General features: G+C 70.8%; 51 protein-coding genes (1 of these 51 only partly in view). 24 read left to right on the top strand and 27 right to left on the bottom strand.

Annotated features, from left to right (window positions below):
* Positions 1-357, bottom strand: partial view of a methylamine utilization protein gene (locus BM144_RS11400; protein WP_245783629.1) — the 5' portion only. It extends 258 nt beyond the left edge of the window; the window shows 357 of its 615 coding nt (coding positions 1-357); the start codon lies at positions 355-357; its stop codon lies beyond the left edge, outside the window.
* Positions 358-653: 296 nt separating this feature from the next.
* Here BM144_RS11400 and BM144_RS11395 point away from each other — a divergent pair, with 296 nt between their 5' ends.
* Complete coding sequence (locus BM144_RS11395) at positions 654-2279, top strand: methyl-accepting chemotaxis protein (RefSeq protein WP_092952520.1); 1626 nt, start codon at positions 654-656, stop codon at positions 2277-2279.
* Positions 2280-2307: 28 nt separating this feature from the next.
* Here the strand turns inward: BM144_RS11395 and BM144_RS11390 are convergent, their stop codons facing one another.
* The 3 genes from BM144_RS11390 to BM144_RS11380 all read right to left on the bottom strand — a co-directional run bounded on the left by BM144_RS11390 (position 2308) and on the right by BM144_RS11380 (position 5723).
* On the bottom strand, positions 2308-3072 hold the full coding sequence (locus tag BM144_RS11390; protein WP_092952257.1) for a Crp/Fnr family transcriptional regulator: 765 nt from the start codon (positions 3070-3072) through the stop codon (positions 2308-2310).
* A gap of 95 nt (positions 3073-3167) precedes the next feature.
* Complete coding sequence (locus BM144_RS11385; protein WP_092952255.1) at positions 3168-3974, bottom strand: general secretion pathway protein GspB; 807 nt, start codon at positions 3972-3974, stop codon at positions 3168-3170.
* Between the two features lie 18 nt (positions 3975-3992).
* Entirely contained in the window at positions 3993-5723 is a 1731-nt protein-coding gene (locus tag BM144_RS11380) for an ExeA family protein (RefSeq protein WP_092952253.1), read from the bottom strand.
* Positions 5724-5939: 216 nt separating this feature from the next.
* Here BM144_RS11380 and BM144_RS11375 point away from each other — a divergent pair, with 216 nt between their 5' ends.
* From BM144_RS11375 to BM144_RS11335, 9 genes are all read left to right on the top strand, one after another.
* Positions 5940-7886 carry an AMP-dependent synthetase/ligase gene (locus BM144_RS11375; protein WP_092952251.1) on the top strand — a complete coding sequence of 649 codons (1947 nt, stop codon included), beginning with the start codon at positions 5940-5942 and terminating at the stop codon, positions 7884-7886.
* Positions 7887-7926: 40 nt separating this feature from the next.
* Complete coding sequence (locus tag BM144_RS11370) at positions 7927-8718, top strand: ABC transporter ATP-binding protein (RefSeq protein WP_092952249.1); 792 nt, start codon at positions 7927-7929, stop codon at positions 8716-8718.
* Positions 8719-8905: 187 nt separating this feature from the next.
* Positions 8906-9835 (top strand): branched-chain amino acid ABC transporter permease, encoded by a 930-nt coding sequence (locus BM144_RS11365; RefSeq protein ID WP_092952247.1) that lies wholly within the window; start codon positions 8906-8908, stop codon positions 9833-9835.
* 150 nt (positions 9836-9985) lie between these two features.
* Entirely contained in the window at positions 9986-11050 is a 1065-nt protein-coding gene (locus BM144_RS11360; RefSeq protein WP_092952245.1) for a branched-chain amino acid ABC transporter permease, read from the top strand.
* Between the two features lie 73 nt (positions 11051-11123).
* A complete protein-coding gene (locus BM144_RS11355; protein ID WP_092952243.1) occupies positions 11124-12446 on the top strand; it encodes an ABC transporter substrate-binding protein in 1323 nt (440 codons plus the stop codon).
* 196 nt (positions 12447-12642) lie between these two features.
* Positions 12643-13467 carry an ABC transporter ATP-binding protein gene (locus BM144_RS11350; RefSeq protein ID WP_092952241.1) on the top strand — a complete coding sequence of 275 codons (825 nt, stop codon included), beginning with the start codon at positions 12643-12645 and terminating at the stop codon, positions 13465-13467.
* A 265-nt stretch (positions 13468-13732) separates the two neighbouring features.
* Entirely contained in the window at positions 13733-14980 is a 1248-nt protein-coding gene (locus BM144_RS11345; RefSeq protein ID WP_092952518.1) for a phenylacetate--CoA ligase family protein, read from the top strand.
* A gap of 185 nt (positions 14981-15165) precedes the next feature.
* The gene (locus BM144_RS11340; protein WP_092952239.1) at positions 15166-16158 is read left to right on the top strand and encodes a tripartite tricarboxylate transporter substrate-binding protein; all 993 of its coding nucleotides are present in this window, start codon (positions 15166-15168) and stop codon (positions 16156-16158) included.
* A 228-nt stretch (positions 16159-16386) separates the two neighbouring features.
* On the top strand, positions 16387-17472 hold the full coding sequence (locus BM144_RS11335; protein ID WP_092952237.1) for a Bug family tripartite tricarboxylate transporter substrate binding protein: 1086 nt from the start codon (positions 16387-16389) through the stop codon (positions 17470-17472).
* Positions 17473-17520: 48 nt separating this feature from the next.
* Here BM144_RS11335 and BM144_RS11330 read toward each other — a convergent pair whose 3' ends face one another.
* Both BM144_RS11330 and BM144_RS11325 read right to left on the bottom strand, forming a co-directional pair.
* Positions 17521-17847, bottom strand: coding sequence for a DUF1840 domain-containing protein (locus BM144_RS11330; RefSeq protein ID WP_092952235.1), 327 nt, complete (start codon positions 17845-17847; stop codon positions 17521-17523).
* Positions 17848-17920: 73 nt separating this feature from the next.
* Positions 17921-19213: a class I SAM-dependent methyltransferase gene (locus tag BM144_RS11325; RefSeq protein WP_092952233.1), complete on the bottom strand. Its 1293-nt coding sequence runs from the start codon at positions 19211-19213 to the stop codon at positions 17921-17923.
* Positions 19214-19386: 173 nt separating this feature from the next.
* Here BM144_RS11325 and BM144_RS23125 point away from each other — a divergent pair, with 173 nt between their 5' ends.
* Both BM144_RS23125 and BM144_RS11320 read left to right on the top strand, forming a co-directional pair.
* A complete protein-coding gene (locus tag BM144_RS23125; RefSeq protein ID WP_175525995.1) occupies positions 19387-19557 on the top strand; it encodes a hypothetical protein in 171 nt (56 codons plus the stop codon).
* Between the two features lie 124 nt (positions 19558-19681).
* Positions 19682-20236, top strand: coding sequence for a hypothetical protein (locus tag BM144_RS11320; protein ID WP_092952231.1), 555 nt, complete (start codon positions 19682-19684; stop codon positions 20234-20236).
* Positions 20237-20258: 22 nt separating this feature from the next.
* Here BM144_RS11320 and BM144_RS11315 read toward each other — a convergent pair whose 3' ends face one another.
* Positions 20259-20957: a DNA-3-methyladenine glycosylase I gene (locus tag BM144_RS11315; protein WP_092952229.1), complete on the bottom strand. Its 699-nt coding sequence runs from the start codon at positions 20955-20957 to the stop codon at positions 20259-20261.
* 93 nt (positions 20958-21050) lie between these two features.
* On the opposite strand from BM144_RS11315, the gene BM144_RS11310 reads away from it, so the two are divergent.
* Complete coding sequence (locus tag BM144_RS11310; protein ID WP_092952227.1) at positions 21051-22208, top strand: aminopeptidase; 1158 nt, start codon at positions 21051-21053, stop codon at positions 22206-22208.
* Between the two features lie 74 nt (positions 22209-22282).
* On the opposite strand, the gene BM144_RS11305 is transcribed toward BM144_RS11310, so the two are convergent.
* The 4 genes from BM144_RS11305 to BM144_RS11290 form a co-directional block, all read right to left on the bottom strand.
* Entirely contained in the window at positions 22283-22537 is a 255-nt protein-coding gene (locus BM144_RS11305; RefSeq protein WP_092952225.1) for an acyl-CoA-binding protein, read from the bottom strand.
* Positions 22538-22667: 130 nt separating this feature from the next.
* Entirely contained in the window at positions 22668-24494 is a 1827-nt protein-coding gene (locus BM144_RS11300) for a methyl-accepting chemotaxis protein (protein ID WP_092952223.1), read from the bottom strand.
* 228 nt (positions 24495-24722) lie between these two features.
* Entirely contained in the window at positions 24723-25826 is a 1104-nt protein-coding gene (locus tag BM144_RS11295; RefSeq protein ID WP_092952221.1) for a M14 family metallopeptidase, read from the bottom strand.
* A gap of 127 nt (positions 25827-25953) precedes the next feature.
* The gene (locus BM144_RS11290) at positions 25954-27168 is read right to left on the bottom strand and encodes a M20 aminoacylase family protein (RefSeq protein ID WP_092952219.1); all 1215 of its coding nucleotides are present in this window, start codon (positions 27166-27168) and stop codon (positions 25954-25956) included.
* A 78-nt stretch (positions 27169-27246) separates the two neighbouring features.
* On the opposite strand from BM144_RS11290, the gene argE reads away from it, so the two are divergent.
* A complete protein-coding gene (gene argE / locus BM144_RS11285) occupies positions 27247-28410 on the top strand; it encodes an acetylornithine deacetylase (RefSeq protein ID WP_092952217.1) in 1164 nt (387 codons plus the stop codon).
* A 27-nt stretch (positions 28411-28437) separates the two neighbouring features.
* On the opposite strand, the gene BM144_RS11280 is transcribed toward argE, so the two are convergent.
* From BM144_RS11280 to BM144_RS11270, 3 genes are all read right to left on the bottom strand, one after another.
* Positions 28438-29763 carry a type II toxin-antitoxin system HipA family toxin gene (locus BM144_RS11280; protein WP_092952215.1) on the bottom strand — a complete coding sequence of 442 codons (1326 nt, stop codon included), beginning with the start codon at positions 29761-29763 and terminating at the stop codon, positions 28438-28440.
* Positions 29763-30212, bottom strand: coding sequence for a helix-turn-helix domain-containing protein (locus BM144_RS11275; RefSeq protein ID WP_092952213.1), 450 nt, complete (start codon positions 30210-30212; stop codon positions 29763-29765). The genes BM144_RS11280 and BM144_RS11275 overlap by 1 nt, the downstream gene beginning before the upstream one ends.
* A 153-nt stretch (positions 30213-30365) precedes the next feature.
* Positions 30366-31508 (bottom strand): ABC transporter substrate-binding protein, encoded by a 1143-nt coding sequence (locus tag BM144_RS11270; protein ID WP_092952211.1) that lies wholly within the window; start codon positions 31506-31508, stop codon positions 30366-30368.
* A gap of 140 nt (positions 31509-31648) precedes the next feature.
* Here BM144_RS11270 and BM144_RS11265 point away from each other — a divergent pair, with 140 nt between their 5' ends.
* Positions 31649-33724, top strand: a complete 2076-nt coding sequence (locus BM144_RS11265; protein WP_092952516.1) for a molybdopterin-containing oxidoreductase family protein — start codon at positions 31649-31651, stop codon at positions 33722-33724.
* Positions 33725-33742: 18 nt separating this feature from the next.
* Here BM144_RS11265 and BM144_RS11260 read toward each other — a convergent pair whose 3' ends face one another.
* From BM144_RS11260 to BM144_RS11250, 3 genes are all read right to left on the bottom strand, one after another.
* Positions 33743-33952 (bottom strand): hypothetical protein, encoded by a 210-nt coding sequence (locus BM144_RS11260; protein WP_092952209.1) that lies wholly within the window; start codon positions 33950-33952, stop codon positions 33743-33745.
* Positions 33949-34482: an ATPase gene (locus BM144_RS11255; protein ID WP_092952207.1), complete on the bottom strand. Its 534-nt coding sequence runs from the start codon at positions 34480-34482 to the stop codon at positions 33949-33951. The genes BM144_RS11260 and BM144_RS11255 overlap by 4 nt, the downstream gene beginning before the upstream one ends.
* 540 nt (positions 34483-35022) lie before the next feature.
* The gene (locus BM144_RS11250) at positions 35023-35751 is read right to left on the bottom strand and encodes a pirin family protein (RefSeq protein WP_092952205.1); all 729 of its coding nucleotides are present in this window, start codon (positions 35749-35751) and stop codon (positions 35023-35025) included.
* Positions 35752-35948: 197 nt separating this feature from the next.
* Here BM144_RS11250 and BM144_RS11245 point away from each other — a divergent pair, with 197 nt between their 5' ends.
* Positions 35949-36851: a LysR family transcriptional regulator gene (locus tag BM144_RS11245; RefSeq protein WP_092952514.1), complete on the top strand. Its 903-nt coding sequence runs from the start codon at positions 35949-35951 to the stop codon at positions 36849-36851.
* Positions 36852-36951: 100 nt separating this feature from the next.
* Here BM144_RS11245 and BM144_RS11240 read toward each other — a convergent pair whose 3' ends face one another.
* The 4 genes from BM144_RS11240 to BM144_RS11225 form a co-directional block, all read right to left on the bottom strand.
* Positions 36952-37653, bottom strand: a complete 702-nt coding sequence (locus BM144_RS11240; RefSeq protein WP_092952203.1) for a type 1 glutamine amidotransferase domain-containing protein — start codon at positions 37651-37653, stop codon at positions 36952-36954.
* 166 nt (positions 37654-37819) lie between these two features.
* The gene (locus tag BM144_RS11235; protein WP_092952201.1) at positions 37820-38797 is read right to left on the bottom strand and encodes a Bug family tripartite tricarboxylate transporter substrate binding protein; all 978 of its coding nucleotides are present in this window, start codon (positions 38795-38797) and stop codon (positions 37820-37822) included.
* Between the two features lie 126 nt (positions 38798-38923).
* Positions 38924-39958, bottom strand: coding sequence for a TraB/GumN family protein (locus BM144_RS11230; protein ID WP_092952512.1), 1035 nt, complete (start codon positions 39956-39958; stop codon positions 38924-38926).
* Between the two features lie 5 nt (positions 39959-39963).
* Positions 39964-40974, bottom strand: a complete 1011-nt coding sequence (locus BM144_RS11225; protein WP_092952199.1) for a fumarylacetoacetate hydrolase family protein — start codon at positions 40972-40974, stop codon at positions 39964-39966.
* A 106-nt stretch (positions 40975-41080) separates the two neighbouring features.
* Here BM144_RS11225 and BM144_RS11220 point away from each other — a divergent pair, with 106 nt between their 5' ends.
* The 3 genes from BM144_RS11220 (at position 41081) to BM144_RS11210 (ending at position 43798) form a co-directional block, all read left to right on the top strand.
* A complete protein-coding gene (locus BM144_RS11220; RefSeq protein WP_092952197.1) occupies positions 41081-41863 on the top strand; it encodes an IclR family transcriptional regulator in 783 nt (260 codons plus the stop codon).
* An 89-nt stretch (positions 41864-41952) separates the two neighbouring features.
* Entirely contained in the window at positions 41953-43185 is a 1233-nt protein-coding gene (locus tag BM144_RS11215) for a DUF3108 domain-containing protein (RefSeq protein WP_092952195.1), read from the top strand.
* 325 nt (positions 43186-43510) lie between these two features.
* Positions 43511-43798, top strand: a complete 288-nt coding sequence (locus tag BM144_RS11210) for a BTH_I0359 family protein (RefSeq protein WP_092952193.1) — start codon at positions 43511-43513, stop codon at positions 43796-43798.
* A gap of 127 nt (positions 43799-43925) precedes the next feature.
* Here the strand turns inward: BM144_RS11210 and BM144_RS11205 are convergent, their stop codons facing one another.
* The gene (locus tag BM144_RS11205; protein WP_092952191.1) at positions 43926-44462 is read right to left on the bottom strand and encodes a hypothetical protein; all 537 of its coding nucleotides are present in this window, start codon (positions 44460-44462) and stop codon (positions 43926-43928) included.
* Between the two features lie 94 nt (positions 44463-44556).
* On the opposite strand from BM144_RS11205, the gene BM144_RS11200 reads away from it, so the two are divergent.
* Together BM144_RS11200 and BM144_RS11195 are read left to right on the top strand one after the other, a co-directional pair.
* Positions 44557-45474, top strand: coding sequence for a LysR family transcriptional regulator (locus BM144_RS11200; RefSeq protein WP_092952189.1), 918 nt, complete (start codon positions 44557-44559; stop codon positions 45472-45474).
* A gap of 1 nt (position 45475) precedes the next feature.
* Positions 45476-46027 (top strand): RNA 2'-phosphotransferase, encoded by a 552-nt coding sequence (locus tag BM144_RS11195; protein ID WP_092952187.1) that lies wholly within the window; start codon positions 45476-45478, stop codon positions 46025-46027.
* A 9-nt stretch (positions 46028-46036) separates the two neighbouring features.
* Here the strand turns inward: BM144_RS11195 and BM144_RS11190 are convergent, their stop codons facing one another.
* From BM144_RS11190 to BM144_RS11175, 4 genes are all read right to left on the bottom strand, one after another.
* Positions 46037-46867, bottom strand: a complete 831-nt coding sequence (locus BM144_RS11190) for a CPBP family intramembrane glutamic endopeptidase (protein WP_092952185.1) — start codon at positions 46865-46867, stop codon at positions 46037-46039.
* 305 nt (positions 46868-47172) lie between these two features.
* Positions 47173-47754: a hemerythrin domain-containing protein gene (locus BM144_RS11185; RefSeq protein WP_092952183.1), complete on the bottom strand. Its 582-nt coding sequence runs from the start codon at positions 47752-47754 to the stop codon at positions 47173-47175.
* A gap of 10 nt (positions 47755-47764) precedes the next feature.
* Positions 47765-49342: a TIGR01777 family oxidoreductase gene (locus tag BM144_RS11180; protein ID WP_092952181.1), complete on the bottom strand. Its 1578-nt coding sequence runs from the start codon at positions 49340-49342 to the stop codon at positions 47765-47767.
* Positions 49339-49986: a DUF4166 domain-containing protein gene (locus BM144_RS11175; RefSeq protein WP_092952179.1), complete on the bottom strand. Its 648-nt coding sequence runs from the start codon at positions 49984-49986 to the stop codon at positions 49339-49341. The genes BM144_RS11180 and BM144_RS11175 overlap by 4 nt, the downstream gene beginning before the upstream one ends.
* A gap of 126 nt (positions 49987-50112) precedes the next feature.
* Between BM144_RS11175 and BM144_RS11170 the strand changes: the two genes are divergently transcribed.
* From BM144_RS11170 to BM144_RS11160, 3 genes are all read left to right on the top strand, one after another.
* Positions 50113-51915: a sensor histidine kinase gene (locus BM144_RS11170; protein WP_092952177.1), complete on the top strand. Its 1803-nt coding sequence runs from the start codon at positions 50113-50115 to the stop codon at positions 51913-51915.
* Complete coding sequence (locus tag BM144_RS11165; protein ID WP_092952175.1) at positions 51912-53312, top strand: sigma-54-dependent transcriptional regulator; 1401 nt, start codon at positions 51912-51914, stop codon at positions 53310-53312. Before BM144_RS11170 ends, BM144_RS11165 begins: the two co-directional genes overlap by 4 nt.
* A gap of 65 nt (positions 53313-53377) precedes the next feature.
* Positions 53378-53764: a VOC family protein gene (locus BM144_RS11160; RefSeq protein WP_092952173.1), complete on the top strand. Its 387-nt coding sequence runs from the start codon at positions 53378-53380 to the stop codon at positions 53762-53764.
* Between the two features lie 52 nt (positions 53765-53816).
* Here the strand turns inward: BM144_RS11160 and BM144_RS22715 are convergent, their stop codons facing one another.
* Positions 53817-55112 (bottom strand): hypothetical protein, encoded by a 1296-nt coding sequence (locus BM144_RS22715; RefSeq protein WP_139225693.1) that lies wholly within the window; start codon positions 55110-55112, stop codon positions 53817-53819.
* Positions 55113-55202 lie beyond the last annotated feature (90 nt).

The following is a 55202-nucleotide window of genomic DNA, read 5'->3' as shown; positions in this document are numbered from 1 at the left end:
GTCGAACAGCACGGGATTGGCGGGCACGCCGGAGTAGAGCTTCAGCTCGAACTTCTTGGCCGGCGAGAACGAATAGACGTGGTGGCGCACCGTGTCGTGGTTGGGGAACTGAACCGACGTGCCCGCCGTCACCACCAGGACATCGGGCACGAAGCGCCGCTTCTCCTGGGCCACTTCGGCAGCCGCGAGGGGTTTGGCCTGCCGCTTGGCCTGCACCGAATCGAGGAACGCGACAGCGCCCGGCAGCGGCTTGCCCGCACCATCCTGGATCTGCACCTGGACCAGCGCCGCCGAGGCCCCTCCGCCCCAGAGGGACATGGCCAGCGCCGCCGCCAACGCCGTCACACCTGTTTTCATCACGTCACCTCAGCACGCATATGTAACAAAATCGCCGCTTTCCGGCGTAGCCGGTCAGGAGTCTGGCAGGATAAGCAAAGTCTTCAAACAAGCTATGAATTCAATAGCTAGAACCGATGGCAGAAGCTGGAAATGGAGTGCTCCAATGAAACCACCGAACCCTGTCTCAACAGTGCGGAGCATGCCAGCGAAGCGCGCGGCATGTGCCGGCTATTTGTAACAACACCAGAGTCTCCATTGGCACTCATCTTGCAGTGAACTCGTCGACGATGGGCCGATCGGTCCGGGAAAACACCATGCAGGCTGTCTCATTCCTCCGCTCCCTCTCCATTTCGCGCCGCCTCTTTCTGGGATTCGGCTGCATGCTGGCCCTCGTGGTCGCCGTCGCCGTCCTGGGGCACCTGTCGACCTCGGGCATGAACCGGCAACTGCAGCAGATCACCGGCGTGGGCGCCGCCAAGGCGCGGCTGGCCAACGACATGTTGCAGACCGTGAGCGCCACCGGCCTGCATGCGCGTTCTGCCGCCATGCTGGGCGACATCGACCCCAAGAATGCCGAGGACCAGGCGCGCAAGGCCTCCGGGATCCTGCAGCGCTACGGCAAGCAGGAATCCGAGCTGACGGCGCTGCTGGACAGCAGCGGCGCCACCTCCGACGAGCGCCAGTTGCTGGCCGACGTGCAGGCCCAGGCCCGCAAGACCCGCCCCGAACTGGAAGGCGCGCTCAAGCTGGTGACGGACGGCGACACGGTGAGCGCCACGCTGGGCCTCATGACCCGGGTGGCGCCGCCCGAGGCCGTCTGGCGGGAAAAGCTCGTCCAATTGGTCGAGTTGCAGAACACCCTCAACGCCGAGGCCGCTGCCGCGGCCGAGCAGACGCAGACCCGCTCGCGCGTGACGGGCGGTGCACTCGTGGCGCTGGCCATCGCCCTGGGCCTGCTGATCGCGTGGCGCACCACGGCCACCATCACCCAGCCCATCGGCCGCGCCGTGGTCGTGGCCGAGCGCATCGCGCGGGGCGACCTCACCTCGCGGGTGGAAGTACGCATCCAGGACGAGACGGGCCGGCTGCTGGAGGCCATCGCCGCCATGCAGGAGCGCCTGCGCTCCCTGGTCGGGCACATCAGCACCACGGCCGATTCGATCCTGCTGGCCAGCTCCGAGGTGGCCTCGGGCAACCTCGACCTGAGCCACCGGACCGAGCAGACCTCCAGCAACCTGCAGGAGGCCGCCTCCGCACTGGAGGACCTGACCCACACCGTGCACCAGGGGGCCGACGCCGCGCGCCAGGCCAACCAGATGACGGCCTCGGCCGCGCAGGTCGCCGCGCGCGGCGGCGAAGTGGTGTCGCAGGTCGTGCGCACCATGGACGTCATCAGCGCCAGCTCGCGCAAGATCGCCGACATCATCGGCGTGATCGACGGCATCGCCTTCCAGACCAACATCCTGGCGCTGAACGCGGCCGTGGAAGCGGCCCGCGCGGGCGAGCAGGGCCGCGGCTTCGCCGTGGTGGCGGGCGAAGTGCGCGCCCTGGCGGGGCGCAGCGCCGAAGCCGCACGGGAGATCAAGGCCCTGATCCTCGCGAGCGCGGGCCAGGTACAGGAAGGCACGGCGCTGGTCGGCCAGGCCGGCACCACCATCGGGGAGCTTGTGCAATCGGTGCAACAGGTGTCCTCCATCATGGGTGAGATCACCACCGCGGCCCACGAACAGAGCGACCGCCTCGGCCAGGTCAGCCAGTCGGTGAGCGCGCTCGAGACGATGACGCAGCAGAACGCCGCCCTCGTCGAGGAAAGCAGCGCCGCCGCGGGCAGCCTGAAGGAGCAGGCCGGGCGCCTCACGGAAATGGTGGGCGCCTTCCGGCTACAGCGCACCCCCGGCGAAGTGTCCTCCACGCTGGCCACGCCCGCGCTGCCCGGCTGACGGGCCGGGCCGGGTGGCCGGGGCCCTGTCAGGCCCCGGCGGCGGCCGGGCTCTCGCCGCCCTGCGCCCCTCCTCCGGTCGCGGCGGCAAACACGTTCTCCCGCAGGGCGCGCAGGTCCAGCACGCGCAGCCCCCCGTATTCCACGCGGATCGCCCCCTGTGCCTGCAGCGCGGACAGCGCCTCGTTCACGCGCTGGCGCGACAGGCCCACCAGGTAGGCCAGCTCCTGCTGCGTGATCCGCAGCACTTCACCCACGCCGGGATACAGCAGCGGGTTGAACAAGGCCGCCAGCCCGCGCGCCACCCGCACATCGGGGCTGCCCAGGCGCTCGATCTCCCGCGCCGCGATGAACTGGCCGAGGCGCTCGTTGAGCTGCTGCATCACGAAACGGTTGAACCCGAGGGAATGGTCGAGCAGCCAGTGGAAGGTGTCGATCGGCAGACCCGCCACCACGCTGCGGCGCAGCGCCTGGATGTCGTAGCGGTAGGGCTCGCGCTTCACGGCCGTCCCCTCGCCGAACCAGCCGCCCGGCGGTACCCCGGCGAAGGTCATGGTCTGGCCCTGCGCGTTGTCGGTGCTCATCTTGAGCAGCCCCTCGACCACGCCGAACCAGTAGGTGACCGGCCGGCCCCGGCGGCACACGAAATCGCCCACCTGCGCATCCCCCACCGTCAACGCCTGCGCCGCACGCTCCCGCTCGGCAGAGGTCAGCGACGACAGCCAGGGAATCCCCTGCAGCTCGGCCTCCGTCGGGCGGCGGCGGCGCTGGTGGAGGGGCAGGTCATCGTGCATGCGCCGAGCATGGCGGAGAGCGCGAGCGCCCTGGCAGCGGGTAAACCACGAGGCGCCCGGGCGCCCGGCCCCGCCCGGCCCCGCCCGGCGGGCATTCACCGCGACGGCATCGACACCGCGTAGCCCCTGAACTGCCAGACCATGCGGTCCGGCTCGATGCGGTCCAGCACCAGTCCCGCCACCGGCGCATCGCCCTCGTGCAGGACCTGCCCATTGACGATGGCCATGCGGTAGAGCGGATTGGACGAATAGGTGACCCCGCTGATCTGCAGGGCCGGAAACTGCTCGCGCACGCCCGCGGGCAGATCGCGCAAGGCCACCGTCGCGGGCCGGACGGATGCCTCCGGCGCGGCCGGCTGCACCGCCGGGGCGGCGGGCACGGCCGCCCCGCCCGGAGAAGAGGCAGCCTTCGCGGGCGCGGGTGCCGGGGCTTTCGGCACGGCGGCAACCCTTGGTGCTGGTGCTGGTGCTGGTGCTGGTGCTGGTGCTGGTGCTGGTGCTGGTGCTGGTGCTGGTGCTGGTCGCGGCGCGGGCGCGGCGGCGGCCGGGGGCGTGCCGGCCGATGCCGGCACCGCAGGCGCCGTGCCGGCCGCGGAAGACGCGATGGGTGCCGCAGGCCTGGGCAGGGCCGCAGCGCCGGGGCTTTCGCCGGTGCCCGGCAGCGCAGCGGTCCGCTCGCCCGGGGTGCGCGGGGACGTCGCGGCCCACCAGGCCGCCGCGGCGGCGCCGCCGGCCAGCAGCACCGCCATGGCCACGAACAGGGCCGTGCGGCGGTGCCGGCCGGGGGCCGCGGCCGGGGGCCAGGCGCCCGCCGGGGGCGGCGCAGGGGTGTGCAGGCCGGGAACGGCGCCACGGCCACGCTCGGCTTCGGCGCGCCGCAGGGCATCGAGGATGTAGGACATACGAAGATCGGATCCGGGTCAGGGAGTGTGCAGGCGCGGTTCGTCCACGCCGGCGGCGCGGTTGAGCAGCATGAGCGTGAGCGGGCCGGCGCGCCCGTCGGGCACCAGGCCCTGGGCCATCTGGAAGCGGTGGATGCGTGCACGCCGCTGCGTGGCGGCGTTGCCGGCGGCCAGCGCGGCGGCGGGCTCGGGCGGCGCCACGGAACGCGCGAGCTGCGCGTCCAGCCAGGCCAGCGCCGCCGGAGACGCGGCCACGTTGCCCCCGCCCGGCGGCAACCCGGGCAGGGCGCGCCACAGCGTCGCGAACTCGCCGCGCCAGGCCTGCGCAAGATCGGCGGCGGACACCTCCAGGCGCCGCCCGCCGCTCTCCAGCACCGCGATCTGCCGCGCGGCGTCGAAACGCGAGAGAACCACGGGCACGGCTTCGTCCGCGGCGGTGTAGAGGGTCAGCAGGCCCGGGCGGTCCAGTTGGCGCAGCAGCGCCAGTCCTGCCCGGCGCTGGCGGTAGCAGCGCAGGCCCTGGCGCTGCACGGCCTCGCAGGCATCGCCGCCGTCCTGGCCGTCGCGCACGCCCCAGGCGCCCGCGAGCGCGCGCCAGGCCGCATCCTCGGGTGCCGGCAGCGCCGCCCGCAGAAAGCCCTGCAGCGGCGACAGCGCCGCAGGCGCGCGCGCATCGGCCGCCGGCTGCGCCGCGTCAGAGCCGGCCGATGCCGGCGCGCTCGCGGGCGCCTGCACGGCCACCGACGCTCCGGCCGGCTGGCTGCGCGCCGCGGGCGCCGCGCCACCGCTGCCACCGCGGGTCTGCGGCCCCCAGCCCTGGCTCCAGCCCACGCCCGCGATGACCGCCGCGCCGGCCAGCGCCCCGGCGCCCGCCACCGCCCAGCGCGGCCAGCGCCCCGCGCGTGCCGCGGCGGCAGGAGCCGGCGGGGTGGCGTCGAACACTTCCTGCGCCGCGCGCTCCACGATGGCCTCGTCCACTTCGCGCACGCCGCCCGCATAGGCGCCCAGCAGCGCACGGTCGCACAGCAGGTTGATGCGCCGCGGCACGCCCCGCGCGCGCTGGTGGATGCGCTCCAGCGCACGCGCGCTGAACGGCAGCGGGCCCTTCAGCCCCGCCACGGCCAGCCGGTGCGCGATGTACTGGCGGGTCTCGTCCGGCGTGAGCGCCCCCAGGTGGAAGCGCGCGATCACGCGCTGGGCGAGCTGCTCCAGCGCCGGATCGGCCACCATGGTGCGCAGCTCGGGCTGGCCGATCAGCACGATCTGCAGCAGCTTGCGCTCGCTGGTCTCCAGGTTGGTCAGCAGCCGCAACTGCTCCAGCACCTCGGGCGCGAGGCTCTGGGCCTCGTCGATGATGAGCACGTTGTTGCGTCCGGCCGCATGCTCGCGCAGCAGGAAGGCGTTGAGCGGGTCGAGGCAGTCCTTGACGGTTTCCGCGCCCGGCACCGCGGGGGCATGGACCACGCCGAACTCGTCGCAGATGGAGCGCAGCAACTCGCCCACGGTGAGCTTGGGGTTGAACACATAGGCCACGTTGCAGTGCGCCGGGATCTGCTCCAGGAAGCAGCGGCACACCGTGGTCTTGCCCGTGCCGATCTCGCCCGTGAGCAGCACGAAGCCGCCGCCCGCCTCCAGTCCGTAGAGCAGATGCGCGAGCGCCTCGCGGTGGCGGTCGCTCATGAACAGGTAGCGCGGATCGGGCGCGATGGAAAACGGCGCGTGCTCTAGGCCGAAAAACGGGGCGTACATGGGGCGAGGATACCGCCCGCGCAAAAGCGACCGGCCACGCGCGGCCCCGGCACGCCGGGCAGGGTTACACCCGTCAGGAGTTTCCCCGAAATTGTCGTCGGCAAGACAAGCCGGCGTCAAAGCGGTTCCTACCATCCGTGGCATTCCCTGCGGATGCGGGCCTGCCGAAAGCGCAGCCCCCGCCCCCGCTCCCCTCCACCATCGGCAGGAACCGGCATGAGCGATACCTTTCCCCGACTGCTGCTGCGCCACGCGGCCGAGCGCCCCCAGGCGGCTGCGCTGCGCGAGAAGGAATACGGCATCTGGCAGACCACCCCGTGGGCGCGGCTCGCGCAGATGGTCGAGCGGCTGGCGGCCGGGCTGGATGCCGCGGGCCTCGCCCGCGGCGAGCACCTGGTGGTGATCGGCGCGAACCGCCCGCGGCTCTACGCCACCATGCTCGCGGCGCAGTCGCTGGGCGCGATCCCCGTGCCGCTCTACCAGGACGCCGTGGCCGCCGAGTGCGTGTTCCCGCTCACCAATGCCGAGGTGCGCTTTTGCGTGGTGGAGGACCAGGAGCAGGTCGACAAGCTGCTGGAGATCCGCGCGCAGTGCCCGGCCATCGCGCAGATCTACTACGACGACCCGCGCGGCCTGCGCAACTACGGCGAGCCGGGCCTCGGCTCGATCGACGGCCTGCTCGAAGCGGGCGCCCGCATCGCCGACGCCGCGCCGGGCTGGCTCGCCCGGCGCGCCGACACCGTGCAGCCGGACGACGTGGCCGCGATGTTCTTCACCTCGGGCACCACGGGCAACCCCAAGGGCGTGGTGCACACGCACGCCACGCTGCTCGACCGCGCCACGGCCGGCGCCGAGTTCGACCGGCTCACCGCCGCCGAGGACGTGCTGGCCTACCTGCCGCCCGCGTGGATCGGGCAGAACATCTTCAGCTATGCGCAGTGGCTGGCCTGCGGCTACGTGGTCAACTGCCCGGAATCGGCGGCCACGGTGTCGATCGACCTCAAGGAGATCGGGCCCACCTATTACTTCGCGCCGCCGCGCATCTTCGAAGGCCTGCTCACGAGCGTCACCATCCGCATGGAGGATGCGGGCGCCTTCAAGCGCTGGCTGTTCGGCACCTGCATGGCGCTGGCGCGCCGCGTGGGCCCGGCGCTGCAGAGCGGCCAGCGCGTGGGCTGGTGGGACCGGCTGCGCTATGCCGCGGGCGACCTGCTGGTTTATGGCCCGCTGCGCAACACGCTGGGCCTGTCGCGCGTGCGGGTGGCCTACACGGCCGGCGAGGCGATCGGCCCCGACCTCTTCGCCTTCTACCGCTCGATCGGCATCAACCTCAAGCAGCTCTACGGCTCCACCGAGACGGCCGTGTTCGTCTGCCTGCAGCCCGACGACGCCGTGCATGCCGACACCGTGGGCGTGCCGATCCGCGGCGTGGAGATCAAGGTGGCGGACAACGGCGAGATCCTCGTGAAGTCCGCGGGCCTGCTGCGCGGCTACTACAAGAACCCCGAGGCCACGGCCGAGGTGCTCACGGAAGACGGCTGGTACCGCACCAGCGACGCGGGCTTCCTGGATGCGAGCGGCCAGCTCAAGATCATCGACCGCGTGAAGGACGTGGGCCGCCTGGCCGGCGGCGCGCACGACGGCGCGATGTTCGCGCCCAAGTACGTGGAGAACAAGCTCAAGTTCTTCCCGCACATCAAGGAGGCGGTGGCGCTGGGCCATGGCCGCGACAAGGCCTGCGCGCTGATCAACATCGATTTCGAGGCCGTGGGCAACTGGGCCGAGCGGCAGAACCTGCCCTATGCGGGCTACACCGACCTCGCGGCCAAGCCCGAAGTGCTGGCGCTGATCCGCGACTGCGTGGAGAAGGTGAACGCCGACCTCGCGGCCGATGGCCTGCTGGCGGGCAGCCAGGTGCACCGCTTCCTCGTGCTGCACAAGGAGCTGGACGCCGACGACGGCGAACTCACGCGCACCAACAAGGTCCGCCGCGGATTCATCGCCGACAAATACGCCCCCCTGGTCGATGCGCTCTACGCGGGCCGCACCGAGCAGTACATCGAGACGCAGGTGAAGTTCGAGGACGGGCGCACGGGCCGCGTGAGCGCCACCCTGCGCATCGAGGACGCGAAGACCTTCCCGCCCGTGCGGCAGGCCGCCTGAGGCCCGCGCCCGCACCCGCCGCCGCGAACCGGACAACGCCATGACGACCCCCTCCAAGAAGATCGGCGACGTGATCCTCGACGTGCGCAACATCAGCCTGCGCTTCGGCGGGGTGAAGGCGCTCACCGACATCTCGTTCGACGTGCGCGAGCACGAGATCCGCTCCATCATCGGCCCGAACGGCGCCGGCAAGAGTTCGATGCTCAACTGCATCAACGGCGTCTATGCGCCGCAGGAAGGCTCCATCACCTTCCGCGGCAAGACCTTCGCGCACATGAACTCGCGCCAGGTGGCCGAGATGGGCGTGGCGCGCACCTTCCAGAACCTCGCGCTCTTCAAGGGCATGAGCGTGCTCGACAACATCATGTCGGGCCGCAACCTGAAGATCAAAAGCAACCTGCTGATGCAGGCGCTGCGCATCGGCCCGGCGGTGGCCGAGGAGATCCGCCACCGCGAGGTGGTCGAGCGCATCATCGATTTCCTGGAGATCCAGGCCTGGCGCAAGGCCCCCGTGGGCCAGCTGCCCTACGGCCTGCAAAAGCGCGTGGACCTGGGCCGCGCGCTCGCCATGGAGCCGCAGGTGCTGCTGCTCGACGAGCCCATGGCCGGCATGAACGTGGAGGAGAAGCAGGACATGTGCCGCTTCATCCTCGACGTAAACGACGAGTTCGGCACCACCATCGTGCTGATCGAGCACGACATGGGCGTGGTGATGGACATCTCCGACCGTGTCGTGGTGCTGGACTACGGCAAGAAGATCGGCGACGGCACGCCGCAATCGGTGCGCGAGAACGAAGACGTCATCCGCGCCTACCTCGGCGCCACAGCATGAAACACCCCCTGAGTCACCTGCGGTGCCTTCCCCCTCCAGGGGGACGACGCCCGTGGCCCGGCGAAGCCGGTTCCACGGCGTCCGCTGGCATGGCCTGCTCCGCGGCCTTCGGGCGGATGAGGCCATGGCGGTTTCGCAGGCCCCGCATGGCGGTCCACGCCATCAATGACTGATACCAGGAGCCAACATGGGATTTTTTCTCGAAACGGTGTTCGGCGGCCTGATGGCCGGCATGCTCTACGCGCTCGTGGCGCTGGGGTTCGTGCTGATCTTCAAGGCCTCGGGCGTGTTCAATTTCGCGCAGGGCGCGATGGTGCTGTTCGCGGCGCTCGCGATGGCGCGCTTCGCGGAATGGCTGCCGCGCTGGCTGGGCTTCGACAGCCTACTGCTGGCCAACCTGCTGGCCTTCTGCGCGGCGGTGGCATGCATGGTGGGCGTGGCCTGGCTCGTGGAGCGGCTCGCGCTGCGCCACCTGGTCAACCAGGAGCCCATCGCGCTCCTGATGGCCACGCTGGGCATCACCTACTTCCTGGACGGCGCGGGCCAGCTCATCTTCGGCAGCAGCACCTACAAGATCGACGTGGGCATGCCCAAGGACCCGCTGATCGTGCTGGAGAACACCTTCGAGGGCGGCCTGCTGCTCTCCAAGGAAGACCTCTACGCCGCCCTGGTGGCCGCCGCGCTCGTGGGGCTGCTCTCGCTCTTTTTCCAGAAGACGCGCACCGGCCGCGCGCTGCGCGCGGTGGCCGACGACCACCAGGCCGCGCAGTCCATCGGCATCCCGCTCTCGCGCATCTGGGTGATCGTGTGGTCGGTGGGCGGCATCGTGGCGCTCGTGGCCGGGATCATCTGGGGCAGCAAGCTCGGCGTGCAGTTCTCGATCTCGCTCGTCGCGCTCAAGGCCTTCCCGGTGGTGATCCTCGGTGGCCTCACCTCGGTGCCCGGCGCCATCGTGGGCGGCCTGCTGATCGGCGTGGGCGAGAAGGTCTCGGAGATCTACCTCGGGCCCTTCCTGGGAGGCGGCATCGAGAACTGGTTCGCCTACGTGCTCGCGCTGGGCTTTCTCCTCATCCGGCCGCAAGGTTTGTTTGGGGACAAAATTATTGATCGCGTATGAAGTGCGCGACCAATAATTTTGCGAAGTCGGCACCGGGTTCGCGCCGCGAATCCGGGCAGTGCGGCCATCGGCTGCACTGTGCGGGCGCAGCCCGCGCCCACGTGTACAAGATCATCGACCGCGTGTAACCGGTAGAAGGAGCCAAGCACCATGTTCTACCGTGAGAACGGCCAGTTCAAGACCAGCTACCAGGCCGACCTGGCGCTGTTTCCCGTCGCGCAGGACCGCTGGGCGCTGCTGCTGCTGCTGGCCTTCGCCTTCGTCGGCGTGCCGCTGCTGGGCAGCGACTATTTCTTCCGCGCCATCGCGGTGCCGTTCCTGATCCTGTCGCTCGCGGCGATCGGGCTCAACATCCTGGTGGGCTACTGCGGGCAGATCTCGCTGGGCACCGGCGCCTTCATGGCCGTGGGCGCCTACGCGGCCTACAACCTGCAGGTGCGCATCGAGGGCATGCCGCTGCTGCTCGCGCTGCTGGGCGGCGGGCTCTGCGCCACCGTGTTCGGCGTGCTCTTCGGCATCCCGAGCCTGCGCATCCGGGGCCTGTACCTGGCCGTCGCCACGCTGGCCGCGCAGTTCTTCACCGACTGGTTCACCAACCGCGTGAAGTGGGTCACCAACGATTCGTCGTCGGGCTCGGTGAGCGTGGGCCCGCTGCAGATCCTGGGCTACGGCATCGACACGCCCGTGCAGAAATACCTGCTGTGCCTGGCGTTCGTCGCGGTGTTCGCGCTGCTGGCCAAAAACCTCGTGCGCGGCGCGGTGGGCCGCGAGTGGATGGCCATGCGCGACATGGACGTGGCCGCCGCGGTGATCGGCATCCGCCCGGTGTACGCCAAGCTCAGCGCGTTCGCGGTGAGCAGCTTCATCGTGGGCGTGGCGGGCGGGCTCTGGGGCTTCGTGCACCTGGGCTCGTGGGAGCCCGCGGCCTTCGGCATCGACCGCTCGTTCCAACTGCTCTTCATGATCATCATCGGCGGGCTCGGCTCCATCGCGGGCAGCCTGTTCGGCGCGGCCTTTATCGTGCTGCTGCCGCTGCTGCTCAACTACGTGCCGCACTGGCTGGGGCTGCCGATCTCGACCGGCACCGCCACGCACCTGGAGCACATGATCTTCGGCGCGCTGATCGTGTTCTTCCTCATCGTGGAGCCGCACGGCCTCGCGCGGCTGTGGTCCACCGCGCGGCAGAAGCTGCGCATCTGGCCGTTCCCGCACTGACGCCCTGCGCGCCCCGACCCACCCGTTCCCCCAACGCACCACCCGAGTGCCCCATCACCCAAGGAGACATGCCATGCAACCCAGGAAGATCGCATTGATCGCCGCCGCCATCGCGACCGGCCTCTCGGCGCTCGCCACCGCGCCGCTGGCCCAGGCGCAAGGCGCGGGCGAGCAGTTCGTGCCGCTGCTCGTCTACCGCACGGGCCAGTTCGCGCCGCTCGGCATTCCGTGGGCGGATGGCAAGCAGGACTACCTCAAGCTCGTGAACGCGCGCGACGGCGGCGTGAACGGCGTCAAGCTCGCCTTCGAGGAATGCGAGACCGCCTACGACGCCGCCAAGGGCGTGGAGTGCTACGAGCGCCTGAAGGGCAAGGGCGGCGGCGCGGCCGGCTTCGACACGCAGTCCACCGGCATCACCTTCGCCGTCACCGACAAGGCCATCGCGGACAAGATCGTGGTCGAGACCCCCGGCTACGGCCTGTCGCAATCGGCCGACGGCACGGTGTTCGAGTGGAACTTCCCGCTGCTGGGTACCTACTGGACCGCCGCCGACGTGATGCTGCAGGACATCGCCAAGAAGGAAAAGGGCAGCCTGAAAGGCAAGAAGATCGCCCTCGTCTACCACGACAGCCCCTACGGCAAGGAGCCCATCCCGCTGCTGCAAAAGCGCGCCGAGGCCGACGGCTTCACGCTCAGCACCTTCCCCGTCACGCCGCCCGGCGTGGAGCAGAAATCCACCTGGCTGCAGATCCGCCAGCAAAGGCCCGACTACGTCCTGTTCTGGTCGGCCGGCGTGATGACGCCCGCCGGCATCCGCGAGGCGCAGGCGAGCGGCTACCCGCGCGAGAAGATCTACGGCATCTGGTGGGCCGGCTCCGACCACGACGTGAAGGACATCGGCGCGGGCGCCAAGGGCTACAACGCGATCACCATCCACAACAGCGCCGCGAAGGACAAGGTGCACGACGACCTGAAGAAGTTCGTCTACGACAAGGGCCAGGGCACGGGCGCGCCCACCGGTGTCGGCACGCTGGCGCACACGCGCGGGATGATGATCTCGATGCTGCAGGTGGAGGCCATCCGCGCCGCGCAGGAGAAGTACGGCAAGGGCAAGGTGCTCACGCCCGAGCAGATCCGCTGGGGCTTCGAGAACCTCGACCTCACGGCCGACAAGCTCAAGGCGCTGGGTTTCGGCGAAGTGATGCGCCCGGTGAAGACCTCGTGCCAGAACCACATGGGCACCGACTGGGCGCGCATCGTGCAGTGGGACGGGGCGAAGTGGAACATCCAGCCCGACTGGTACCAGGCCGACAAGACCCACATCGATCCGCTGGTCAAGGAGTACGCGGCCAAGTACGCCAAGGACAAGAACATCAAGCCGAGAAGCTGCGGGTAACTACCCCCTGAGCGGCCGCGCCGCTTCCCCCTTCTCTCGGCCCGCTGCGCGTTCCGGGAAGGGGGACGACACCCTCGGTGCGGGGCGGCCCTTCCTCGGTGTCCCTCGTACCCCATGCCCGAGGCAGCGCCGCACTCCACTATGCGCCACGCCTCGGAGCGCACAGCCAATTCACACCATGCCCATGGAGCCAGCCATGACCACAGCCCCGCCATCCGCCAGTGAACCGCTGCTCGTCGTCAACGGCATCGAGGTGATCTACCACCACGTGATCCTGGTGCTCAAGGGCGTGTCGCTCTCGGTGCCCGAAGGCGCGGTCGTGGCGCTGCTGGGCGGCAACGGCGCGGGCAAGACCACCACGCTGCGCGCCGTCTCCAACCTGCTCGCGGGCGAGCGCGGCGAGGTCACCAAGGGCAGCATCGAGCTGCGCGGCGAGCGCATCGAGCGGCTCTCGCCCGCCGCGCTCGTGGACCGCGGCGTGGTGCAGGTGATGGAGGGCCGCCACTGTTTCGCTCACCTCACCATCGAGGAGAACCTGCTCACCGGCGCCTACACGCGGCGCGACCGCGGCGAGGTGGCGGCCAACCTGGAGAAGGTGTATGCCTACTTCCCGCGGCTGAAGACGCGGCGCACGAGCCAGGCCGCCTACACCTCGGGCGGCGAGCAGCAGATGTGCGCCATCGGCCGCGCGCTGATGGCCAACCCGCGCATGGTGCTGCTGGACGAACCCTCCATGGGCCTCGCGCCGCAGATCGTGGAGGAGGTCTTCCACATCGTGCGCGACCTGAACGCCCGCGAAAAGGTCACCTTCCTGCTGGCCGAGCAGAACACGCACATGGCGCTGAAATATGCCGACTACGGCTACATCCTGGAGAACGGCCGCGTCGTGATGGACGGCGCCGCCAGCGACCTCGCCAGCAACGAGGACGTGAAGGAGTTCTACCTCGGCATGGGCGGCGGGGAGCGCAAGAGCTTCAAGGACGCCAAGAGCTACAAGCGGCGCAAGCGCTGGCTGGCCTGATATGGAGGTCACCCCCCTGAGCGGCTGCGCCGCTTCCCCCCGCTCTCGCCGTACTGCGTACGGCGGGCAGGGGGACGCCGCCGGTGGCCTGGCGAAGCCCGTTCCACGGCGTCTGCTGGCCTGGCCTGCTCCGCGGCCATTCGACGGGTGGCGCCATGGCGGTTTCCGGGGTCGCGCGCAAGGTGCGCAGCGGGACAGCACGCCGGCCTGTGCAGCCGCAGCGTATGACGATTGATTGCACAACCGCATGGATGAAGGCATGAGCATGATGGATTCCTACGACGCCCTCGAAACCCGTTCGCCCGAGGAGCGCGAGGCCGCGCTGATGGCGGCGCTGCCCGCGCAGATCGCGCATGCGCGGTCGGCGACGGCGGCTTTCGGGGACATCCTCGCGCAGGTGGATCCGCAGGCGATCGCCAGCCGCGCCGCGCTCGCCACCCTGCCCGTCACGCGCAAGCACGAATTGCTGGAGCGGCAGCAGGCCGGGCGCGCTGCGGATCCGTTTGGCGGGTTCAGCGCGCTGCGCTTCGGGGCGGCCATGCCGCGCGTCTTCGCGAGCCCGGGCACGCTCTACGAGCCCGAGGGCCGGCGGGCGGACTACTGGCGCATGGCACGTGCGATCCATGCGGCCGGGTTCCGGCCGGGCGAGCTGGCGCACAACTGCTTCAGCTACCACTTCGTGCCCGCGGGCGCCATGATGGAAGGCGGCGCGCAGGCCGTGGGCTGCACCGTGTTCGCGGGCGGCACGGGCCAGACCGAGCAGCAGGTGCAGGCCATGGCCGAGCTGCGGCCGGCGGGCTACATCGGCACGCCGAGCTTCCTGCGCATCCTGCTGGAGAAGGCGGCCGAGATGGGCATCGCGCTGCCGCACCTGTCCAAGGCGCTGGTGTCGGGCGAGGCGCTGCCGCCGTCGCTGCGCGACTGGTTCGCCGGGCGCGGCGTGGCGGCCTTCCAGTGCTATGCCACGGCCGACCTGGGCCTGATCGCCTACGAGACCGCCGCGCGCGAGGGCCTCGTGCTCGGCGAGGACGTGATCGTGGAGATCGTGCGCCCCGGCACCGGCGACCCCGTGCCCGACGGCGAGGTCGGCGAGGTGGTGGTGACCACCCTCAACCCCGACTACCCGCTGGTGCGCTTCGGCACCGGCGACCTCTCCGCCGTGCTGCCCGGCCCCTGCCCCACGGGCCGCACCAACCGGCGCATCCGCGGCTGGCTGGGCCGTGCCGACCAGACCACCAAGGTGCGCGGCATGTTCGTGCACCCGGGCCAGGTGGCCGAGGTGGCGCGGCGCTTTCCGCAGGTGGCGCGCGCGCGCCTGGTGGTGGGCGGGGAGATGGCCAACGACACGCTCGTGCTGCGCGTGGAGACCACCGAGACCGCGGGCGGCCTGGCCGACCGGCTGGCCGCCGCGGTGCGCGAGGTGACCAAGCTGCGCGCCGACATCGAGATGCTCGCGCCGGGGGCCCTGCCCAACGATGGCCGCGTGATCGAGGACGCCCGCAGTTACCGTTGACGGCCCCTGCCACGGTGGCATTGCACGGAGCTTACACTCACTTTTTGATAGCAACAAAGCCAATGGATACGGCGGCATCCGTGCCAAAAAGCTTAAAACCCTGGGATCCGCAGCCTCAGTGATTACCTTGATGTGACACCGAAAGGCCGTGACTATCATGGCGCGTCTTCAAGTCAAGGATCGCCATGAAAACCATAGTCAAGACCGCGCTGCTGGCTGCTGCCGCAGCCGCCGTGTTCGGTGCCCAGGCCCAGCAGGCCTTCCCCTCCAAGGACAAGACGGTGACCATCGTCGTGCCCTTCGCGGCCGGCGGCCCCACCGACCGCGTGGCCCGCGATCTGGCCGAAGCCATGCGCAAGCCGCTGGGCGGCGTGAGCGTGGTGATCGACAACGCTGCCGGCGCCGGCAGCAGCATCGGCACCGCCAAGGTGGCCCGCGCCGCACCCGACGGCTACACGCTGCTGCTCAACCACATCGCCATGGCGACGATGCCGGCGCTCTACCGCAAGCTGCCCTTCAGCGTGCCCAACGACTTCGAGTACCTGGGCGTCGTGAACGACGTGCCCATGACGCTCATCGGCCGCCCCTCGCTGCCGGCCAACAACTACAAGGAACTCGCGACCTGGATCGAGCAGAACAAGGGCAAGATCAACCTCGGCCACGCGGGCCTGGGCGCGGCCTCGCACCTGTGCGGCCTGCTCTACCAGAGCGCGGTCAAGGTCGAGATGACCACCGTCGCGTACAAGGGCACGGCACCGGCCATCACCGACCTGATCGGCGGCCAGATCGACCTGCTGTGCGACCAGACCACCAACACCACCTCGCAGATCGAGGCCAAGAAGGTCAAGTCGTATGCCGTCACCACGGCCAAGCGCCTGAGCACGCCCTCGCTGAAAGACCTGCCCACGCTGGCCGAGTCCGGCGTGAAGGACTTCCAGGTCACGATCTGGCACGGCCTCTACGCGCCCAAGGGCACGCCCGCCGAGGTGGTGAAGAAGCTCAACGACGCCCTCAAGGCCGCCCTGAAGGACCCCGACTTCATCAAGAAGCAGGAAGGCCTGGGCGCCGTCGTGGCCGCCGACCAGCGCGTCGAGCCCGCCGAGCACAAGAAGTTCGTGCAGGCCGAGATCGACAAGTGGGGCCCGATCATCAAGGCCGCGGGCACCTACGCCGACTGATACGCGCAGGCTTCGCTCCCCTCCAGTCCACGAGAACGCCCCGCGGCTTGCGCCGCGGGGCGTTTTTTCTGGCGGGCCCGCGGCATCACTGCGGGCATTCCGCGGCGATGCGGGTTATCCACCTGCCGCCGCGCCGGCCCACGCGCCTACAACGGAGCCATCGCTCCTCTGCCTGCGCTAACGCACGGGCCGGGCCTCCGATCCACGGCTTCCGAAAGGACCTTCTCCATGCCGACCCCGCAGACGCCTGCCGATGCCCTGTCCTCCCGCCGGTCCGGCGCCGCTGCCGCCGTGCGGCACGCCCCCGCCCGCCGCCGCCGCGCCATCGCCCTGGGCAGCGCGCTGCTGCTGGGCGCCGCGCTGGTGGCCTGGAATGCGCCCGCACGCGCCGACACCTGGCCGTCCAAGCCCGTGCGCATCGTCGTGCCCTTCGCACCGGGCGGCACGACGGACATCCTCGCGCGGGCCGTGGCGCCGGAACTCGGCCGGGCTTTCGGCCAGCAGTTCATCGTGGACAACCGCGCGGGCGCAGGCGGCAACATCGGCGCGGAGATCGTCGCCAAATCGCCGGCCGACGGGTACACGCTGCTCATGGGCACCGTGGGCACGCACGGCATCAACCGGGCGCTCTACGCCAAACTGCCGTACGACCCCATCAAGGATTTCGTTCCCATCACGCTCGTGGCCGCGGTGCCGAACGTGATGGTGCTCAACGCCGAGAAGGCGCGCACGCAGGGCATCGCGAGCGTGCAGGACTTCATCCGCTATGCCAAGGCCCACCCGGGCCAGCTCAACATGGCGTCGAGCGGCAACGGCACGTCGATCCACCTCGCGGGCGAGCTGTTCAAGAGCATGACCGGCACCTACATGCTGCACATGCCCTACCGCGGCTCGGGCCCGGCGCTGCTGGACCTCGTGGGCGGCAACATGGACGTGATGTTCGACAACCTGCCCTCGTCCATGGCGCAGATCAAGGCGGGCAAGCTCAAGGCCTTGGCGGTGACGAGCGCCACCCGCTCGCAGGCCCTGCCGGACGTGCCCACGGTGGAAGAGGCCGGCGGCCCGGCGCTCAAGGGCTATGAAGCGAGTTCGTGGTTCGGCCTGCTCGCGCCCGCGGGCACGCCGGCCGACATCGTGCAACGCATCCAGCAGGAGACGGCCAAGGCGCTGGCCTCGCCCGCAGTGAAGGAGCGCATGCTCGCGCAGGGCGCGATTCCCGGCGGCAACACGCCGGCCGAGTTCGCGCGGCACATCGAGGCCGAACACGCCAAGTGGTCGCGCGTGGTCCAGGCCTCGGGCGCCAAGGTGGATTGAAGCGGAGGCGCGTTCAGCGCAGAGGCCGCATCGCGGCCCCGCCGCGAACTACCAGGTGACTTCCTTGCCCTCGGCGGCGCTGCGGCGCAGCATGTCGATGAAGGGCGCCGCGCGCTGGCGCAGCCGCACGGCCTCGGCGGGCTCGCCGCGGCCGTCCTGGTCCTCATCGGCAGGGGCATCGCCGGCCTCCGCCTGGCGGGCCTCGTCGGCCGCGATCGCGGCTTCCAGCGACTGCAGCGCAGCGGGGATCTGCTCGGGCGTGATGATGCCGTGCGCCTCGTCCGGAGACTTGCCGATGGCCTGGAGGATCTGGCGGCCGTGGGCCTGCAGCATGATGATGTCGGCCGTGGCGCGGGACTTGAATTTGTAGAGCATGGATCGAGGGTTCAGGGAGTGGGAAAAAGGTAGAGAGCTGGAGTCACAGAAAAATGGCACCGGGCCCGCGGTGTCAGGCCGCGCACGGCATGCCCGCACCGGCGTACATGTAGCTGCGCTGGAATGGATAGTCGGATTGCGCGCCCGGCAGGCTTCCCGCGCCGACACGGCCGTCCGGCAGGGCGGCCAGCATCTGGTGCAGCGCCATCCAGCCGCGCTCGAAGCCCATGGCGCTGCCGGCCAGGTAGAGACGGTAGGCGCGCAGGGCCTTGGCGCCGCGCTCGGCGCCCGCCTCCTCCGCCAGGATCGCCTCGGCTTCTGGCAGGCGCGCCTCCAGCGCATCGGACCAGGCCCAGAGCGTGCGGGCGTAATGGGGGCGCAGGTTCTCTGTGTCCACCATCTCCAGGCCGGCGCCGGCCATGTCGTGCAGCACCGCGCTGGCATGCACCAGTTCGCCGCCCGGGAAGATGTATTTCTCGATGAAGTCGCCCATGCCCGCGCCGAGCTGCGCGTTGTCCACCCCGCCCGCCGTGATGCCGTGGTTGAGCAGCAGGCCGCCGGGCCGCAGCAGGCGCCGCACGCACCCGAAATACGCCGGCAGATGGGCCCGGCCCACGTGCTCGAACATGCCCACCGAGGCGATCTTGTCGAAAGGCTGCCGCTCGGTGCGCGGCAGGTCGCGGTAGTCGCACAGCCGCACCCGCACGCGGTGCCCCAGCCCCTGCTGCGCGATGAGCCGCTCCACATGAGCGTGCTGGTTGCGCGACAGCGTGATGCCGGTGGCATCCACGCCGTAGTGCTCGGCGGCCCAGAGCAGCAGCCCGCCCCAGCCCGCGCCGATGTCGAGGAAGCGGTCGCCGGGCGCGAGCCTGAGCTTGCGGCAGATGTGGTCGAGCTTGGCTTCCTGCGCCTGCGCGAGCGACAGGCCGGCGTGGTGGTAGTACGCGCACGAATACACGCGGCGCGGATCGAGCCACAGCGAGTAGAAGCGGTCGGAGAGGTCGTAATGGAACTGGATCTGCCGCGCGTCGCGGCGCAGCGTGTGCAGACCGCGCGAACGGGCCCGCTGCCACAGCGGCCGCCACCAGCCGCCCGCATCGCGCACCGGGTCGCCGCGCAGCACCGCCCCGCCGGCCGCCATGAGATCGCGCACGCGGCCTTCCATGGCCACGCGGCCCTCCACGATGGCTGCGGCCACATCCCCCACTTTGCCGCGCGCGAGCGCTCCCAGGGCCATCGCATCGCGGAACCGCAGCACCACGCGGGCGTCCCGCCCGCCGATCCGCTCGCCGCCGGGCAACTCCAGCGCGAGGCCGACCGGGGAGTCGGCCATCCGTGCCTCGAGCATGCGCAGCAGGTGTTTCATGGCGGGATTGTTGGACCGCGCCCCGGCGACCGTCAATGGCAACTGTCTTACACACCGCCCCACCCCCGGGGCCGGCTGCGGAAGGGGCCGAAGGGCGGTCCGGCGCGGCCGGGGGCCCGGTGTATGGCTTAATAGCGGGTTTTCACCGTCCGTTCCAGCAGGAGTCAAACACCATGGGCAACAAGATCGTTACCGAAGCCGACCGCAAGCGCACCCCTCCCCCGAAGCCCCTGCCCGGCGTGTCCCTGCCCACGGCCGGCCGCGGCCAGCGCGTGAGCCTGGAGCGTGGCGTCGCCACCCGCAGCAAGAAGAACCCCGGCAAGCGTTCCAAGAAGGGCGGCTGAAGCCCCCTCCCGAGCGAAGCCCCCGAGGCTTCGCCCGTGCCTGCCAAGCCCTCCTGCGCGAGGGCTTTTTTCATGCCCGCGCGGCCGGGCACAATGGCGCATCGCCACCGTTGCCGGAGCCCCCATGCCCTCCTCCGCCCTCTCCCCCCACGATGCCGGCACGCTCTATGCCGCGCTGCAGGCGGGCCCGCTGGCCGGCAGCGCCGTCACCGTGCTGCGCATCGGGGCGGCGCATTCGTCCATCGCCAGCGGTACCGGCCCGCAGCCGCACCTGCTGCGCACGCTGGACGTGGGCTCCTATGCCACCGCTGCCGCCTGCCTGCGGCACCAGCCGCCCACGGGCGCCGAGATGGAGAGCGCCATCGCCACCGTGGAAGACGCCGTGATGCCCCTGCGCTCCGCGCTGGCCGAAGGGTCGGCCCTCTACACGGCCGACGCGGGCATCCGCCAGATCGCGCTGCAGGCGGGCATCGCCGCGCAGCCGGACATGGAGCTGCCGCTCGAGGCGGTGGAGCGCGTCTTCCAGCGCGTGGCCGCGCGGGCGCTGGGCGCGCAGGCCGCGCAGCCGCAGGATCCCGAGGACGACCCTGCCTTCGTGGCCACGCTGCTGATCCTGCGCGAGTGCCTGCAGCACCTGGGCTTCGGCCACATCGCCATCCGCCCGGAATCGGCATACTGACCGGCTGCAGCGGGGGCCCGCCTCACCGCGCGGGCGCGCCCGGCGGCTGGAACGCCGCCCGCGCGGCCTGCGCCGCAGCGCGCGTGCCGCAGCCTTCGATGTGGTCGTTCACCAGGCCCATCGCCTGCATGAAGGCATACATCGTGGTGGGCCCCACGAAGCCGAAACCGCGCTTCTTGAGGTCTTTCGACAGGGCTACGGCCGCAGGCGCCGTGGTGAGGGCGCGCGCGGCGTCCAGCGTGAGCCGTTCGGGACGGCCCTCGGCCGCCTGCGGCGCGAAGCGCCAGACGTAGTGCGCCAGCGAGCCGAACTCGCGCCGCACCTCCAGCACCTGCCGCGCATTGCGGATGGCCGATTCGATCTTGCCGCGGTGGCGCACGATGCCGGCATCGGCCAGCAGGCGCTCGACGTCGGCGGCGCCGAAGTCGGCCATGCGCTCGGCGTCGAACCCCGCGAAGGCGGCGCGGAACGCCTCGCGCTTATTGAGGATGGTGATCCAGCTCAGGCCCGCCTGGAAGCCCTCCAGGCACAGCTTCTCGAACAGCCGCCGGTCGTCGCTGACCGGAAAGCCCCATTCGTGGTCGTGGTAGTGGCGGTAGAGCGGGGTCGCCCGGCACCAGAAGCAGCGCGGCGGCTCTCCGGGCGCGTCGGCGAACAGGCCCTCGGGCAGCGGCGCGGGATCGGCGGGGCCGGGGGCGGAAGGGGTTTTGGCGTTCGGCATGGGGCCATTCTAGGAAGGGGCCGCGCGCGAAGCTCCGTACACTGCGGGGCGTTCCGCACCGGCCTTTTTTGCGCCCTCTCCCGCATCCTCCGCATGCCCCTGCCCTCCTTTTCCGCCGCTGCCGCACGCCGCACCGCCATGGCCCTGCTGGGCGCGCTGCTGGCCGGCTGCGCGCACACCGGCGACACCCTCGGCTACTACTGGCAATCGGTGCGCGGGCACCTGCAGATCATGCAGGCCGCCGCGCCCGTGGACGACTGGCTGGCCCGCCCCGGCACCGCGGCGCCGCTGCGCGAACGGCTGGAACTGGCGCGCCAGGCCCGCGCCTTCGCCGTGGCCGAGCTGCACCTGCCCGACAACGCCAGCTACCGCCGCTATGCGGACCTGGGCCGCCGCGCCGCCGTGTGGAACGTGGTGGCCGCGCCGCCCGATGCGCTCACGCTGCACACCTGGTGCTTCCCCATCACCGGCTGCATCGGCTACCGCGGCTACTTTGCCGAGGCCGACGCACGCGCCGAGGCCGCGCGGCTGGCCGGCCAGGGCCTGGAGGTGGCCGTCTACGGCGTGCCAGCCTATTCCACGCTGGGCTACACGAACTGGATGGGCGGCGACCCGCTGCTCAACACCTTCATCGCCTGGCCCGAAGGGGAGTTCGTGCGGCTGCTGTTCCACGAGCTGGCGCACCAGGTCGTCTACGCGAACGGCGACACGATGTTCAACGAGTCGTTCGCCACCGCCGTCGAGCGGCTCGGCGTGGCGCGCTGGCTGGCCACGCGGGCCACGCCCCGGGCACGTGCCGAATACGAGCAAGGCGATGCCCGGCGCACGGCGTTCCGCGCGCTCACCCGCTCCGCGCGGGAGCGGCTCTCTGCGGTGTATGGCTCGGCATCAAAACCACCCCATGCCGCCGTATCCATTGAATTGTTTGCTACTAAAAATATAGCAATAGATCAATTCCGCGGCGACTATGCCGCGCTGCGGGCGCGCTGGCTGGCCGGAGGAACCACGCCTGAGCAGATCGCCGGCTACGACCGCTGGGTGGCCGATGCCAACAACGCGGCCTTCGGCGCGCAGGCGGCCTATGACGAACTGGTGCCGGCCTTCGAGGCGCTCTTCGAACACGAAGGCGGCGATTGGCCGAAGTTCTATGCCGCCGTGCGCGCGCTGGCAGCGCAGCCGGCCCGGGAACGGCAAGAGCACCTGCGGGCCCTGGCGCCGCGGCCCCCGGCACCAGGCGCGGCGGCCGACTGAGCGCCACGGCACCGGGGCGCCGGCACGGTGGTGGACGCGCGGCCGGCGCCCGATTCAGCGCCGATGGGCCCGGCTCAGCTCAGTTCCTGGATCAGGTCGATGTACTGCTGGCGGGCAGCGTCGCCGGACGTGCCCTTGAGCTTCGTCCACGCATCCCACTTGGCGCGGCCCACGAAATCCGAAAAGCTCGGCTTCGGCTCGGCGTTGTCGCCCGCCGTGGCCTGCTTGTAGAGCGCGTAGATCTTCAGCAGGGTCGGGTTGTCGGGGCGCTCGCTGAGGTTCTTGGAATGGGCGACGGCGGCCTCGAAAGCGGCATTCAGATCGGACATGGGGAACGTGTCTCCGGACGGGGATGGAAGAAGTGCGGGAGCAGGCCCGTCAGGCGGCTCCTGCGGCCCTCGCCCGGCTATCTTACGGGGGCGTCCGGCACGCCCCGGCCGGCTAGCACCGCTTTCGGTGTCAGAACATTTCCCAGTCGTCCGAAGCGCCGCCGGCCTTCGCCGGTGCGGTTGCCGGTGCGGCCGGGGCCGGCGGAGCGGCCTTTTTCGCCGCCGCCGGTGCATGGCCGAGCCGGGGCGAGGCCGGCTGCGCGGCGGGCGGCACCGCAGGCCGGCGCACCGGCGCGGCCACGGGGCGCGGCACGGCAGGCGCCGGGGCCGCCCGGTGCTGCTGCTGCGGAGGCGGCGATGGCGGAACCGGAGCAGCGCGCGCGGCCAACGCATCCGCCTGCGCGTCCAGCTGGAACACCGCCACGGCACGCACCAGTTCGGCGGCCTGCGTGCTCAGGCTGCTCGCGGCCGCGGCCATCTGCTCGACCAGCGCGGCGTTTTGCTGCGTGGCCTGGTCCACGTGGGTGATGGCCTCGGCGATCTGGTCCACGCCCTGGCTCTGCTCGGAGCTGGAGGCGCTGATCTCGCCCATGAGGTCGGTGGCGCGGCGGATCGAGGCCACCACCTCCGTCATCGTCACGCCCGCCTGGTCCACGAGCGCGCTGCCACGGCCGACACGCTCCACGCTCGCGGTGATGAGCGCCTTGATCTCCTTGGCCGCCGTCGCACTGCGCTGCGCCAGCGTGCGCACCTCGGCCGCCACGACGGCGAAGCCGCGGCCCTGCTCGCCCGCGCGCGCGGCCTCCACAGCGGCATTGAGCGCCAGGATGTTGGTCTGGAAGGCGATGCCGTCGATCACGCCGATGATGTCGTTGATCTGGTGGCTGCTGTCCTGAATGCCCTTCATCGTGTCCACCACCTGCGCCACCACGGCGCCGCCGTCCGCCGCCACGTTCGACGCGGCCTGCGCCAATTCGTTGGCGCGGCGCGCGCTGTCGGCGTTCTGCCGCACGGTGGAGCCAAGCTCTTCCATCGAGGCCGCAGTCTGCTGCAGCGCCGAAGCCTGCCGCTCGGTGCGCGATGACAGGTCGTGGTTGCCGGCCGCGATTTCTCCGCTCGCGGCGGAAACGCTGTCGGCGCTGGAACGCACCACCGTCACCACGGATGCGAGCCGCTCGCGCATGGTGGACAGGCCCGCCATGATGCTGGACGCGTCGTTCGGGCGCACCGGCACGCGCACGCCCAGGTCGCCGCCCGCCACGGCGAGCGCCACGCGGCGGAGTTCGGGCGGGTCGCCGCCGAGCTGCCGCACCACCGAGCGCAGGTACCAGCCCAGCCCCGCCAGGCAGAGCACCACCGCCAGCATCGCGAGCGTGGCGACGTTGCGGTCGGTCGTCGCCAGGGACTGGACCTCGTTGATGCGAAAGGACAGCCGCTCGCCCTGGCGCAGCTTCTCCGCGCCCAGCGGCGCCAGCAGCCGGTTGCGCGCAGGGATGGTGCGGTCCACCAGGAAGGCGAAGGCCTCTTCCTTGCGGCCCGCCTGGATCAGCTGGAGGTTCTCGCCGCCCACGGCCCAGAATTCCTGCATGAGCGCCGGCAGCGGCGCATAGGCCTGCTTGCCATCGTCCGAGATCATGCCGTCGCCGAACGCCTGCAGCGTCTTCTGCAGCAGCGCGCGCTTTTCGCCGATGTCGGCCAGCGTGCTGTTCAGTTCTTCGGGGGTGCGCGAGAGGATCGCATGCCGCAGTTGCAGCGATACCCGGGTGACGTTCAGTTCCAGCTCTGCGATGCGCTGCAGCTGCGGCACGTTGTAGGCCCGGACGATTTCGGCATCGCGGCTCAACTGTTCCATCATGAGCCAGATCGCTGCGGTGACCGCTGCCAGCAGCACGAAAACGACCGCATTAATCGCGATCAAGCGCTGCGCCAGTGTCCAACCCCTTCGTTGAGACGCCATCGGTGCCCTCCCTTCACGAGTGAACGGCCGCATCCTGTGGCATGCCCTCCCGCCACGGTCACCGCCGATATTGGTTTGCTTTGCTTCGGTGGTGACATTGTTTGCAATAAACCGCGAAAACGCCAGCAGCAGAACGGTCGAGTTCATGGCTGCGGGAGGGCCCACGCAGCCGCAGCATTCCCGAAATTTGGGAAACGGGGGAGCGCTTCGGCCGGTGCCGCCCGAACGTCAGGCCAGGGCGGCCAGCCCGTCCACCGCCTGGAACATCGCTTCGCGCGCCTGCTCGACGATGCGCTGCTTCCACGCATCGGTGTCGGTGTAGAACGCGGCCCGCACCTGCTGGCGGATGCCCTCGGCCTGCGCCGCGGGCGCCTCGGGGTGCAGGTGCAGCCAGTGGTCGGCGCGCAGGGCCTGCAGCACGTCCAGGACCGGCACGGTGCCGTACTCGAGCGCGATGCCGGTGATGCCGGCGCGGGGGCATTCGTCGTACACGCTGTTCCACATGAGGCCCGTGAGAAAGGCCGAGGTGGAGGAGCCGTCGTAGATCGAAGTCACCGGCGTGGCGCCGCCACCGTCCCACCAGCGCCGTGCCCGCCGGACCGCATCGGCATCGTCGTGGCCCGCGTAGATGCGCTCGCCGTGGCCGTTCGGGCCCAGGCCCGTGTGCAGATCGATCCAGGCGATGTGGTCCGCCGCCGCGCCATGCGCCCGCAGCACCTGCCGCAGGGTGCGGTTGCTCCAGGTGGCCTCGGTGCCGCCGAAGAACAGGCCCTCCGGAAACTCGTGTTGGCCGCGCGTGATGGCGGCCTGCCATGCGGCCTCGCCGTTCGCAGCGATGAAAGCGCCCACGGCGCGCTCGTTCTCGGGCGTCGGTGGCCATTGCTCGGGCAGCAGCAGCGCTGCGATCTCGCGGTAGGCCGCGTTGGTGGGCAGCGGTTGGCGGAAATCGTGGAAGTTTCGGTTGAGGTCCACGTTCTCGTGCGTGACGCGGCGCGTGTGCGAGAAGCCGTGCGGATTGAGCGCGTGCAGGTAGAGCACGGCCACGCCGGCGCCCCGCGCCTTCGCGCGCCACGCCTCGTCGTGCAGCGCGAACACCTGCACGCCACTGCCGCAGTGGCCTTCGACGCCATGGCAGGCGCTGCTCACGATGAGCAGGTGCCGCGCATCGGCCGGGCCGTCCCGCACCACATCCAGGGCCAGGGCCTCGCCCTCACGGCCCGGCAGGGGGTGGGGGTGCGATTCCACGGCCAGGCCCGCTGCCGCCGCGGCCTGCAGAAACTGCGCGCGGGCCTGCGCATAACGGGAAGAAAACGCTTGCGCGGTACCGATCATCCTCGGGCGCTCCTGAGAAAAGAAATGAGAGACAGACAGCCCACCATGGACGCGCAGCGCGCGCCAACGGCCCGCGGCGCACAGGGCGCCGCGGGCGGGCAAAAGAGCGATGCAGGCGCGCGGGCCGTCAGGCTGCGGCAGGCCGCGGCGCGGCGAGCCACTGCTGCGCCAACTCCACCCAGTAGGTGGCGCCCAGCGGCAGCAGGTCGTCGTTGAAGTCGTAGCTCGGGTTGTGCAGCGTGCACGGGCCGCCGCCATGGCCGATGGCGCGGTGGTCGCCGTCGCCGTTGGCGATGAAGCAGTAGGCGCCGGGCTTGGCCTGCAGCATGAAGGCGAAGTCTTCCGCGCCCATGGTGGGCTCCTGCGGCACCACGTTGGCTTCGCCCACGATGCCCTGCATGACCTTGCGCGCGAAGGCGGCCTCGGCCGGGGAATTCACCGTGGGCGGGTAGTTGCGCACGAACTCGAACTCGCAGGTGGCTTCGTTGGCCGCGCAGGTGTGCTCGGCCACCTGCTTCATGCGGCGCTCGATCATGTCGAGAACCTCGATGGTGAAAGTCCGCACCGTGCCCTGCAGCTCGCAGCTGTCGGGCACCACGTTGGTGGCCTCGCCCGTGTGGATCATGGTGACCGAGATCACGCCCGCATCCACCGGCTTCTTGTTGCGGCTGATGATGTTCTGGAAGGCCTGCACCATCTGGCAGGCCACGGGCACGGGATCGATGCCCATGTGCGGCATGGCGGCATGGCTGCCCTTGCCGCGGATGACGATCTTGAACTCGTTCGAAGACGCCATCACCGGGCCCGCGCTCACGGCGAACTGGCCGGCCTTCATGCCGGGCCAGTTGTGCATGCCGAAGACGGCTTCGACGGGGAATTGCGTGAACAGGCCGTCTTCGATCATCACGCGGGCCCCGCCGCCGCCCTCTTCCGCCGGCTGGAAGATGAGGTAGACGGTGCCGTCGAAATCGCGGTGCCGCGCGAAATGCTGGGCCGCCCCCAGCAGCATGGCCGTGTGGCCGTCATGGCCGCAGGCGTGCATCTTGCCGGGGTGGGTGCTCGCATGCGCGAAGGTGTTGAACTCGGTGATGGGCAGCGCATCCATGTCGGCCCGCAGGCCCACGGCACGGCCCGAAGCGCCGCCGTCGCGGCCGTGCACGATGCCCACCACGCCGGTCTTGCCCAGGCCGCGGTGGACGGGAATGCCCCACTCGGCGAGCTTGGCCGCCACGACGTCCGCGGTGCGGACTTCCTCGAAGCAGAGTTCAGGGTGGGCATGGATGTCGCGGCGCACGGCGGCGATACCCGCGGCCTCGGTGACGATCGAATCGATGAGTTTCATAATGGATGTCTTCCTTGGTTCACAGAGTCTAGCCCTGCCTCCGCACGCGCACCAGACAGGGTTATTCCACGCAGCACGATGATCTCCGACCACGCCCTCTCGCTCGCCCAGACCCTCGTGCGCATGAACACGGTGAGCCACCGCTCCAACCTCGAACTCATCGATTTCGTGCGGTCCGAACTGGCGCGGCTCGGCGTGAAGTGCCGGCTGACCCACGATGCAAGCAAGACCAAGGCCAATCTCTTCGCCACGCTGGGCGAGGGCAAGCCCGCCGGCATCATCCTCTCGGGCCATACCGACACCGTTCCGTGGGACGGCCAGGACTGGAGCATGGACCCGCTCTCGGCCACCGTGCAGGACGGGCGCCTCTACGGCCGCGGCAGCGCCGACATGAAGGCCTTCATCGCCATCGCGCTCTCGCAGGCGCAGCGCTTCCTGGAAAGCGATGCGCCCTTCGCCATCCATTACGCCTTCAGCTACGACGAGGAAGTGGGCTGCTTCGGCGCACGCGAACTCATCGCCGACCTGCGCGATGCCGGCGTACGGCCGCTCGCCTGCATCGTGGGCGAGCCCACCAGCATGGTCCCGGCCATCGCGCACAAGGGCGTTTACCGGTACCGCTGCTGCGTGCGCGGCAAGGAGGCGCACTCCTCGCTCACTCCGCACTCGGTGAACGCCATCGAGATGGCCGCGCGCGTGGTGGGTCGCGTGCGCGACATGGCCGAGGGCTTCGAGCGCGAGGAGCCGCGCTTCGAGGGCTTCGATGTGCCCTTCTCCACGGCCAGCGTGGGCCAGTTCCACGGCGGCATCGCCGACAACGTGGTGCCGCGCGACGCCGAGTTCCGCTATGAATTCCGCGACCTGCCCACCGCCGATGCCGCGCGCATGCAGTCCGAGGTCGTGGCCTATGCGCGCTCGCTGGAGCCCGCGATGCAGGCCGTGGCGCCCCAGGCGGGCTTCACCTTCGACACCATCTGCGAGATCCCGAGTTTCCTGGGCGACGCACGGGACCCGGTCACGCAGCTGGCCCAGCGCCTGGCCGGCGAGGCCGGCACCACGCTGGTGGCCTTCGGCACCGAAGCCGGGCTCTTCAAGAACGCCGGCATCTCCACCGTGGTCTGCGGCCCCGGCAGCATCCGCCAGGCCCACCAGCCCGACGAATACGTGAGCCTGGAGCAGCTCGCGCGCTGCGAGGCCTTCATGCGCGGGCTGGCCGATACCCGGGAGTTCGGCGGCCTCTGAGCGCTCTGCGCGGAGCCGCTGCCCGCCTCAGGCGAGGATCGCCGCCTCGGCAAGAAAGCTCTCGGCCTGCGCCCGCATGCCCGCCGAGATCGGGGCCCAGATGTGCTCCGGAAAATCCGCCGGCAACCGCGCCTCGACGGTATCCAGGGCTGGCGCCACATGCGCCGCCATGCCCAGCATCGCGTCCCAGACTGTGGATCCGCCGTTCCGCAGCGCCAGATCGCGCCAGTGGCGGGCGCGGATGGTATGCAGCCCATAGTGCGCATTCTTCGATCGCTGCGCCATGGCGAGGCGCACGTCGCGCAAGTGCAACTGCCCCCGCCCCTTGCCCACGTAGGGCCACACGGAAAGCACGTCGTACAGGGGCGCCATTTCAAAGGTGCCAGCCTGGCGCAGGAAGAGCGAGAAATTCTTGGCATGCCCGTCCGGCGCGGCCATGAGCCAGAAGGCGAACTGGGCGAGCTGGAATGCGAGCCTGTCCGTTGGCGCGTCGACACTGCCGGCCAACAGCGCCAGGCCGGCAGCCACGGACGGGCCGCCGTCGCTTTCGTACTTCAGCCGCGGAGACAGCCCCAGCGCCTGGCAGAAATCTTCCTGGGGAAGCCGGGCAATCCATGCCCCGCCGTCCATCCACTGCCGGTCGAAACGCTCCACCACCAGAGCGCGCTGATCGCCGAACGTGGCGACCCACGTGCGCGCGGACGGCAGGCCGAGCGCCTGGATGAGCTGCGAGCAAAGCCACTCGTTCTCGACCGAATCGAACATCTCCACCCGGCTGGTGTTGGCGATCAATCCCAGCGGGAGCTTGAAGATGTGGGTGCTCGGCGTGGCGCCCAAGGGCCGGCACCATTGGCCCCGGGACAAGACGAAAGCGGTCTTTTCCTGTGCCCCGGCCAGCGAGATCCGGAATACCGGGGAATCGTCCGATGCGCGGGCGGCGGGGTCGGCGGGCACGGCGCGCAGCGCATCCGCCACCTGCTCCTGCGTGAGAGGCTCGCATTCCACACGGTCCCATCCGTCCGGCTCCGTTCCCTCGGGAAGCAATTGCACGGCGCCCACGCAATCGCGGCCGATGGCCTCCAGCAGAGCGAAGGCATCGAGTGTCCTGGTCTTGAACCGCCGGCCGATGCGCTCGCGGATCCGATCGTTGTCGGGCAGCAGGTTGTCGAAATAGTTCGCGACCACCTCGCCCTTGATCTCCCGGGTACGGGTCAGCGGCAGGGACAGGGACAGCGGCCGAAACTTTGCAGACTCCAACCATGTCCTGGCGTACGAGAAGCTGTGGGCTCCGCGATCGACCTGCCAGGTGCCGACGAACTCGCCGTTCATCCATGCGTTGAGCACGGCCCCCATTACCAGGAACCCCTCTTGGAAGGGATGACGTAATTGCGTGCGGAGCGGGGTGCCGCATCCGCAGCCGGATCGGGCTCCCGCACCGTGCGCACCTCCGACGGGGTTTGCGCACCGCTGCGGCTGGCCACTGCCTTTTCTGGGGCGGGCCTGCGGCCGTAAGCCGAAAGCGGCACGGATCGCCCCGCCGCAGCGGCAGCCTCCGTCCCCGGCCGGTCGGCAGCGCTCGCTTCGGGTCCGGCGTCGCGCAACACCATTCCCACTTGCAGCGCCGAGAGCACCTTCATCAACTGCTCGACGCTCACGGCACCCGGATTGCCCTCGATCTCGGCGATGCGGGCCTGCCCCACGCCCAGCAACTGCCCGAGCGCAGCCTGGGTGAGGCCCCGCGCCTTTCTCAGCGCACGCAGGTGCTCGCGCAGTTGGCCGCTGAGGTGGATGGGAAAGTCCATGGAATGCCCTCTTATCGGAAAAAGCCAATATATTTGCAAAGACAAATATCTACAACATACTGGCTTTGGCAGATAAAAGGAAAATATCGGAAATTTGCGATATTTTCCAAAGCGCGTGATGTCGGCTACCGGCCAACCACGGCCCCGGTCAGGTCACACCCTTACCCGGCCATCCCCCGTGAGCATCGACATTTCGACGAAGCGCGACCCGCTGTGGCTGCTGGCACTGAAGCTGATCGGGTAGCCCGACACCGGCGCCGTGCCGATGGCTTCCAGCCCGGAGATGAGCGCGTCGCGCGTGGCCTTGCCGCCCCCCTGGCGCAGGCCTTCGGCGAATACGCGGGCGGCCACGTAGCCCTCCATGCTGGAGTAGTTGGCCTGCACCTTGCTCCCACCCTTCTTGATCGCGTCCTGGAATTCGCGCGCGATCTGCCGGGTCGTCTGGAACGGCGACGGCATCACCTGGGAGATGACCACGCCCGCCGCGTCCTTGCCCAGCTCGTCGGCCAGGGCCTGGGTCCCCACGAAGGACAGGTTGTAGAAAGTCCCGCCATAGCCGGCCTTGCGCGCGGCGCGCACGAAGGCCGCGCCGGCCGCGTACGTGGTGACCATCACGATGGACTCCGGCTTGGCGGCCACCAGCTTCTGCACGGCGGCGGCCACATCGGTGGAATTGCGCGCCACGGTCGCGCTGGCATGCGTCTTCAGCTTTTCCTCGGCCAGGGCGAGCGACACCCCATCGAGCCCGGCCTTGCCATAGGCATCGTCCTGGTGCAGGACCGCGATCCGGCTCAGGCCCAGGTGGGTGAGCTGGCGCACGATGACGGCCGTCTCGTCGTTGTAGGACGCCCGCACGTGGAAGATCAGGCGGTTGAACGGCTGGCGCAGGGCTTCCGCGCCGGTGAACGGCGCGAAGAAGGGCACCTTGGCCTGGGAGAAGAGCGGCAACGCCGCGAGGCTCGTGGGCGTGCCCACGTAGCCGAACAGGGCCAGCACATCCTGTTCGATGAACTTGCGCGTGTTGGCCGCGCAGCGGTCGGGCTCGTAGCCGTCGTCGAGCGTCCTCAGCTCCACCAGCCGCCGGCCGATGCCGCCCTGGGCGTTGAGCGCGTCGAAATACAGCTTCGCGCCCGCATGGAACTGCACTCCCAGTTGGGCGGCGGGCCCCGAGAACGGTGCGGACTGCCCCAGGACGATGGTGCCTTCGGACTGCGCGCGCGCCAGCCCGAACCCCGCGATGGCCGATACCCCAAGGCCGATGGAAAACCGTCTGCGCCCCAACGCCGCTTGCTTCATGGTGAAATCCCCCCGCTTGGCCTGACATGCCGCCCCCGAAAAGGGGCGGCTCCGATTGGAAATTCTGAATGGGGCCGGGCAGGCGCCTGCCCGGCCGTTTGGGGGCGCAGTGTATCGACCGATCCCGCCCGATGTCCATGATGGAAACCATTTCCCACATTCCCGCGCCAGCCGCCGCCCCCCTGCAGGTACGCGGCGCCTGCCCCCACGACTGCCCCGACACCTGCGCCCTCGTCACCACCGTGGAGGACGGCGTGGCCGTGCGCGTGCAAGGCAACCCGGCCCATCCGCACACCGCTGGCGTGCTCTGCGCGAAGGTCTCGCGCTACGCCGAACGCACCAACCACCCCGAGCGCATCCTGACACCGCTGCGGCGCACGGGCCCCAAGGGCAGCGGGCAGTTCGAGCCCGTGGGCTGGGACGAGGCGCTGCGCGACATCGCCGCCCGCCTGGGCGCCATCGCCGCGCGCGACCCGCAGGCCATCCTGCCCTACAGCTACGCCGGCACCATGGGCCTCGTGCAGGGCGAGAGCATGGACCGGCGCTTCTTCCACCGCCTGGGCGCCTCGCTGCTGGGGCGCACCATCTGCGCCGCGGCCGGCGGCGAGGGGCTGAACCAGACGCTGGGCGGCAAGGTGGGCATGAAGGTGGAGCACTTCGCCGAATCGCAGCTGATCATCGTCTGGGGCAGCAACTCCATCGGCAGCAACCTGCATTTCTGGCGCTATGCGCAACAGGCCAAGCGCGAGGGCGCGCGGCTGGTGTGCATCGATCCGCGCAAGACCGAGACCGCGGACAAGTGCCACGAGCACCTGCAGCTGCTGCCCGGCACCGATGCGGCGCTGGCGTTCGCGCTCATGCACGAGCTGATCGCGAACGACTGGCTGGACCACGATTACATCGCGCAGTACACGGTGGGCTGGGAGGGCCTGCGCGAGCGCGCGCTCGCCTGGCCGCCCGAACGCGCCGCCGCCGTGTGCGGCCTGCCCGTGGAGCAGATCCGCCAGCTCGCGCGCGACTACGGCACCACGCGGCCCGCGGCCATCCGCCTCAACTACGGCATGCAGCGCGCGCGCGGCGGCGGCAACGCCACGCGCGCCGTGGCCTGCCTGCCTGCGCTGGTGGGCGCCTGGCGGCACCGCGCGGGCGGGCTGCTGCTCTCCAGCTCGGGGCACTTCCCGGTGCAGCGGCCCGCGCTGCAGCGGCCCGACCTGGTGCCCGCCGGCCTGCAGCCGCGCACGGTCAACATGTCCACCATCGGCGACGACCTGCTGCGCGGCGCCTCGCCCGGCTTCGGCCCGCGCATCGATGCCGTGGTGGTCTACAACAGCAACCCCGTCGCCGTGGCGCCCGAATCGGCCAAGGTGGTGCGCGGCTTCGCCCGGGAAGACCTGTTCACCGTGGTGCTGGAACACTTCCAGACCGACACGGCCGACTACGCCGATTACGTGCTGCCAGCCACCACGCAGCTGGAGCACTGGGACGTGCAGGTGGCCTACGGCCACACCGACGTGATGCTCAACCGCCCGGCCGTCGCGCCGGTGGGCCAATCGAAGCCGAACACCCAGGTGTTCCGCGAACTCGCCGCGCACATGGGCTTTGCCGAGCCCTGCTTCGCCGAGACCGACGAGGACCTGTGCCGACAGGCCTATGGCGCGCATGTCGATTTCCAGCAGTTGCTGGACACGGGCTTCGCCACGCTGTCCATTCCCGATGCGCCTTTCGCCGAAGGTGGCTTTCCGACGCCCTCGGGCCGCTGCGAATTCCACAGCGCCCGGCTGGCAGCGCAGGGCCTCGATCCGCTGCCCGACTACCTGCCCAACCGCGAGCCCGCGCAGCCCGGCGGCCGCTACCCGCTCGCGATGATCTCGCCGCCCGCGCGCAATTTCCTCAACTCGACCTTCGTGAACGTGAAGAGCCTGCGCCAGATCGAGACCGAGCCGCTGCTGGAGATGCACCCCGAGGATGCCGCCGCGCGCGGCATCGCCGACGGCGCCGCGGTGCGCGTGTTCAACGACCGGGGCAGCTATGCCTGCCGCGCCGCGCTCAACGGCCGCGCGCGCTCGGGCGTGGTCCACGGCCTGGGCATCTGGTGGCGCAAGTACGGCCTGCAGGGCACCAACGTGAACGAAGTCACGGGCCAGGCCCTCACCGACCTGGGTGCCGCGCCCACGTTCTACGACTGCGCGGTGCAGGTGGAGCCGCTGTCGGGCTGAGCCCCCTTCAGCGCAGGATCACTCCGGCCGCTCCGGGTCCGGCCGAACACGCACGACCTTGCCTGCGCGCACGACGATCAAATCCGTGCCGGTCTGCTGTGCAAGCTGCCGGGCGCGCTGCGCGGCGCGGCGTATGGCTGCCTGTGCTCCCTTGAAATCGACGTTGTCGCTCGCCGGGACCAGACTGCTGGCAGAGGCTTGCTCATTCGCTGGGTGAGGGATGGTCATGGTTTACCGCTCCAGTCGATCAATTGGGGATCATCCCCCGCGTTGTCATACACCGTCCACTGGTCCACCAGGGGTTGGTACACGGTGCGCAACATCTCCAGCCCCGAAGCGAAACGGCGGCGGATCGTGGCTTCGGGGATATGGTGCCCACCTTGGCGTACCCGTTCGGCCACCCGTTGCACCGCCATGTCAGCGTGGGGCAAGCTCAAAAAGAACAGCTCCACGAGATAGCCCGCCTTCCGCCATTGCGGTATCTGCCGCGCGTACGTCCGCCCCGACAGCGTGGTTTCGAAGGCAAAACTCTCCCGCCGCTCCACATGCTGGGCAATCGCCGCCAACATCAGGCGCCCCGCCTGAATGGCGGCCAGTTCCGGGGCAAAAGGCGACAGCCCCGCAGCGATCAGGTCGGCATTCACGAACACCGGGCATGCCGCCTCGTTCGGCAGGAATTCGCGGGCAAACGTGGTTTTCCCTGCCCCGTTGGGGCCCGCAATGATGATGATCTTGGGTGGAGTGGCCGGCATCGTCATTCCGCTCTCCAGCCCTGCAGGCCGCCACCGACGCGGCGGCCGGGGGATCGGGACGGTAAGGTGTGATGGGTTGGCAAAGCGGTCTGTTCCCTGGCGATCAGGGATTATGGAACCCCTGCTGCCGGACAGTTCGGCCCACGGCCCACGAACCCAGGACATTTCGCCCACGGCCTGGGCATCTGGTGGCGCAAGTACGGCCTGCAGGGCACCACCATGAACGAGGTCGGGCCGGGCCCTCCCCGACCTAGGTGCCGCACCCACGTTCTACGACTGCGCGGTGCAGGTGGAGCCGCTGTCGGGCTGAGCCCCCTTCAGCACAGGATCACTCCGGCCGCTCCGGGTCCGGCCGAACCCGCACGACCTTGCCTGCGCGCACGACGATCAAATTCCCGTTGTGCAGGATGAGGTGGGGGCGCCGGGCGTGGCGGCAGCGACGGGGCGGGTGGCGGCGGCGGCGTGGTTCATGGCAAAGCTCCTGGATCGGCAAGAAAAGAACAATGAAAGAGACGGTCGATTGCGGGGGGACGAAGCGGCGCTCGCTCAGTGCGGCATCTCGGGCAGCTCCTGGGGCCGCAGGTCGAACACCAGCACTTCGGCGCCTTCGCCGGCGGAGAACGTGAGCGGACCGGCCTGCCGGACCCGGGCGCCGTCGCCTTCCGAGAGGCGCTCGCCGTTCACCTCGACGCTGCCGCGGGCCACATGCACATAGACGTTGCGGTCGGGGCCCACGTCCAGCGTGGCGGACTCACCGGCGCCGTCGAACAGCCCCGCATAGACCCGGGCGTCCTGGTGCACGCCCAGGGATTCCTCCTGGCCTTCGGGCGAGATGATCAGCCGCAGCCGGCCGCGCTTTTCGGCATCGGTGAAATGGCGCTGCTGGTAGCGGGTTTCGGCGCCGCGCAGGCCGGGCACGATCCAGATCTGCAGGAAATGCACGGGCTCGTCGCCGGAGGGGTTGAACTCGCTGTGGCGCACGCCGGTGCCGGCGCTCATCATCTGCACGTCGCCGGGGCGGATCACCGAGCCCGTGCCCATGGAGTCCTTGTGCTCGAGCGCGCCTTCCAGCACGTAGGAGAAGATTTCCATGTCGCGGTGCGGATGGGTGCCGAAGCCCTGGCCCGGCGCCACGCGGTCGTCGTTGATCACCAGCAGGTCCGAGAAGCCCTGCTGCGCCGGATCGTGGTAGTGGCCGAACGAGAAAGTGTGGCGGGACTGGAGCCAGCCGTGGTTGGCGTGGCCGCGCTGGGAAGCCTTGCGGATGTCGAGCATGGTGGGTTTCCTTTCATGGATTTTCGATGGAATTCACACTGTCTTTCGCTAGGCCGTCCCAGGTATTTCCTCGGTGGGCCGGTCGCTTCCAGTGCGTCGATGGAGAAAGTATCGGCCGCCTTGATGCCCGTCAGGTTGAAACGTTTCAGCCCCCATCATCGATAATTTCGATGATCTGGATCAAGGACAGGAAACCCATGCTCAGACTCTCCCTGGAAGCCATCGAACTGGTGGACGCCATCGCCCGCCACGGCTCGTTCGCGGGGGCCTCGGAACAGTTGCACAAGGTGCCGTCCACCATCTCCTATGCCGTCGCCAAGCTCGAGGAGCAGCTGGGCATCGCGCTCTTCACGCGCAACGGGCCCCGCGTGGCGCTCACGCCCGCCGGGCAGGAGATGCTCAAGGAGGGCCGCTGGCTGCTGGCCGCCGCGCGGCAGCTCGAATCGCGGCTGCGGCAGGTGGCGACGGGCTTCGAGACCGAGTTGCGGCTGGTGCACGACTCGCTCATCCCCACAAGCGCGTTCGCCGAAGACATCCGCGCCTTCGAGGCGCTGCAGTGCGGCACGCGCCTGCGCATCGGCTGCGAAGCGCTCACCGGCACCTGGGAGGCGCTGCGCGACGGGCGCGCCGACATCGTGGTGGCGGCCGGCGAAGGCCCTTCGGGCGGCGGCTACAAGGCGGTGGCCGTGGGCAGCCTCGAATTCGTCTTCTGCGTGGCGCCCACCCACCCGCTGGCCCGCCCCGGCCGGCCGCTCGCGCGCAGCGAACTGCTGGAGCACACCGCCATCGTGGTGGGCGACGGTGCCCGCGCGCTGGGCGACCGCACCGTGGGCCTGAACGTGGGGCAGCACCGCATCACCGTGCCCTCGATGCCGGCCAAGATCGCCTGCCAGGTGGACGGCCTGGGCCACGGCTTCGTGCCGCGGGCCAGCGTGCGCGGCGAACTGGCGCGCGGGCTGCTCGTGGAATGCGCGGTGGAGGAGCCCCGGCCCGAAGAGACCTTCTGGCTCGCCTGGAAGCCCGAGGGCCGCGGCCGCGCGCTGCAGTGGTGGCGCGAGCGGCTCGCCCGCCCCCTGCTGCCGGGCATCCTGCCCACATAGCTGCGGGGCCGCCGATTGCTATTATTTATATAGCAATCTTTTCAATGGATCCGGCGGCATGGAGCGCAAAAGACTCCCAACCGCTCCCGGCCGGCCGGATTCATGGCTTCAGCAGGGCCAGCAGCGCCTTCGCCGCCGGCTCGGAAGACGCCGGGTTCTGCCCGGTCACCAGCGTGCCGTCGGTGACCACGTGGGGCGCCCAGTCCGCGCCGCGTTCGTAGTGGCCGCCGTTCTCCTTGAGCACGTCTTCCACGAGGAACGGCACCACGGCCGTGAGCTGCACGCCCTCTTCCTCGCTGTTGGTGAAGCCCGTCACGCGGCGGCCGCTCACCAGCGGCTCGCCGCCCGGAGCCTTGGTGCGGCGCAGCGCGCCGGGCGCATGGCACACGAGCGCCAGGGGCCGGCCGGCCGCGAAGGTCTGCTCGATCAGCGCGATGGACTGCGCGTCTTCCGCCAGGTCCCACAGCGGGCCGTGGCCGCCGGGGTAGAACACGGCGTCGAAATCGCCCGCCTGGACACTGTCCAGCCGCACGGTGGAGGCCAGGGCCTTCCGGGCTTCGGCGTCGGCCTTGAAGCGGCGCGTGGCATCGGTCTGGGCGTCCTCGTCGTCGCTCTTGGGGTCCAGCGGCGGCTGGCCGCCCAGCGGAGAGGCCAGCGTGAGCTGCGCGCCGGCGTCCTTGAACACGTAGTACGGGGCGGCGAACTCCTCGAGCCAGAAGCCGGTCTTCTTGCCGGTATCGCCCAGGCGGTCGTGCGAGGTCAGGACGAGGAGGATGCGGGGAGGCGTGGAAGTCGCGGGCATGTCGGTTTCCTGCAGAAGGGTTGGCGGATGCGCGGGCCGCTGCGGCCGCGCTGGCAGCCCGGCAGTGTGGCAACGCCCCGCGCCGGCAGCGGTAGGACGCGGCCGTGATCCCCTCGACTCGCGGGGGCCGGGCACCGGCCCTGCCCCCTGCCGCAGGACCGCGCCGTCAATCCAGCTTCACGCCGGCCGCCTGGATGATCGCGCCCCAGCGCCGCGCCTCGTTGCGCGCAAGGGTGCGGAACTGCTCGGGCGTGCCGGGCAGTGCCTCCATGCCGAAATCCTGCATGCGCCGGACCACGGGCGGGCTGGCCAGGGCCTTGTTGATCTCCGCGTTGAGGCGGCTGGTGATCGCGGGCGGCAGGCCGGCCGGGCCGAGCACGCCCTGGAAGGCATACACCTCGGCATCGGCCACGCCCACGTCGGCCAGCGTGGGCACATCGGGCAGGTTGGGCACGCGCCGGGCCGAGCCGATCGCCAGCGCCCGCACCTTGCCCGCCTGGATGACCGGCAGGCCCGCGGCCAGGTCGAGGAACATGCACGGCACCTGCCCGCCCATCACGTCCTGCAGCGCGGGCGCGGCGCCGCGGTACGGGATGTGCGTGAGGAAGGTCTTGGTGCGGTTCTTGAACATCTCCATCGCGAGGTGGTGCGGCGATCCGTTGCCCGGCGAGGCGTAGTTGAGCTTGCCGGGGTTGGCGCGCGCATAGGCCAGGAAGTCCTTGAACGTGCGCGCCTCGAAGCCCGGATGCACCACCAGCGCGAGCGGGAAGCGCGACAGGCCGCCCACGTACGTGAAATCCTTTTCCGGGCTGAAGGGCAGCTTGGAGAACAGGTGCTCGTTGTAGGCCAGCAAGGCGTTGTCGGCCGACATCAGCGTGTAGCCGTCGGCCTTGGCGGTGGCGACCTGCTGTGCGCCGATGTTGGTGGAGGCGCCCGGCCGGTTGTCCACCACGATCTGCTGGCCCAGCGGGGCGCGCAGCGCCTCGGCCACCGTGCGCGCGAGCACGTCGGTGCCGCCGCCCGCGGGGTACGGCACGACCCAGCGGATGGGCTGGTTCGGGTAGTCGGACTGAGCGCGAGCGAAGGGGTGTGCGGCCAGGGCGGCCGCGGCGGCGGCGGTGCCCAGCAGGGTTCTGCGGTGCATGGTTTGTCTCCTTGGGGATGGTCGTTATGGGGTGGTGGTCACGGGGTGGTCGATCGCGTCGCCGCCCTGCCGGCGCCACCGGGGCCGGCAGGGCGGGCACGGGCGCCACAGGCGCCCGGCCGGTGTTCAGCGGGACGGTGGGGCGCTGCGCGCGGGAGCGGCAGCCGGGCCGGCCGGCCACTGCACCCGCTCGACCCGGAAGCCCTGCCGCGCCAGCAATGCCGGCAGGCCTTGCGGCCCGACCATGTGCAGCGCGCCCACGGCCGCGAACACGCGGTGCCCGGCGCGGTGCTGGGCCGCGATGGAGCGCGCCAGTCCCGGGTTGCGGCCCACGACGAGCCGCTCGAAGCCCTCGCGCTCCTCGCGGGTGTGCAGGCAGTCGCACCACTGGCCGTAGCTCTCCAGAAGGTTCGCGCGGCCGTCGGCCCAGGCGCGGGCCAGCGTGGTCAGGGCGTCGCGGGCGGCGCTGCCCTCGAGCTGCTCCAGGCCCGAGGCCACGGCCGCGGCGGTTTCGCGCGGATCGTCGGAGGCCAGCGCGCGCACCTGCAGCTCGACCGATTCGAGCGACACCACGGGCTTGCGCAGCCCGCGCGCCAGGCCCGCCAGTACCAGGTCGATGCCATAGGCCGGGTCGATTCCATCGCGCCGCGCGGCCATCACCACGAGCGAGGCCACCTGCAGCTCGGGCCGCAGCGCGGCCAGGCCCGGGTCGGCGCAGGCGGCGTCGATCTGCGCCGCGAGCCGGCGCGCCAGGTCGGGCGGCAGCGGCGCGGCACCGGGCGGGTTGCGCATCGCCGCCTGCAGCGCCGCGCCCACGGCGGGGTCGAGCAGGTCCAGCTCCAGCGCGATGCGGTCGCTGCCCTGCACGGCGGCGAGCACCGTGGGGCCGGGCAGCATCCAGTCGCGGCGCGCGGCATGCAGCGTGCCGTAGAGCCAGCTCGTGCGGCCGCCCTGCTCCACGCGCCACAGCAGGCCGTGGTCGCGCGCCTCGCGCAGGGCCTGCGGGATGGCCGCGGGGTCGATCGGCGTGGCCACTGGCGGGCAGTCGGCACGGCGGGGCGCCGGCTCGGCCGGCACGGCAGCGGGCTGGGCCAGCACGGGAGCGGCCAGCAGCCACAGGCAGGCCGCGGCACGGCGGCCCAGGACGGCAGCGCGCGCCATGGCCATCACCCCGCAGGGCCCGCGATGGTCTGGTCGATCGCGCCGAACAGGCTCTGGCCGGCCTTGTTCTTCATCTCGATGCGGATGGTGTCGCCGAACTTCATGAACTCGGTGGAGGGCTTGCCATCCTGGATGGTCTCGATGCAGCGCTTCTCGGCGATGCAGCTGTAGCCCTTGGGCCATTCGGTGCGGCCGTTCTGCTCCACGCCCTTGTTGCTGACGGTGCCGCTGCCCACGATGGAGCCGGCGCGCACGTTGCGGGTCTTGCAGATGTGGGCGATGAGCTGGCCGAAGTGGAAGGTCATCTCGGGGCCGGCATCGCACATGCCGACCTTGCGGCCGTTCCAGGTGGACTGCAGCGTGAGGTTCACGCGGCCGCCGCTCCAGGCGTCGCCCAGCTCGTCGAGCGTCACGGCCACGGGGCTGAACGCGGTGGCGGGCTTGGACTGGAAGAAGCCGAAGCCCTTCGCCAGCTCGGCCGGGATCAGGTTGCGCAGGGACACGTCGTTAGCGATCATCACCAGGCGGATGCCGTCCAGCGCCTGGTCGGGCGTGGTGCCCATCTTCACGTCGCCGGTGATGACCGCGATCTCGGCCTCGAAATCGATGCCCATGGCCTCGCTGGGCACCACCACGTCGTCGCGCGGCCCCAGGAAATCGTCGCTGCCGCCCTGGTACATGAGCGGGTCGGTGTAGAAGCTCTCCGGCACCTCGGAGTTGCGAGCCTTTCGGACCAGTTCGACGTGGTTGATGTAGGCAGAGCCGTCCGCCCACTGGTAGGCGCGGGGCAGCGGGGCCATGCAGCGCTCGGGCTCGAAGGGGAAGGCATGCGGCGCGCGGCCGGCGTTGAGCTGGTCGTAGAGGTCCTGGAGCTGCGGCGCGAGGAAGCCCCAGTCGTCCAGTACCTGCTGCAGGCGGCTCGCGATGCCGGTCGCATAATGGGCCGTGCCCAGGTCGCGGGAGACGACGACCAGCTGGCCGTCGCGGGAACCATCCTTGTAGGTGGCGAGTTTCATGGGCTCAGACCTCTTTGTCTCCGAACCGCGCCAGCATGCCGCCTGGCACGAATTACGAATGGTTAAATTGATTTAACTAAACAAAACTCCAGGAATTCTATTGCAGATGGACAAGGAACGGGCGGGCATTCAATCGGTGGAGGTCGGCTTCTCGCTGCTCGACGGCCTTACGCGCAGCCGGGGGCCCTTGATGCTCAAGGACCTGGCCGCGGCCGCCGGCATGAGCGCCGCCAAGGCGCACCGCTACCTGGTGAGCTTCCAGCGCATGGGCCTCGTGGCCCAGGACGCGCGCACCGCCCGCTATGACCTGGGCCCCGCCGCGCTCAAGCTGGGGCTGGCGTCGCTGGCCCGGCTGGACGCCGTCCGGCTCGCCCGCGAACGGCTGCCCGACCTCATGGAAGACATCCAGCAGACCCTGGCGGTGGCCGTCTGGGGCAACCGGGGGCCCACCATCGTGCACTGGGAGGAATCGCACCAGTCCGTCACCGCCAACCTGCGGCTGGGCGACGTGATGCCGCTGCTCAGTTCCGCCACCGGCCGCTGCTTCGCGGCCCACCTGGCGCCCGACGTGACGGCCGCGCTCATCGAGGACGAACTGGCCGAGGCCGTGCGCCGCGACCGCAGGGACATCCCCACCGACCCCGCAGCCCTGCAGGCGATGCTGGCCGAAGTGCGCGAGCGCGGCTCCGCGCGCGTGGTGGACACGCTGCTGCCCGGCATCGTGGCCTTCTGCGCGCCGGTCTTCGACGCCGACGGGCACCTCGCGCTGGGCGTGACCACGCTGGGCTCGGTCGCCACCTTCGACCCGGGCTGGGGCGGCGCGATCGATGCGCCCCTGCGCGCCATGGCCGACCGGCTCTCCAGCGACCTGGGATACGGCCAGGCATGAAGCCGGAGTGAGGAAGCCGGCATGAAGCAGCCCGTTGCCGCCTGCCCTGGCGCAGGCCACGCCGCCTCCCGGGCCGGAGGGCGCCGCTGATGCCGCGCCGCGCCCTGGCGGTGCTCACCGCGCTGGTGATCGCCCTGCATGCCCTGGCACTGCTGGGCCTGCCCCACTGGAGCGGAGGCACCGGCCGCGGCACACCCGAGCGCATGGCCTTCCACACCCGCATGGTGGTGCCCGAGGCACCCCCACCACCGCCGCCCGAGCCTGCGGCCGCGCCCGCAGCACCTGCCGCCCCCGCGGCGGAGCCCGCGCCCGCGCCGCGCAAGCGCCCTGCGCCGGTCCGCAAAGCGCGTCCGGCGCCAGCGCCGGCGCCCGCTCCGGCCGAGGAGCCGGCGCCCACGCCCGCCCCCACGGCGGATGCGGCCCCGGCGGGCGATGCCGACGCTCCGGCGATGGCCGCCGCCGCGCCCGCGCCCGAGGAGCCGGTGCCCAGCGCGTCCATCGCGGCGGCTGCGGCGGCCCAGGCCGCGGCGCAGGCGGCATCGGCCGTGGCCAGCGCTCCGGCCACCGCCGCGACCACGCCCCCCGAGCCGGCCGCCAGCCAGCCCGACGACATGCGCTCGGCCGGCGTGGACATCCGCCCCCCCGGCGGCACGGCCGCGGCGGCCGACACCACGCCGCCGCCCGTGCGCCTGCCCGCGCCGGTGCGGCTCACGTTCGACGTGAGCGGGCAGGCCAAGAAGTTCGACTACCGCGCCAGCGCCACCCTGGCCTGGCGGCACGACGGCGCCCGCTACGAGGCGCGGCAGGAGGTCAAGGCCTTTCTGATCGGCTCGCGCTCGCAGACCAGCACCGGCCTCGTCACGCCCACGGGCCTGCAGCCCGAGCGCTTCGGCGACAAGGCCCGCAGCGAGCAGGCGGCGCATTTCGATTTCGCCGCGGGCCGCGCCACCTTCAGCGCCAACACGCCGCCGGCCGCCATCGCCGCCGGGGCGCAGGACCGGCTCAGCGTGTTCATCCAGCTCGGCGCGCTGCTGTCCGCCGCGCCCGAACGCTATCCCGATGGCACGCACATCACGCTCACCACCGTCGGCGCGCGCAATGCCGACCGCTGGACCTTCACCATCGAAGGCACCGACACCCTGGACCTGCCCATCGGCCCCACGCCCGCCTTGAGGCTGCAGCGGCTGCCCCGCCGCGACTACGACCAGAAGGCCGAACTGTGGCTGGCCCCGTCGCTGGGCTTCCTGCCCGCGCGCATCCGCATCACCCAGTCCAACGGCGACTACGTGGACCTGCGCCTCGCGGGCCGCGAAAACCCCTGATCCGCAAGGCCATTCCTTCGCCAAAGGCATTGGCCGTGCCGTATCCCGCGCTGCGGAAGGCCATCGCCGCGAAGCGCGCCAATGGCGGGCCCGGACAGCCGCCGCGCCGGGGGAATGTGCGGTTTCACCCACAGCTTCGTGGGACGCCGGCCTGACTTCACCCCCTGGCCGGCGGGACCTGTCTTTTCATGAAATACTGGTCCCACGCATCCGGAGCATGCGGTCCAGCCCCAAGCTGGCACGCAGGATGCATGGGCCGGGTCTTGAACTTTGCGACCCGGGTGGCCATCTGACCGTAGAAACACCGAATCGACAGGGGAACACCATGCACATGCTTTACGACTCAGACTCCTTCGCGGTGGTCCACATGCAGCCCGACACCAGCGAAGCCGAGGCGCCGATCGGCGTGCCGCCGGCACACCAGCTGGTGCGGCACGGCTTCGAGATCGTCGACAAGCGCTCGGGCAAGGAGGTCTACCTCGACGGATCCTGGGCCGAGATGTTCCAGCAGCAGATCCTCGCGTGGCAGCGCGATACTCCCACCCAGGAAGAAGTGGACGACACGCTCGACGGGTACGTGGGGCTCGCGCAGAACCCGGTGGTCGTGCACTGACCTGCCGGCCCCGGCGCCCAGCGAGCGCCGTACCGCCCAAACCGAGAAACGCACCCGTGGGTGCGTTTTTTCATGGCCGGCGCAACATGGCCTTGGGGCGGCAGTCGGTTGCCCTGGGGCCACCCGTTCACCGGCAGGGCGCCGCGCCACCGGAGGACGCCAGGGTCGCCATCACTTGCGCGAAGGCCGCATCCCAGGCCAAGACCGGCCGCAACTGCGGGTCGGCCACGGGCCGCCGCTGGGGCCCGAAAAGAAAGCGATGCGGCACCACTCCCTCCAGGTGCCGCAGCACATCCTCACGGTCGTCGATGAAATGGGTGATGCCCAGCGCGCGGCAATGGTCTGCCTTCTGTGGGCGTTCCCGGCAAAAGCGCACATGCGACTCCGGAATGCCGGTGCGCCCATGGAAGTGGTGGTGCTCCAGCCAGCGCAACGTCTTTTCCTGGACGCGGGGCCCCGCCTTGGAAACCAGCCAGACCCGGCCCTGGAAGCGGTCCACCAGTACAGGCACATGCTCGAACATGCCTTCGCAGGGCGGCGTGGCGAGCGCGTCGTCCAGCGATCCTCCGATGAAAGACGTGTCGCCCCCGTCAGCGCCGTCGGGCGCGATCAGCACGCGCCCGATGTCGATGCCCAGGCGGGGAAGCAGAAAATTCGTTGGCATTGCAGAACTCCTTGTATCGAAGTGCCGAATGCTAGGAATTCATTCCATCATCCAGAACTACTGTTTTTCAACTGCCTATCCATAGAATGGATAGATGAACGCCATACCCGCCGCCCATCTGGAAGCGCTGCAATCGTTTGCCATCTTTGCGGATACGCTGAATCTCAGCGAATCCGCCCGGCGACTGCATATCAGCCAACCGGCACTGCATGCCAAGTTCAGAAAGCTGGGCGAGCAGTTGCGTGTACCGCTCTACGTGCGGCAGGGGCGCCAGCTCCATCTCACGGCCGAGGGCCTCGAAGTGGCTCGCCATGCCCGCGAGCTGCTCGCGCTCAACCAGCGGTTGGTGCAGCGCATGTCGGGCGCGCCCGCGCAGGATTCGGTGTCTCTGGTGGCCGGCGAAGGCGCCTACCTCCATTTGCTGGGAAAGGCGCTTTCCCGCTTCCGGTCCCCGTCGAAGCCCGCGGTGCTGAGGCTGCTGGCAGGAGACCGGGAACGCGCCGTCGCAGCCGTGGAGCAGGGCGAGGCCGAGCTGGGCGTTGCCCCGCTCGGCGAGGCGGCCGGCCGGTTCGACAGCCAGGCACTGACCTCGGTGGGCCAGGTGCTCATCGTGCCGAAGTCCCACCCTCTGGCCCAGCGGCGCTTCGCATCGCTCAAGGACCTGAAGGACCAGTCGCTGATCGTGCCGCCGGTGGGCCGACCCCACCGCGAATTGCTGGGCCAGTTGCTCGCCGCCAAGGGGATCGGGTGGCAGGTGGCTGTCGAGGCGAATGGTTGGGCGCTCATGCAGCAGTTTGCCGCCTGGGGCGTGGGGCTGGCCGTCGTGAATGCGTTCTGCCCCGCTCCGCGCGGCACCGTCGCCGTCCCACTCAAAGGCTACCCACCCTTGGTCTACCACGTCTTTCAGCGATCGGGCCACAGGCTCGGACCTGCGGCCTCCCGCCTGCGCGATGGCATCCTGACCCACGCCGAGCAATGGCGCACGGACCTGGCGCTGCCCCAGTGGAGCTGACATGGACGCCAGCGCCGAGAAGACCAGCAGATTCCTCGCGTTCGTCCTGCGCCACCAGCCGGAGTCCATCGGGCTGCAGCTCGACCGGGAGGGTTGGGCACCGATCTCCGCACTGGTCGCGCGGGCGCAGGCCGCCGGCCACGCACTGGACGCGGCCGAAGTGCTGCGAGCGGCCCACGCAGGCACCAAGCGCCGCTACGAGCTGTCGGCGGATGGCCGGGACATCCGTGCCATCCAGGGGCACTCGACAGCGCAGGTCCAGCGGCATCTGCATCCGGCCACGCCCCCGGAGTGGCTGCTCCATGGGACCGCCCAGCGTTTCGTGGCCAGCATCCAGGCGCAGGGCCTGGTACCCGGGCCGCGGCACCACGTGCATCTGTCTGCCGACCTCGCCACGGCCCTGCAGGTCGGCTGCCGCCATGGAAAACCGGCGGTGTTCAAGGTGCATGCGCAGCGCATGCAGGCGGCCGGCCATGCGTTCTATCGGGCGGAGAACGGGGTATGGCTGACGGCTGCGGTGCCCGCGGGGTTTCTATCGCTCGAAGCGGTGTGACGTGCCCGATCAAGCCACGTCGGCGCTGCGGCCGTCCGCCCGGCGGGGCAGCAGGTAATGCAGCGCCGCGGCCCCGGCCGCGGCCGCGGCGACGGCAACTGCCACGGCGACGGCCCATGTGGATGCGGTGGCAGACGCCAGCCCCAGCACCGAGGTGGGGTCATCCATCGCGCTGATGGCCACCATGGAGGCGTTGACGGCGGCATGCAGGGCGATGCAGGGAATGAGCGAGCGCGAGCGCTCGTAGATCCACCCCAGCAGCAGGCCCATGAAGAAGGCAAGGAAGAACTGGTAGACGTTCATGTGGGCTGCACCGAAGTACAGCGCCGAATAGCCGATCGCCAGGCCCCTCGGATGCCGGGCAAGAAACGCCCTGAGCAGGATGCCGCGGAACAGCATTTCCTCGAAGAGCGGGGCCAGCACGCAGGTGGCGACCACCGACGCCAGGGTGGGTGCGAGCATGCTCTCGAAGGCCTGCTGCTCCCACGCCGACAGGGGCAGCAATGCCGCGAGGATGGCGTTGAGCACCCCATCGAGCAGCAGCACCAGGGGCAGCAGCAGCAGAATCGGCGGCACCAGCAGCATGAAGGTCGCTGCGGGAGAGGCCTTGGCCGGATGCGCGATGTCGCGGTAGCCCAACCCGAGAAAATGCGCCAGCAAGGCGATCAGGATGCCGTTGGACAGCAGCATCCCCATGGCCATGATCTGCTCGCCCGTCAATCCGAGGACCCCGCGGGCATCGTAGAGGGCCAGGTCGATCAGGTGCCTCAGCAGAAAGCCGAACAGCAGCAGCACCGCTGCCTGCGGCACGGACGGGAACTGGGTTTGCTTCGATTCCATGGTTGTTATAGGTATGGTTTCCGACCCGATGCCAGACGGCCGCAGGGGCGGGCGCTCACTGGGCGTGCCGCGCACTATATCTGCGCCCCGCGCCGCTGCGCCCCCTCCCCCGCCCCCTGCCGGCAGGATGCGCGCCGGCCACGCTGCGCGGTCCCCACCGCGCGGGCCGCCCGGCCCCGCCGGAACGCACCCCGTGCGTGCAGGCCATCCGCAGGCCGGGCCCCATCCCCTACCGCAGCGGCATGAAGCCAAAGGGCCTCCATGCCGCCGGTTCCATTCAATAGTTTGCTATATATTTAATAGCATCAAACCCCGCCCCGCCGGCGCGCCATTTCCTGCCCCATGGGCGCCTGCGCCTCGGGCGGCAGCAAGGCCCGGGCCGCGGGATAGGCGGCGTCTTCTTCGCGGCGGAGGTGCCCGGCATACAGGTGGGCGAAGGTTCGCAGGGCCGCCTCCTGCGCCGGCGCCAGGGCCGTCGCAGCCCCTTCGGCGATCGCCGCCAGCGGCGGGCGGGCGGCCGCCCACTGCGCGGCCATGGCGGCATGGTCGGCCTGCAGCGCCCGCACCAGCGCCACGGTCTCCGCGCTGCCCGCGGCGAGCAGCGGCGGGAAGATGTGCAGTTCCTCGTCCTCGTGGTGCAGCGGCGCGGCGATGTCGAAATAGCGCAGCACGTCGCGCGCGGCCTCGCGGGCCATGGCGTCGCAGCCGCGCGTGCGCAGGTGCTCGCACAGCCGCTCCAGCAGCCCCAGCGTGCGCTGCACGCGTTCATGGCAGGCATGCAGCATCTCGAACGGCTGGTCAAAGCCGGCCGCGGGGCTGCGCAGGCCGGGAACGGCCTCCGGGCGGCCGGAGGGCCGGGGCGGGAAGGGAACGGCGGAGCGTGTCATCGGAGGGCGCTCAGGAAGCGAAGGGGGTTCCGGGATTGTCCCCACAAGCCACCGCTGCGCCGCTGCAGCCCCTGCCGCCTCCATTGATCTGCGGCAAAGCCCGCGCCAGACTTCCAGGCCCGTCCGTCCCCGGCGCGGCGGGCCGCGCAAGCGCCCGGAGCGCGCCGTCCAGCGTGGGGTGCCGGAAGGCATAGCCGCTGGCGAGGGCGCGCACCGGCACGGCGCGCTGGCCGTACAGCAGCAGCTCCGACATCTCGCCCAGAGCCATGCGCAGCGGCCACGCGGGCAGCCGCAGGCGGACCACCCGGCCGAACGATGCGGCCAGCGCCGCGGCGAAGGCGCGCTGCGACGGCACCGCCGGCGCCACGGCGTTCACCGCGCCGGACAGCCGCGGCTGCCGGCACGCATGCAGGATGAGCCCCACCGCGTCGTCGCGGTGGATCCACGGCACCGGCTGGCGGCCGTGGCCCAGCACGGCCCCCAGGCCCCAGCGCGCGGCCAGGGCCTGCGCCGGGTAGGCGCCACCGTCCGCGCCCAGCACGATCCCCAGCCGCAGGCAGACCACGCGCACGCCCAGTGCTTCGGCGCGCAGGGCCTCCTGCTCGATGCGCGCGCACAGCTCCGACTGGAAGCGCCCCGGCTGCGGCCCGCAGCGCTCGTCCAGGAAGTCGCCGCCCACGGGCAAACCGTAGAAACCCACCGCGGATGCACCCACCAGAACCCGGGGGCGCCGGTGCAGCCGCGCGATGAGGTCCCGCAGCGCCCGGGTGGTCTCCACCCGGCTGTCCACGAGCTGCCGGCGGCGGCGCGCCGACCAGGGCAGGCCCAGGATGGGCGCGCCGGCCAGATGCACCACGGCACCAATGGCGGTTTCGGAGGGGATGTCGTCCAGCCGGTCCACGGCCCAGACGCCCGGCCCGAAGGCCGCGCGCGCCTGCAGCGGATCGCGCGTGGCCACGATCACGCGGTGGCCTTCCTGCCGCAGCCGTTGCACCAGCGCCGAGCCGACGAACCCCGTGCCGCCGGTCACCAGGACCGCGGGCCCCCGGGCCGGCGGCGCCGGCGTGGCGGACGCTGCGGCCTCGGCCCGCGCCACGCCGCGCAGCCGGTGGACGGCCAGCGCGTTGCGCACGCTCCAGGCCAGCACCACGGTGCCTGCCAAGGTGAAGAGCAGGGACCACGCGCCGTGCCCCGCCACCACCACGGCGGTGGGCAGCGCCGCCTGCGCGGCGAACAGCGGCGCGATCACGCCCACCAGCACGCCGTAGCTGACGGTCAGCAAGGTGTGCAGCACACGCTCGGCCGGCGGCAGGCGGCGGCTGCGGTCTTCTTCCAGGAAATCCGCCGCGGTGATGGCGATCTCCACGGCCAGCAGGGTGGCGGGCAGCAGCACCCACGCGCCCTGCCACTGCACCCAGGCGAAGCCGAGGAACAGCAGGCCGTAGATCGCCTCGCGCAGGGCGTGCAGCAGCAGTTCGTGGCGCGCGGAGGCGCGTTGCGGCAGGCGCGCCTGCCATTCGTGGTGCCAGAGGTTGTCGAAGGCGCCCATCAGGGCCTGGACGGTCAGGACGATGAAAACGGCAGTCATGGCAGAAGCTCCTCGGGGTCGGCGAACACGCCGGTCTGGTGGAAGGTGCGGCCCCACAGCGGGTGGCGCATTTCCAGGGTGAAAGCGAAGCGGCCCGCGCCCAGGTCGCGGTGCTCGACGCGACAGGTGCCCGGCGTGAGCACGGCCGGGATGGGCAGGCGCAGCGGCCCCACGGCCAGGAAGTACCGGCGGCTCAGGAACACCAGGGCCCCGGCTTCCTCGCGCACTTCCAGCACCATCGACAGGCCGCCGTCCGTGCGTTCCTGCACGTGCCCATCCGCGCCGAGCGACTTGGTGGACCGCACCACATGCACCGCGGCGCCGGGCACCTGCAGGTGCCGCTCCCAGACCACGCCGCCGCGGCCATCGCCGTGCACGCGGACCTGGACGGGCACGCCCGCTCGGCACAGCGGCGCGAGCGGGCTCTTCAGGCAGCGCGCGAGCCATGCGAAGCCGCGGCCCACCGGCGAGCAGCGCAACGCCATGGAGCCTTCGTAGACGGCCGCCGGGTGCCCGGCCGCGAAGCGGCGCCGGACGGCGGGGTCCAGGCGCGACCAGCCGGCGGGCCCCAGGAGGGCGGCCAGGTCCAGCGCAGGGGGCTGCGCCGCGGCGCCGGTGGAGGGGTGGGTGGATGAGGTGCTCATGCCCTGTCTGGATGCACACCGCATACCAGAACGCAAGCCATTGATTTCATTGGATATTTTTCGCAATCTGTCAACGCGGTATACAGGCTGCGGGGCCCGCCTGCCCACTGCGTTTACAGTCCGCCGATGGCCATCCACATCGCACTCGCCCTGGCACTGATCGAGACGCTCGCGCTCTCCGCGGCGCTGCTCGCCTGGGCCCGGCAGGTGGAAGGCGCGCGGCTGCTGTCGGTGTTCCTGCTCGGTGTCGCGCTGTGGATCGTGGGCAACGAGCTGCCCAACTGGGCCGGCATCCGGACCGCGCCCTGGGCCATGGCGCTGCTGGCCAGCGTGCCGCTCACGTCGGCCGCCTTCATGCACTTCTGCGCGCTCTTCACGGGCTGGCGGCCTGGGCCGCGGGTGCTGGCCGCGATCTACGGGCTGGCCGCGGCGGCGGTGCTGCTGTCGCTGAACCGCTCGCCCGGGGAGTTCCGGCACTTTCCGGCGTTCACGGGGCTGGAATGGGTGGTGGTGCCCAATCGCACGGGCTGGACCACCAGCCTGGTCTGGGCGGGCCTGGCGACCGGCGGGCTGCTGTTGCTGGCGCGCGGCTTCTGGCGCAGCCGTTCGGCCGCCAAGCGCCGACAGATCGCCGCCGTGGCGGTGTCGTGCGGCTGGGGGCTCATGTGCATCTCGGGCTTCGGCTTCGCCGCGCTCGGCATCGCGCAGTACCCCTGGCAGGTGCTCGCGTTTCCCGCCTATCCCGTGATCCTGGTGTACGGCATCCTGCGCTACCGCGTCTTCATGGCCAACGTCTGGGCACGCCGGGCCCTGGCCTGGGCCCTGCTGACCGGCCTGGGGCTGCTGGCGGTGCCGCTGTCGCTGCTGCTGCCCGTCGAATCGCGCTGGGTGACGGCGGCCGTGGTGGCGGCCGTCTGCCTGTCGCTCGGCGGGCCGGCGCGGCGGCTGGCCGAGCGCATCGTCTATCCCGGCGGCACGCCCACGGCCGAAGACCTGCACCGGTGGCGCGGCGCGCTCTCTGCCGCCGAATCGCTGGAGCAGCTCGCGCAGGAGGCCGCCGCCCTGCTCTCGGGCCGCATGGGGCTGGCGGTGCAGGTGCGCGTGGGGAACGGCGGCCCGGCCGCCGACCCGCAGGCGCCCGCGCTGCGCTGCCACCGCGCTGGCGGTGCCGGCTGGCGCACCGAGCTTGAGGGGTTCGAGCAGGCGCCGCCCGGCCCGCAGCACCTCGCGGAGCTGTTCGGCACGGTGCTGGCCGACGCCGCCGCGCAGGTGGAGCGCGCCGCCGCCGCCGGCCAGCGCGAGCGCGAACGCCAGACACAGGCGCGCCTGGCCGAGCTGGGTGCACTGGCCGCCACCGTGGCCCACGACGTGCGCAACCCGCTCAACATCATCGCCATGGCCGCGGCGTTCTCCGCGCCCGACACCCGGCAGGAGATCCAGGCGCAGATCGCTCGCATCTCCCGCCTCGCGGACGACCTGCTGGACTATGCCCGGCCCTGGCAGATCCGCCCCGAGCCGATGGACCTGAGCGCCTGGCTGCGCGACATGCTGCGGCACCTGCCCGACGTGGAACGCGGCCCCGGGCTGGGCGTGCCGATCGCCCTCACCGCCGACCCCGCACGGCTGGACCAGGCCGTGACCAACCTGCTCGCCAACGCACGCTCCGCCGCCGCCGGCCGGCGCGTCCATATCGATGCCGAGCGCACCGCCGCCGGCGTGCAGATCCATGTCTGCGACGACGGCCCCGGCGTGCCGGCCGACCTGCGCGAACGCCTCTTCCAGCCTTTCGCGTCGCGCAGCCCGGGGGGCACCGGGCTGGGCCTGCCCATCGTGGCCCGCACCATGGCCGCGCACGGCGGCTCCGTGGCGCTCACGGAGCGCGCCCCCTGGTCCACCTGCTTCACCCTGACCTTCCCCGATCCCGCATGACCTCTCGCCCCGCCATCGGACACATCCTGCTCGTGGACGACGAGCCCGCCTACCAGCGGCTCGGCAGCTCCTTCCTGCGCGAACTGGGGCACCGCGTCAGCGTGGCCGGGGACGCGGACGGGGCGATCCGCACCTTCGAGGAAGACCCCGCCCACGTGGTGCTGCTGGACCTGGCCATGCCGCCCCGCATGGACCCCGAGGCGGGGCTGGACCTCATCGCCCGCTTCGCGAACGCCGTGGTCGTCGTGGTCAGCGGCCACGGGGAGCGGGCGCTGGCCCTGCGGGCCGCGGAGCGCGGCGCCTGGGACTTCCTCACCAAGCCCATCGACCCGGACATGCTCCGCTTCGTCGTGTCGCGCGCCCTGCACAAGGCCCGGCTGGACGCCGAACTGCGCGAGCTGCGCACCCGCGGCGCTCCCGGCGAGGACCTGGGCATCGTGGGCCAGACACCGGCCGCGCAGCAGTTGCGAGCCATGGTGCGCCGCGTGGCCGGCACATCGGTCAACGTGATGGTGCTGGGCCCGACGGGCACCGGCAAGGAGCTGGTGGCGCGCGCGCTGCACCAATGCAGCGGCCGCAGCGCGGGCCCGCTGGCCGTGATCCACTGCGGGGCGCTCTCGGCGGAGTTGCTGGAGAGCGAGCTGTTCGGCCACCTCAAGGGCAGCTTCACCGGCGCGCACCGCGACCAGCCCGGGCTGCTGGAGACCGCACACGGCGGCACGCTGTTCCTCGACGAAGTGGGCGAGATGCCGCTGCCGATGCAGGTGAAGCTGCTGCGCTTCCTGCAGGAGGGCACGTTCGTGCCGGTCGGCGGCCGCGAGACGAAGCGCGCCGACGTGCGCGTGGTGTCGGCCACGCACCGCGACCTCGAAGGCATGGCGCGCGACGGCGGCTTCCGCGAAGACCTGTTCTACCGGCTCAAGGGCGTGGTGCTGCGGCTGCCCGCGCTGGCCGAGCGCGCGGCCGACGTGCCGCTGCTGGCCGCGCACTTTCTGCACCGCGCGGAGCCGGGCGCGGCGTTCACCGCCGATGCGCAGGCCTGGCTGGCCGCAGCGGTGTGGCCGGGCAACGTACGGCAACTGCGCGCGGTGGTGGAATCCGCGGCCGCGCTGATTGCGCCGGGCTCGGCCCGTGTCGATGCCGGCCTGCTGCGGTTCGCGAGCGGCGAGAGCCAGGAGCTGCCGGAGCCTGAGCCGGACGCGGGGCCGGACGCCGCACCGGGCCACGGCGCCTCCCCCTCCCCGGGCGCGCTGGACGCCGCCATCCAGGAACTGGAAACGCGCATGCTGCGGGATACGCTGCAGGCCTGCGGCGGCAACCAGTCCGAGGCCGCACGGCGCCTGGGCATCTCGCGCGTGGGCCTCATCAAGAAGCTCGCACGGCTCGGGCTGCGATAGCAGCGCACCGCCTGCCGCAGCACCGCTCCGGACACCCCTTCTCACCCGCCAGAAAGGACATTGGAATGATCGACCACACCGGCATCGCCGTCTCCGACTTCGAGACCAGCAAGGCGTTCTACACCCAGGCGCTCGCGCCGCTCGGCTACCGCCTGCTCATGGAAGTGAGCGCCGCCATGACGGGCAGCACCGACATGGCCGGCTTCGGCGAGCCGCCGAAGACCGATTTCTGGATCGGCAGCGGCGGCCCGAACCGCCCCACCATCCACGTGGCCTTCCGCGCCGCCAGCCGCGCCGCGGTGGACGCGTTCCATGCCGCGGCGCTGGCCGCGGGCGGTACCGACAACGGCGCACCGGGCTTGCGGCCGCACTACCACCCGAATTACTACGGTGCGTTCGTGCGCGACCCGGACGGGCACAACATCGAAGCGGTGTGCCACGCGGCGGAGTGAGCCGGAGCCGCGCGGCCCCGGCATGGCGGCGCGAGAAGCCGCATTCGCCGGCTCAGGACCGCCAGTGCTCACGGCCCTGGTGCATCGCGGACTGTTGGGCGCGCATGGTCTGCTCCATCATCCGCAGTGCTTCATCGGTCGCCTGTGTCACCGAATTGCGGCTGTGGCCGTGAGCGGCCGGCGCATGCCAGGGAGGCAGCGCTGCGCCGTACTGCGGCGAGTGCGGGGGCGATGCGTACAAGCCCCCGGCCGGCAGCGGCGGTGCTCCGTACGTCAGGCCCACATCCTGACGCCAGGCAAAGTGCGCGACCGATTCGGTGCCCAAGAGATCGCGACCGAAGGCCTTTTGCATGGCCCAGTCGGCCACCGATTCCGTGCCTGAGAGATCGCGGCCGAATTCCTTCTGCAGGGCCCAGTCGCCTACCGACTCCGTGCCCGACAGGTCCCGGCCCCAGTCTTTCTCGGCGAGCCAGTCGTCCAGGCTTTCTTTCTCCAGATGGTCCGTCCAGTGCGGCTCCCGTGGCTGCGGAAGCGGGGCCCCGTGCAGGTCCGGTGGCGCCGGGTTCCATGGCGGAGCCGATGGAGCCCAAGGCCCGCCCGCACGGGGGCTGTGCGGCGGCGTCGAGTGGGCGTGCGGCGACATGCCCGGCTGCCCCCGGGCGCCATCTTTCTTGGCAAACCAGTCGTCCAGGCTTTCTTTCTTCAGACTGTCCGTCCAGTGCGGCGCGGGCTGCGGCAGCCCTGCACCTATCGGGTGGTGGGCCGATGGATACGGTGCATGGCTTTCGAAAGTCCCGGACGGATGCGGCGTGTTGCCCCAGGAGGGACGCAGTGCGTGGTCCGCCGATGCCGAGTGGGCCGGGTGGTACAGGGCCCCCGCAAAAGCGTCCCGCCCGGGGTGGGAATGTGCATGGTGTGGCTGTCCATAGCGGTCGCCGTGGACAGGCCCCTGCCCACTGCCCTGCCCGTGCAGGGAGAAGCGTGAGAAGGAATCTTCGATGGACCCGGGCATGGCCGGTCCCGGCGGCGCATGGGTGAACAGAGATCCACCGCCGCGGGACATTGGCGTCGGGCTCTCGGGGCCGTGGCGGTGGGCCGGCAGTTGCGCCCTCGGCTGCTGCCGCATCGAAGCCGGCATGTGGTGCCCTGCCGCGTCGCTGCCGGGCCGGCCGGACGGCGCACGCTGCCGCTGGGGCGACGTCAGGCCGCTCAGTCGGCCATCGCCCTGGAGCATGCCCCCGTGGCGCGGCGTGGGTGTGCCGGTGCCCGGCCGGGCCTCGCCCTGGGCCGGAGGCCGATCGGCGGGAACGAAGCGTTGCGCGCCGATCTTTCCGTTGTTCGAGAACATGCGTGGGGTCCTTACAGATACCGGAGCGCAGCACGCCCGTCGATCCACTTTAGGTCCCCTCCGAAAGCCGGGCCGACAGCTTGCGAAGCG

The sequence above is a fragment of the Paracidovorax konjaci genome (assembly GCF_900112675.1).
GTDB lineage: Bacteria > Pseudomonadota > Gammaproteobacteria > Burkholderiales > Burkholderiaceae_C > Paracidovorax > Paracidovorax konjaci.
The sequence above is the reverse complement of the archived record's forward strand: the minus strand, read 5'-3'. Positions and strand labels throughout refer to the sequence as shown.

Excerpts from the sequence above, each read along its gene's own strand:
- BM144_RS11395 (WP_092952520.1), top strand. The coding sequence starts at position 654 with ATGCAGGCTGTCTCATTCCTCCGCTCCCTCTCCATTTCGCGCCGCCTC.
- BM144_RS11390 (WP_092952257.1), bottom strand. The coding sequence starts at position 3,072 with ATGCACGATGACCTGCCCCTCCACCAGCGCCGCCGCCGCCCGACGGAG.
- BM144_RS11385 (WP_092952255.1), bottom strand. The coding sequence starts at position 3,974 with ATGTCCTACATCCTCGATGCCCTGCGGCGCGCCGAAGCCGAGCGTGGC.
- BM144_RS11380 (WP_092952253.1), bottom strand. The coding sequence starts at position 5,723 with ATGTACGCCCCGTTTTTCGGCCTAGAGCACGCGCCGTTTTCCATCGCG.
- BM144_RS11375 (WP_092952251.1), top strand. The coding sequence starts at position 5,940 with ATGAGCGATACCTTTCCCCGACTGCTGCTGCGCCACGCGGCCGAGCGC.
- BM144_RS11370 (WP_092952249.1), top strand. The coding sequence starts at position 7,927 with ATGACGACCCCCTCCAAGAAGATCGGCGACGTGATCCTCGACGTGCGC.
- BM144_RS11365 (WP_092952247.1), top strand. The coding sequence starts at position 8,906 with ATGGGATTTTTTCTCGAAACGGTGTTCGGCGGCCTGATGGCCGGCATG.
- BM144_RS11360 (WP_092952245.1), top strand. The coding sequence starts at position 9,986 with ATGTTCTACCGTGAGAACGGCCAGTTCAAGACCAGCTACCAGGCCGAC.
- BM144_RS11355 (WP_092952243.1), top strand. The coding sequence starts at position 11,124 with ATGCAACCCAGGAAGATCGCATTGATCGCCGCCGCCATCGCGACCGGC.
- BM144_RS11350 (WP_092952241.1), top strand. The coding sequence starts at position 12,643 with ATGACCACAGCCCCGCCATCCGCCAGTGAACCGCTGCTCGTCGTCAAC.
- BM144_RS11345 (WP_092952518.1), top strand. The coding sequence starts at position 13,733 with ATGATGGATTCCTACGACGCCCTCGAAACCCGTTCGCCCGAGGAGCGC.
- BM144_RS11340 (WP_092952239.1), top strand. The coding sequence starts at position 15,166 with ATGAAAACCATAGTCAAGACCGCGCTGCTGGCTGCTGCCGCAGCCGCC.
- BM144_RS11335 (WP_092952237.1), top strand. The coding sequence starts at position 16,387 with ATGCCGACCCCGCAGACGCCTGCCGATGCCCTGTCCTCCCGCCGGTCC.
- BM144_RS11330 (WP_092952235.1), bottom strand. The coding sequence starts at position 17,847 with ATGCTCTACAAATTCAAGTCCCGCGCCACGGCCGACATCATCATGCTG.
- BM144_RS11325 (WP_092952233.1), bottom strand. The coding sequence starts at position 19,213 with ATGAAACACCTGCTGCGCATGCTCGAGGCACGGATGGCCGACTCCCCG.
- BM144_RS23125 (WP_175525995.1), top strand. The coding sequence starts at position 19,387 with ATGGGCAACAAGATCGTTACCGAAGCCGACCGCAAGCGCACCCCTCCC.
- BM144_RS11320 (WP_092952231.1), top strand. The coding sequence starts at position 19,682 with ATGCCCTCCTCCGCCCTCTCCCCCCACGATGCCGGCACGCTCTATGCC.
- BM144_RS11315 (WP_092952229.1), bottom strand. The coding sequence starts at position 20,957 with ATGCCGAACGCCAAAACCCCTTCCGCCCCCGGCCCCGCCGATCCCGCG.
- BM144_RS11310 (WP_092952227.1), top strand. The coding sequence starts at position 21,051 with ATGCCCCTGCCCTCCTTTTCCGCCGCTGCCGCACGCCGCACCGCCATG.
- BM144_RS11305 (WP_092952225.1), bottom strand. The coding sequence starts at position 22,537 with ATGTCCGATCTGAATGCCGCTTTCGAGGCCGCCGTCGCCCATTCCAAG.
- BM144_RS11300 (WP_092952223.1), bottom strand. The coding sequence starts at position 24,494 with ATGGCGTCTCAACGAAGGGGTTGGACACTGGCGCAGCGCTTGATCGCG.
- BM144_RS11295 (WP_092952221.1), bottom strand. The coding sequence starts at position 25,826 with ATGATCGGTACCGCGCAAGCGTTTTCTTCCCGTTATGCGCAGGCCCGC.
- BM144_RS11290 (WP_092952219.1), bottom strand. The coding sequence starts at position 27,168 with ATGAAACTCATCGATTCGATCGTCACCGAGGCCGCGGGTATCGCCGCC.
- argE (WP_092952217.1), top strand. The coding sequence starts at position 27,247 with ATGATCTCCGACCACGCCCTCTCGCTCGCCCAGACCCTCGTGCGCATG.
- BM144_RS11280 (WP_092952215.1), bottom strand. The coding sequence starts at position 29,763 with ATGGGGGCCGTGCTCAACGCATGGATGAACGGCGAGTTCGTCGGCACC.
- BM144_RS11275 (WP_092952213.1), bottom strand. The coding sequence starts at position 30,212 with ATGGACTTTCCCATCCACCTCAGCGGCCAACTGCGCGAGCACCTGCGT.
- BM144_RS11270 (WP_092952211.1), bottom strand. The coding sequence starts at position 31,508 with ATGAAGCAAGCGGCGTTGGGGCGCAGACGGTTTTCCATCGGCCTTGGG.
- BM144_RS11265 (WP_092952516.1), top strand. The coding sequence starts at position 31,649 with ATGGAAACCATTTCCCACATTCCCGCGCCAGCCGCCGCCCCCCTGCAG.
- BM144_RS11260 (WP_092952209.1), bottom strand. The coding sequence starts at position 33,952 with ATGACCATCCCTCACCCAGCGAATGAGCAAGCCTCTGCCAGCAGTCTG.
- BM144_RS11255 (WP_092952207.1), bottom strand. The coding sequence starts at position 34,482 with ATGACGATGCCGGCCACTCCACCCAAGATCATCATCATTGCGGGCCCC.
- BM144_RS11250 (WP_092952205.1), bottom strand. The coding sequence starts at position 35,751 with ATGCTCGACATCCGCAAGGCTTCCCAGCGCGGCCACGCCAACCACGGC.
- BM144_RS11245 (WP_092952514.1), top strand. The coding sequence starts at position 35,949 with ATGCTCAGACTCTCCCTGGAAGCCATCGAACTGGTGGACGCCATCGCC.
- BM144_RS11240 (WP_092952203.1), bottom strand. The coding sequence starts at position 37,653 with ATGCCCGCGACTTCCACGCCTCCCCGCATCCTCCTCGTCCTGACCTCG.
- BM144_RS11235 (WP_092952201.1), bottom strand. The coding sequence starts at position 38,797 with ATGCACCGCAGAACCCTGCTGGGCACCGCCGCCGCCGCGGCCGCCCTG.
- BM144_RS11230 (WP_092952512.1), bottom strand. The coding sequence starts at position 39,958 with ATGGCGCGCGCTGCCGTCCTGGGCCGCCGTGCCGCGGCCTGCCTGTGG.
- BM144_RS11225 (WP_092952199.1), bottom strand. The coding sequence starts at position 40,974 with ATGAAACTCGCCACCTACAAGGATGGTTCCCGCGACGGCCAGCTGGTC.
- BM144_RS11220 (WP_092952197.1), top strand. The coding sequence starts at position 41,081 with ATGGACAAGGAACGGGCGGGCATTCAATCGGTGGAGGTCGGCTTCTCG.
- BM144_RS11215 (WP_092952195.1), top strand. The coding sequence starts at position 41,953 with ATGCCGCGCCGCGCCCTGGCGGTGCTCACCGCGCTGGTGATCGCCCTG.
- BM144_RS11210 (WP_092952193.1), top strand. The coding sequence starts at position 43,511 with ATGCACATGCTTTACGACTCAGACTCCTTCGCGGTGGTCCACATGCAG.
- BM144_RS11205 (WP_092952191.1), bottom strand. The coding sequence starts at position 44,462 with ATGCCAACGAATTTTCTGCTTCCCCGCCTGGGCATCGACATCGGGCGC.
- BM144_RS11200 (WP_092952189.1), top strand. The coding sequence starts at position 44,557 with ATGAACGCCATACCCGCCGCCCATCTGGAAGCGCTGCAATCGTTTGCC.
- BM144_RS11195 (WP_092952187.1), top strand. The coding sequence starts at position 45,476 with ATGGACGCCAGCGCCGAGAAGACCAGCAGATTCCTCGCGTTCGTCCTG.
- BM144_RS11190 (WP_092952185.1), bottom strand. The coding sequence starts at position 46,867 with ATGGAATCGAAGCAAACCCAGTTCCCGTCCGTGCCGCAGGCAGCGGTG.
- BM144_RS11185 (WP_092952183.1), bottom strand. The coding sequence starts at position 47,754 with ATGACACGCTCCGCCGTTCCCTTCCCGCCCCGGCCCTCCGGCCGCCCG.
- BM144_RS11180 (WP_092952181.1), bottom strand. The coding sequence starts at position 49,342 with ATGACTGCCGTTTTCATCGTCCTGACCGTCCAGGCCCTGATGGGCGCC.
- BM144_RS11175 (WP_092952179.1), bottom strand. The coding sequence starts at position 49,986 with ATGAGCACCTCATCCACCCACCCCTCCACCGGCGCCGCGGCGCAGCCC.
- BM144_RS11170 (WP_092952177.1), top strand. The coding sequence starts at position 50,113 with ATGGCCATCCACATCGCACTCGCCCTGGCACTGATCGAGACGCTCGCG.
- BM144_RS11165 (WP_092952175.1), top strand. The coding sequence starts at position 51,912 with ATGACCTCTCGCCCCGCCATCGGACACATCCTGCTCGTGGACGACGAG.
- BM144_RS11160 (WP_092952173.1), top strand. The coding sequence starts at position 53,378 with ATGATCGACCACACCGGCATCGCCGTCTCCGACTTCGAGACCAGCAAG.
- BM144_RS22715 (WP_139225693.1), bottom strand. The coding sequence starts at position 55,112 with ATGTTCTCGAACAACGGAAAGATCGGCGCGCAACGCTTCGTTCCCGCC.